Below are 57,287 nucleotides of genomic sequence, written 5' to 3'. Positions count from 1 at the left end.
ACATCGGCTACATGATCTTCGGAATCGGCCTCGCCACCCGGCAGGCGTACGGCGGCGCGATCGTCTACGTCACCCACCACATCACCGTGCAGACCACGCTCTTCCTCGTCGCCGGGCTGATGGAGCGCCGGGGCGGCACCACCGAACTCACCCGGACCGGCGGCCTCGCCCGCGCCGCCCCGCTGCTCGCCGTGCTCTACCTCGTCCCCGCGCTCAACATGGCGGGCATCCCGCCGTTCTCCGGCTTCATCGGCAAGCTCGGCCTGATGCGGGCCGGTGTCGCCGACGGCAGCGCCTGGGCCTGGCTCCTGGTGGCCGGGTCCACGGCGACCAGCCTGCTCACGCTGTACGTGATGGCCAAGGTCTGGAACCTCGCGTTCTGGCGCGACGCCCCGCCCGGACAGGCACTCGACGGCACCGTGCTGGAGGCCGACTCCGACGAGGACGACGACGCCGACGAGGGACCCGACCGCATGCCCGGCACCGGCGACGAACCTGTGCGCCCGCTGCCCGGACCGGCCGGACGCGCCTTCGCGGCGACCCTGCACGGACGCGCCATCACCACCACGACCCGGCTGCCGCGCACCATGGTCGCGGCCACCGCCGCAGGGGTCGCGATCAGCCTCGCCTTCACCGTCTTCGCCGGCCCCCTGACCACCTACACCGACCACGCCGCCGCCGAACTCCTGCGGCGTACGCCCTACATCGAGGAGGTGCTCGGCCGGTGAGCCGCCGACTCCCGCGCGGGCCCGGAATGCCACCGCTCGCCCTCACCCTGGGCAGGAGCGGGCGCCGCGTGCTCGACCTGCCGCTCATCGCCTGGCTCACCCTGATCTGGGTGATGCTCTGGTCCACCCTGACCTGGGCCAACGTCCTCACCGGAGTGGTCGTCGCGGTGGCCGTCTGCCTTGCCTTCCCGCTGCCCCGGGTCGATCTCGGGCTACGGCTGCACCCCTGGGGCATTCTGCGGCTCGCCGGCTATCTGCTGTACGACATGGTCACCTCCGGGGTGAAGGTGGCCGGGCAGATCCTCGCCGGCCGGCCGCACCGGGCGGGCGTCATCGCGGTGCCGCTGCGCTGCCGGAGCGACCTCATGCTCACCGCCACCGCCGTCGCCGTCTCCAACGTGCCGGGTGGCGCCATCGTCGAGGTGCGCCGCTCCACCGCCACCGTCTTCCTGCACGTGCTCGACGCCGACCGGCCCGCCGAACTCGACGCGGCCCGGCGCTCGGTGTGGCGGATGGAAGCCCTGACCGTACGGGCCTTCGGGACCCGGGACGAGATCGCCCGGGTCGCCGAGCCGCCGCCACCCCACCCGCGGACCGGGAGCACCCCCGCATGAGCACGACCGAGAACGTCGACCGCTGGCTGCTGTACGTCGCGGTGGCGACGATCGTCGTCGCCGGGCTGCTGCTGCTCGCGCGCATCTGGCGCGGGCCCTCGATGCTCGACCGCGCGCTCTCGCTCGACGTGTGCGCGGCCCTGATCATCGCCGGGCTCGGCGCCCGCGCGGCGCTGGTCCGCGACACCTTCTACTTCCCGATCATGCTGGTCCTGGCGTTCCTCGGCTTCACCGGGTCCGTCGGCATCGCCCGCTTCATCGCGGTCCGCGACCGGCCGCGCCCGCACCCCCGGCCGGGCCACCCCACCGGCACGAAGGAGACCGGACCATGACCACCTGGCTCACCGTCGTCGACACCGCCGGGGCCGTCGCCATCCTGCTCGGCGCGGCCACCTGCCTGCTCGGCACCTTCGGCATGCTCCGGCTGCCCGACGTCCTCTCCCGCAGCCACGCGGCGACCAAGCCGCAGACCCTCGGCATCCTGCTGGTGCTCATCGGGGTGGCGATGCGGCTGCGCAGCGGGATGGACCTCGCAACCCTCGCCCTGATCCTCTTCTTCCAGATGATGACCGGCCCGGTGGCGGCGCACCTGGTGGCCAGATCCGCGTACCGGACCGGCCAGGTCGACCACGGCGACCTGCTCTTCGACGACCTGGACACACAACTCACCGAGGAACGCTGAACCTTGTGCGTCCCGCGCGCCGAGCGTCGCGCCGCCCGGCACCGTATGCCCGGAAACGGAAGCGTGTCATGATGCGGGGCAACCGCCGGACGCTGGGGGGCGTATGGGAAGCACGGGTACGGTGCTGCGCGAGTTGCGCGGGGCACAGAAGACTGCCAAGGGCGTCTCGCTCTACTCGCGGTACGTGAACAGACCGGCCGGCCGGGTGCTCGCGGCAGTGTCCTTCCGCATGGGACTGACGCCCAATCAAGTCACGCTCGTGAGCGCTCTTTTCACCTTCGGCTCACTCGCCGCTGTCGCGCTCGCCGGGCCCTCCTGGGCGCTCGGAGCGCTGGTGTGGGCCGGGCTGGTGGTGGGATTCGCCTTCGACTCCGCCGACGGCCAGCTCGCCCGGCTCACCGGACGCGGAGGCCCGGACGGGGAGTGGCTCGACCATGTGGTGGACTGCGCCAAGATGATCCTGGTCCACACGGCGGTGCTGATCTCCCTCTACCGCTCGGACCTCTACCGCGTCGGCGAACAGCGCTCCGAGGCCTGGCTGTTGCTGCCCCTCGGCTTTCTCTTCGTCGCCGCCCTGACCTTCTGCGCCGGACTGCTCCGCGAGCAGCTGGGCAAGGCGGCCGAGCGCGCGGACCCGGGGACCGCCGCCAGTGCCGGGCCGGTCTCCCGGGTCCGCGCCGTCGCGCTGCTCCCCGCCGACTACGGGGTGTTCTGCCTGGTCTTCCTGCTGCTCGGTGAGCCCGCGGCCTTCCTGGCGGGGTACGCGGCGCTCGCCGTGGTGCACGCGCTGTTCCTGGTGGCCTTCCTGGCCAAGTGGTTCAGGGAGCTGAGAGCGCTCCGGGCCGGGCGGTGAGCACGTCCAGCGCCTTGCTCAGCTGGGTGCTGGACGTGTGCACGGTGTACGGGAAGTAGACGACCTCGACGCCGACCTCGGCGAAGTCGCGTTCGAGCTTCTTCCCCTTCTCCGTGCCCCGCCAGTCGTCGCCCTTGAAGATCACGTCGAAGCGGACCTGCTGCCAGGTGTCGATCTTCTCCGGCACGGTCTCCACGAAGGCGGCGTCCACGTGGCGGATGCTGCGGACGATCTCCAGCCGCTCCGGCAGCGGGATCACCGGCCGGTGGCCCTTGGCGAGGACCGCCATCTCGTCGGAGACGACCCCCGCCACCAGGTAGTCGCACTGACTGCGGGCATGACGAAGGATGTTGAGGTGACCCACGTGGAACAGGTCGTACACGCCAGGCGCGTAACCCACCCTGTGCTGCACCATCCGTTCTCTCCCCCCACGGTGAACGTCATGTGCTGATGATTCCAACGACCTTACTGTGAAGAACACTTGTGCAACCCGTGAACGGATAAGCTCGGCCCGGGGCTGCTTCCTCGGGGGAGCAGGGGGCCGTTCCGGGGGGAAGGCGATCGTCCGATGTCCGCTGCCGCACCACGTACGCCGCTGCACGACCGCCGGATCCTGGTGGTCTCCACCAACTACGCGCCGGAACTGACCGGCATCGGCCCGTACGCCACCCAGCTCGCCGAACACTGGGCAGCCACCACCGCACGCGCCGACGTGCTCACCGGGATGCCGCACTACCCCTCCTGGCGGACCGACGAGGAGTACCGGGGCGTCTGGCGCACCACGGAGCACCGCGGGGGAGTCCACGTCCACCGGCGACGGCACTACGTACCGCCCCGGCAGACCGCGCTGCGCCGAGGACTCTTCGAACTCACCGTCCTCGGCCACGGACTGCTCGCCCCGCCGCCCGGCCGGCCGGACGCCGTCGTCGCCCAGATGCCGAGCCTCGCCGGCGGTGTCGTCGGCGCCCGGATCGCCCGCCGCCACGGCGTTCCGTACGTCCCCGTGGTCCAGGACCTGATGGGCGCCGCCGCCGCCCAGAGCGGCATCCGGGGCGGCGGCCGAGCGGCGTCCGCCGCCGCCGCCGCCGAGCGGTACGCGCTGCGCGACGCGACCCTGGTCGGTGTCATCCACGAGAGCTTCGTGCCCGGCGTCATGGCCCTCGGCGTCGACCCCGCCCGCATCCGCACCGTCCCCAACTGGACGCATGTGCAAGGGCCCGCGGCCGACAGGGCGGCCACCCGCGCCCGCCTCGGCTGGCAACCGGACACCCCCGTCCTGCTCCACTCGGGGAACATGGGGCTCAAGCAGGGCCTCGACGTACTCGTCGACCTCGCCCGGCTGGCGCCCGACGTCCGGGTCGTCCTGATGGGCGACGGCAACCAGCGCGGGGCGCTGCGCGCCCGGTCCGCCGGGCTCGCCAACCTCGACTTCCTGCCGCCCGCCGCGGCCGAGGACTTCACCGACGTCCTCGCCGCCGCCGACGTCCTCGCCGTCACCCAGCGCGCCTCCGTCCTCGACATGAGCGTCCCCTCCAAACTCACCTCCTACTTCGTCTCCGGGCGGCCCGTCGTCGCCTCCGTCGCGGAGGGCGGCGGCACCGCCGAGGAGGTGCGCCGCTCCGGCGCCGGAGTGCTGGTGCCGCCCGAGGACCCGGCCGCCCTGCTCGTCGCCGTACGCGAACTGGCCGCCGACCACGCGGCGGCCGGCCGGCTCGGCGCACGCGGAGCCGCCTACGTCGCACAGCACCTGAGCCGCGAAGCGGGGCTCGCCCGCTTCGACGCCCTGCTCGCCGAGGCACTCGACAACGCCCGAGGGAACGCACGAGGGAGCGCACGCCGATGACCCATCCGATCCGGGCCCTGGACGACCAGGACGAACCGGCGCTGCTGCGCGACCAGTTCCGCCAACTGCTGCGCTACCGGGGGCTGCTCGCCACCGGGGTGCTCGTCGGGCTCCTCGGCGGCGGCTACCTCGCCTTCGCGGGCGAGGACACCTACGCGGCCACCGGTGAGGTACTGGTCCGTACGGCGACCGCAGACCCCTTCGCCACCGGCGCCTCCGCCGACAAGGGCATCAACATCGGCTCCGAACGCCAGACCGCGGTCAGCGACACCGTCGGCACCCTCGCCGCCCGGACCCTCGCCCCGCACGGCGACAAGGTCTCCTCCCGCGACCTGCTCGCGGGACTCCAGGTCACCAACCCGCCGAACACCCTCACTCTCCGCTTCACCTACACCGGCAGCACCCCCGAGGAGGCGCGCGCCCGCGCCGAAGCCCTCGCCGGCGCCTACCTCGCCAACCGGAAACAGCTGACTGAGGACAGCATCGAGAACATGGCGAACGGCTACCGCGCGCAGCTCAAACCGCTGGAGGAGAAGCGCGACCAGCTGGAGGAGCAGATCGGCTCCAGCACCGCCGACGACATCACCAGCGCCCGCGCGAACCTCATCGTCTCCATCTCCGGACTCAGCCAGAAAATCTCCGAGTTGAAGGCGCTGGACGCCACCCCCGGCTACCTCACCAAGAAGCCGGTCGCACCCGTCAAGCCCACCGGCGCGGGCCTCCCGCTCCTCCTCGGCCTCGGCGGAGTCGTCGGACTCGCCCTCGGACTGCTGCTCTCCTGGGTCCGGCTCGTCTTCGACCCGACCGTGCGCTCCACCCACGAGCTGGTCCGCTCGCTCGGCGCCCCGCTGCTCGGCACCCTCCCCAAGGAACGCGCCACCGCCACGGCCCTGCTCGCCATCGGGCGCGGCGGCAGCAGGCTCGCCGAGGAGTACCGCGCCGTGGCCTTCCGGCTCGCCTACGACCCCGCCTTCGCCGAGAACCGCCGACTGCTGGTCACCGCTCCCCGCGGGGACAACTCGGCCGCCGCCGCGGCGGCGGCCAACGTCGCCGCCGCCTTCGCCGAGATGGGCCGCGACGTCCTCCTCGTCGAGGCGGACCTGCGGACCCCCTCCCTCGCCCGCGAACTCGGCCCGGCGGTCAGCGAGCCCCGGCCCCGGTGGGCCTCGGACGACAAGCGCGGCTGGCCCGCCGGCAGCCGTACCAACGTCGACGTGCCGGGCTCCGGTGCCTTCGCCCTGGTGGCGGGCGACCAGGTCGACAACGTCCCCCGCGCCCTCACCTCGGCACCGGTCGGACGGATCGTCGCCGAGGCGGACGCGCCCGGAGCCGTCGTCGTCGTGCTGGCCCCGCCCGTCCTCTCGTACGCCGACGCCGTCGCCCTCCTGGACCGGGTCGGCGGCGTCATGATCGTCTGCGACCCTCGCGAGGTGCACCGCAGCGACCTGGAACGCATCCGCGAGGTCGTCGGCGCGGCGGGCGGCCACCTGCTCGGCGTGCTCCTCCACCCCGGGCCCACCCGGCGGGCCCGCAAGGAACGCCGGAAGCATCAGAAGTCCACCGGACGGCGGGACGACGGTGGTGGCGGACGGGGGCCGGAGCCCGAAGGGGAAGGCCGGCCGGAGATCACCGGCGACCCGGCGGAGACCATGGGGCTGCGCACCTTCACCGTGCCGCCCACGCGCCGGTGAGAGCCCGCGGCGCGGTCGTCAGCTCCGTCGCCGACCAAGGGGTCGCCGCCCTCACCAACATCCTGGTGCTGGTCGCCGCTGCCCGGCTCTCCACCGTCGCCGACTTCGCCCGGTTCTCCGCCGTCTACCTCGTCTTCACCGTGCTGCTCGGCGTCTTCGGCGCCTACACGGGCCAGCCGCTCGTCCTCACCCGGGGCGGCGAGGCGGCCCGGAACGCCTGCCGCTCCGCCGTCGCCTTCGCCCTGCTCGCGGCGGCCGTGCTCGGTGCCCTCCTCGCCTGCGGAGCCCTGCTCGTCCCCGGCGAGACCTCCCGCGCCCTCCTTGCGCTCGGGCTCGTGCTGCCGGTCGTCCTCGGCCAGGACGCCATGCGGTACGCCTTCTCCACCCTCCGGCTGCCGCACCTCGCCCTCGTCGCCGACCTGCTCCGCCTCGCCTGCGTCCTGGGCGCGCTCGGGTCGCAGAGCCACGGGGCCGGGGCGGCCCGGCTGGTCACCGCCTGGGGGCTGTCCGCCCTCCCGGCGCTGCTGCTCTCCGCCGCCCTGCTGCGGAGCCGTACCGCCGGAGCACGCACCGAACTGCGGCCCTACCTGCGGCGCGGCCACCTCGGACAGCGGTTCGTCGTGGAGTTCGGGGTCGGCAACGCCACCAGCCAGCTCTCCGTGCTCGGCCTCGGCGCGGTCGGCAGCCCGCTCGTGGTGGGCGCCCTGCGCGGCGCGACCACCCTCTTCGGCCCCCTCAACGTCCTGTTCACCTCCGCCACCAGCTTCGGGCCACCGCTGCTCTCCCGGGTCGGCGGCGAACGCCGACGGATACGGGCCACCGCCGCGCTCGCCGCCGTGCTCGCCGCGACGGCCGCCCTCTGGGCCACCGTCCTCGCCCTGCTCCCCGACCGGATCGGCGGCCAACTCCTCGGCGACACCTGGTCGTCCGCCGCAGCCCTGCTGCCCGCGACCGGCACCCAGTACGCGGCGATGGCCTTCGGCACCTGCGGGCTGCTCGCCCTGCGGATGCTCGACCCCCGCGCCACGCTCGCCGTCCAGGTGGTGTTCTCGCTCGCCGCCGTCGTCTTCCTGATCGCCGGATACGCGGCAGCCGGAGTCACCGGCGCCGCCTGGGGGCTCTGCCTGGGCTCCCTCTGCAAGGCCGCCGCCACCTGGACCCGGGTCGCCAGGCTGCGGCGCGCCGCCGTCGCCGGCGGGGAGACCGTCAGCGCGACCGCTGTTCGCTCCGCTCCGTGAACGTGGTGACGAATGCCAGGCAGAGCGCCGCGATGGCGAGCTTCCCCACCGACTGGAGGAGCGGGCCGCGCAGCAGGATGAAGGTGTAACCCGCCACCAGCGGCGCCGCGACGGCCAGCACGCTGCCCGGCCCCGGACCGGCCCGCGTGACCGCGACCGCGTACCGGCGGTCGGTGCGCGCGGCGAGGTAACCGATCAGCGCGAGACCCGCCACCATCCCGGCCGGGCCGAAGTCCACCCAGAACTCGGTCCACAGCGGGGCCGAGAGATTGGTCATGTTCATCCCCATCCACTGCCCCACCCGGACCCCGGTGTCCTCGGGCTTCCCGCTCCACGCCGCGCGCGGGACGAAGAAGAACGTGGAACCCGCGAGCTGACGGCCGTACGTATGGCCCCGGGTGTCCACCCAGGCGATCGTGTTGGCGAACATGACCGTCTGGTCGTAGTCCTTCGTCGCCAGCGGCTCGAAGGCCGAGGCCGACTGCACCGGCCGGTACCCGCTGTCGTCGTACCGGAACCGGTCCGCGTAGGGGAAGAGCACCAGAGCCCCCACCACGCCCAGCGCCAGCACCGTGCGGTACACGGCCGCACTGCTCGGGAACGCGGTGAAGAGCAGCGACACGAGGACCGTCAGGAACCAGTAACGCGCGTTCGAGATCGGGTTGTTGACGACCAGATTGAGCAGGACCAGCGCGGTCCACGCCAGCACCGTCGACGGCGAGCGCCGGGCCCGGCGCGAGGTCACCAGGCGGCGCGTCCAGAAGAGCAGGGCCAGCAGCGCCGGTACCGTGCCGAAGCCCTTCAGGAACGCCGAGCCGACGTTCGACCCCTGTGCGGCGACCCCGCTCTCCGCCACGGACGCGCTGATCTCCTGCCGGCTGCTGAAGAAGATCGCGGGACCGCCGAGCTTCACCACGTAGTAGCCGCTCGCCGCGAACGCCAGCAGCAACAGCAGCCGCAGCCGCGTACGGCTCGCGACCGCCGGACGGCCGCGCCGCGACCGCGAGGAGGAGGACCGGCGCCGCAGCGGGCGACGGGAGGCCAGCAGCGCGCCCAGGTCGAACGCGGAGCACCCGACCAGGATCATCGCGGTGGCCGTCACCAGGTCCGAGCGGGGCCCCACCAGCGGAGTCGGCGTCTTCCCGATGACCGCCTGCGCCAGCGGCGCGACGCCCATCGCGATGTACACGAACATCCAGAAGACGCCCTGGAGCAGCCGGCGCCGGGTGGAGAGGATCATCGTCGCCAGCCGGGCACCCGCGTAGCACGTCAGGACCAGTTGCAGCCAGAAGACGACGTCCCGGCCGCCCGTCCCCGGCTGCGCCGCGACCACCGCGGGCAGGAAGACGACCAGGCCCAGGATCAGCGGTACCGCGAGTGCGCGCGAGAGCATCGCCCAGGCCAGCGGCCTCGCCACGGGCTCCAGACGACCGCGGACGCCGGCCGCGCGGGCCCGCGCGGGCGGAACCGTGTCGTACACGGACGTCATACGCCCCCCGTTCCGTGGACCTGCGAACACCCTAACGAATCAACCCACTTGGGGGGATGCGTTGGCTACTCTGTGAACGTCGGCCGAGGTTGAGGGGAACCTGGTGAGAATCCTGCACGTCGTCACGCTGCACACCCCGGACCACGCCTTCGGCGGGCCCACCCGGGTGGCGCTCAACCTCTCCAAGGTCCAGCGGGCGGCCGGTGACGACGCGCGGATCATGGCGCTGGGCGACGGCTTCGTGTCCGGAGAACTACCCGCCGAGATCGAGGGAGTTCCCGCTCTCCTCCACCAAGCCCGGCACGTACTGCCGATGTTCGAGGTCAGCGGGATCACCTCACCGGCGCTGCTGCGCGCCGCCCGCCGCGCCATGCGCGGCGCCGACCTCGTTCACGTACATCTCATGCGGGACCTGGTGACCCTGCCCGTCGCGCTCCTCGCGCTCGCGACCCGTACCCCGCTGGTCGTGCAGACCCACGGCATGATCGACCCGACCGAGAAGCCGGTGGCGAAACTGACCGACCTGCTCGGCGTACGGAAGGTGCTGCGCGAGGCCGACGCCGTCCTGCACCTCACCGAGAAGGAGCGCCTCGACGTCAACGCGGTGGCCGCCCCGGTCGCCCTCACCCGCACGGTCCGACTGGTGAACGGGGTACGCCCCCAGGAGCGCAAACCGGCCCGCGAGCCCGGCCGGCCGCCCACCGTCCTCTTCCTCGCCCGCGTCCAGGAGCGCAAGCGGCCCGAGGACTTCGTCGCCGCGATGCCCGCCGTGCTCGCCCGGCACCCGGACGCCCGCTTCGTGCTGGCGGGCCCCGACACCGGGGCGCTGGCGGGCACCCTGGCGCTGGCGGAGAGGCTCGGCGTGACCGGCTCCCTCGACCACGTGGGCCCGCTCGGCCACGAGGAGGTCCTGGCGGCGGGGCGCGAGGCCGACGTGTACGTGCTCCCGTCGATCGAGGAGCCGCTCGGGGTCTCGGTCCTGGAGGCGATGTCGGTCGGCACCCCGGTCGTCATCACCCGCACCTGCGGCCTCGGCCCGGACGTGGCGAAGGCCGGGGCGGGCCGGGTGATCGACAGCCGGGTCGGCGAGGACGAGGCCAACGCCGCCAAGGTCGCCGGGGCCGTCCTGGAACTGCTGGAACCCGGGGCCGCCGCGGAGGCGGGCAAGGCCGCCTGGGACCTGGTCAACGCCGACTTCACCATCGACGTGGTCACCGCCACGCTGCGCCGGACCTACGAGGACGTGGTCGGGCGCGGGCGACGGCGGGGATGACCCTCAGCCGGTTCTCAGGTCGCATACCTCGACGGCGAGCCCGGGCCACGGCCGCTCGAACGCTCCGAGGGCGGGTACGGCGGTACGAACGTCCCGGCCGGGGCGGAAACGGACGGTCGTGCCGGTCGTGCCCTGCCGGGTGACCGGTGTCAGGTCCGTCACCGGGACCCCGTGCTCGTAGCGCTGCGTCCAGGATCCGTCCTCCCGCCGGTTGGTGTGGACGAGCCACTCGCTGAGTGCCGCCACGACCGACATCCCCCGTCGCGGGTGCCCGTCGGGGAGAGTCTGCACCCAGGGGCGGTCGAAGAAGCGGAGATCCTTCGTGGCCATGACCGGCTTCCTCACCGGGCGGCCCCGCGCGTCGAGGCGGGTGTCCGTCCCCCTTCCGTCGTCCGTGACGGAGACCGAGCCGTCAGGGTGGAGGGTCACCGTGCAGTGCCCGCCGCCCCGGTCCTCCGCCTCGTCCGCCGCGTAGGCGATCACCTCCAGGACCAGATGAGCCGGGCCGCCGGGTGCGAACACGGCCGGGGCACTGCGGACTTCCGCGAGGTGGGCGTGGTCCACGGTGCTCGCCCAGTCGTGGGTGGTGTTGCGCCAGGGGGTTGCTTCCATGGGGGGATTCTTCCCGCACGGCCGGCCCCGGTGCCACCGCCCGGCGAGACGGGTGTGGGGCCCGCGCAGCCGCGGGCCCCACCCTGTCCTTCGGGCCGATCAGCCCCGGTACGCGTCCAGTTCGGCGAGGAAGCGCTCCCGGACCGAAGGCGCCGCCCAGGACACCTCGATGGCGTTCCGCTGGAGCAGGACCAGCTCCTCGTCCGAGAGGGCGGCGGGGCCGCGCAGCGCCGCGAGGTTCTCACAGACGTATCCCGGGAAGTACGCCGGGTCGTCGGAGTTGACCGTGACCTTGACGCCCTGGTCCAGCAGCGCGCGGATCTCTGCGGCCTTCAGGCCGTCCGTGACATGGGCGTTGGAGATCGGGCACACGGTCAGTCCGAGGCCGCGCTCGACGATACGGGCCACCAGCGCCGGGTCCTCCAGGGCGTTGACGCCGTGGTCGATCCGGTCGACGCCGATCTCGTCGAGGACCTGACGGATGTGCTCCGTGGAGTTCTGCTGGTCGACGTCGCAGTGCATCGTCAGCCGGAAGCCCTCGGCGCGCGCCCGGGCGAAGACCTCGCGGAACTTCACCGGCGGGTTGCCTGCCTCGTCCGAGTCCAGGCCGACACCGATGATCCACTCCTTGTACGGCAGCGCCTGCACGAGCGTCGCCATGGCGAACTCGGCCTGGAAGTCGCGCAGGAAGCACATCACCAGACGGCCCTGGAAGCCCGTCGCCCGCTCGGCGTCGTCCAGCGCGCGGGTCAGGCCCCGGATGACGGTGTCGAAGGCGACACCGCGCGCGGTGTGGGCCTGCGGGTCGAAGAAGATCTCCGCGTAACGGACGTTCTGGGAGTGCGCCTTGGCCGCGTAGGCGGCGGCGAGGTCATAGAAGTCCGCCTCGGTACGGAGCACCGACATGCCCTCGTAGTAGACGGCGAGGAAGCCGGGCAGGTCGTCGAAGTCGTACGCCTCGCGCAGCGCCGCCTCGTCGGCGTACGGCAGCTCCACGCCGCCCCGGCGGGCGAGCGCGAACTTCAGTCCGGGCTCCAGGGTGCCCTCGATGTGCAGGTGCAGTTCGCACTTGGGCAGACCCGCGACGAAGGGGTCCACGGTGACGGTCTCGGTCATGGCGATCTCCTCGGTACGGCGGGTCACTTGGCGGCGGGAAGCAGCACGTCGACGACGTCCTGCGTGGTGTAGCTGACGACACCCAGGTCGGTGACGGCGTATTCGGGGATCGCGGTGATCTCAAGGAAGATCAAGTAACCGAACGCCGAAGGGAGTTCGCAGCCGAGCGTGCGGGACGCCGCCTCAAGGCGGTCCTCGGCGTCCGCCATCTCCTCCGGGGTGATGTCGGCGACGATTCCGGCCACCGGCAGCGGCAGGAACTCCTTGATCACACCGCCGTCCACGACGACCTGGCCGCCGCCGTGCTCGGAGAGGTGGTTCACCGCCAGCGCCATGTCGGCCCGGTCGGCGCCCACGCAGACGATGTTGTTGTCGTCGGGTGCGGCGGAGGAGGCGATGGCCCCCGACCGCAGGCCGAAGCCGTTGATCATGGCGGTGACGGTGGCGCCGTCCTTCTTGCCGTACCGCTCCGAGACCGTGACGTACAGCGCGTCCTGCGCGAGGTCGGCTCGGACCGTGCCGTCGACCACCGGCAGCGTCATCTCGACGCCCTTGCGCACGAACGGGACGGTGCGGTCCATCTCCACGACCAGCACCCGGGCCTCGTCGCCCTCGGCGGCGATGCCGACGCCCTCCGGCGCGAGCGGGGCCACCCGGAAGGCGGGGGAGAGCGCGGGGGTACGCGCCGGCGGCTGCGGGGCACGCAGGGTGCGGCCGTTCTCCGCGACCAGCTCACCGCGCGCGAACACGCGCTCCACCTGGAAGGACTCGGGGGAGTCGACGATCAGGACGTCCGCGAAGCGGCCCGGCGTGATCGAGCCGACGAGGTGGTCGATGCGGTACATCTCGGCGCAGTTCAGCGTGGCCATCTGGATCGCCTCGACCGGGCGGACACCGGCCTTGATCGCCATCCGGACCAGCTTGTCGAGGTGGCCCTCGCGGATGATGTCGGCGACGTGCATGTCGTCGGTGCAGAACCCGACGTGCCGGGACTGGGCGCCGAACTCGGTGACCGTGCGCACGTTCTCGTCCATGAAGTGCGCGACCGAGGACTCGCGGATGAGCAGCGACATGCCGGCCCGCAGCTTCTGGAGGGCCTCCTCGGCGGTGTAGCTCTCGTGGTCGAGGCGGACGCCCGCCGCCGACAGCGCGTTGATGGTGGTCTGTGCGGCCATCGGGGCGCAGCCGAAGATCGGCAGCCGGTTGCGGTGGGCGAGTTCGAGGGCGCGCAGCACCTTCTCGTCGCGGTTGAGGACGAACTCGGCGACCGTCTCCCACACCCCGAAGCACTCGGCCCAGCCCTGGGTCTCCTCGTGCTCCTCCGGTCCGAAGGTGAAGCCGACGGTGGTCTCGGGCAGGGTGTAGGGCGTCTTGAAGGGGGCGCCCCAGAAGATCTTCATCGGGCTCGCGTCGGCCTCCCGCAGCGCCTCGCGCACCCCTTCGAGACCGGCGACGACGAGGAACTGGTCGAGACCGGAGATCACCGAGGTGGTGCCGAAGCGGACCGCCGCGTCCGCGAACATCGTCACCGAGAGCTTGGAGCACTCCAGGTGGAGGTGGCCGTCGATGAGCCCCGGGGTGAGGTACTTGCCGGTGGCGTCGACGAACTCGGTGTCGGGCCCCTCGTAGGCGGTGACGTCCCCGGTAGCGGCGATCCGCTCGCCGGTGATCGCGACGTCCGCCGGGTAGATCTCGCCGGTGTGGACGTTGACGAGCTGCCCGCCCTTGATGATCCGGTCGGCCTTGACGACCCCTTCGGAGGCGTCGATGAGGCTGCGGAGGGTGGGGTGGTTCATGGGGTTCGCTCCAGGGCGGGTCGAGAGGTGGTGAAGAGGGGGGAGGGGAGGAGAGGGGAGGGGAGAGGCCGGGCACCGGGTGTGCGGCGCCCGGCCACCGGTCAGGCGTCGAGGACGAGTTCTGCCTCGGCGCGCACGGTACGGCGCGCGAGGAGCCAGTACACGACCCCCGCGACGAGGGCACCGGCGAAGACCGACAGGTCCAGGCCGCCGGCCGCGTCGGAGAGCGGGCCGACGAACACGGTGGAGTCGACCCAGAGCACCGCCGCCCCGAAGCCGAGGAGCACCGCGACCAGACCGGCCGGGCGTACCCCGCCCTTGTGCCAGTAGACGCCCTTGCCGCCGGTCTCCCGGGGGAAGAGCGAGGGCACGTGGTAACGGCCCCGGCGCAGCGCCCAGTCGGTGAGGTAGACGGCGGCCCACGGGCCGAGCCAGAGCACGATCAGGCTGAGGAAGTTCGACAGCAGGGTGTAGAAGTCCGCGGAGAAGACCGCCCACAGGGTGATCGCGGTGCACAGGGTCAGGTCGACGAAGACGATCATCCAGCGCTTCACCGGGAGGCCGACGGCCAGCAGGTTCAGGCCGGAGGAGTACATGTCGGTGGTGTTCACCGCGAGCAGCGACACGATCGCGAGCAGCAGGTACGGGGTGACGAACCAGCCGGGCAGGACCTCCGGTAGCCCTGAGATCGGGTCGGAGGCGTTGGTGGTCGCGGTGGCGACGGCGGCGCCGAGGATCTGCAGCGCGATGTTGGGCACCATGCCGCCGAGCGCGGCGCAGCCGAACACCTTGCGGGGCGCGGCGTCGGCCGGGAGGTAGCGCGAGTAGTCGCTGCCCATGTCGGCCCAGGACAGACCGCCCGAGGCGGTGACCATGGCCAGGACCAGGGAGATCGTCACCACCGAGGGGCCGGCGCCATGCGCGCCGAAGTCCGCCTTCGGGAAGACGAGGAACGCCATGACGACGAACATCGCGGCGAAGATCCAGGCGAAGTACTTCTGCACCTTCATGATCAGGTGGTAGCCGGAGAGCGGCAGGAGCATCTGGAGCCCCGCCGCGATCGCGATGGTCACCAGCTTCAGCGGGGTGCTGGTGGAGACGCCCGCCTGCTCGAAGAGGGCGAGGCCGGCGAGCACGATCAGGACCATGCCGCCCGCCTCGAAGCCGACCAGCATCACCCAGCTCAGCAGCGCCGGGAGGCGCCCGCCGTTCGGACCGAAGGAAGCCCGGGACACGGAGTGCGTGGAGGTACCGGTGCGCGGGCCCTGGAGGCTGGTGAGGCCCGTGACGGTGAAGCCGAGGACGTTGCCGACCACGATCAGCGCGACGGCGTACCAGAACGAGAGGCCGAAGGAGACGACCAGCGCCCCGTAGACGACGGTGAAGACGGTGGTGTTGGTACCGGCCCACAGACCGAACAGGCGGCCGGGACCGCCTTGGCGCTCGGAGGCGGGGACGGCGTCGATACCACGCTGCTCGACCGTGAAGACGGACGTCGGGGACGTCCGGTCGGCCTGGCCGGCGGGGTCGGTGGATCCGGGCGGGGCGGTGGTGGTGGCCTCGGCCATGGTCGGCTGACGTCCTTTGCGGACTCGCGTCCCGGCCTGGAGGGACGGGACGAGGGATGTACGGGGAGCCCGGCGCGAGCCGGGTGACCGCACGGCGGTGTGCGGGAGGGGGACGGAAAGGTGGAGCTTGAGGGGTGGAGCGAGGGGTGGAGCGGCACGGCAGGGGCCGTGCGGCGCGGCTCGGGCGGGGGGAGCCCGGCGCGCCGCACGTATGCCAAAACGTTTTGGCAACAGCCCGCAGGGAAGTGCGCAAACGTTTTGGCAATGGTGCGGACCGTACTGCCTAAACGTTTTGGCAGTCAACCGGTAAGCTCGCCGCCATGTCAGACGTCACAGAGCCGGACCCGCGCGGCACCCCACGCACGCCCCGCGTCTCCGGCGTCGCGGCGACCGGCGGACCCAGGTCCCGCGCCGCCGGCGCCGCGAAAAGCGGTGGACTGCGCGAGGTGGCCCGCCGTGCGGGTGTCTCGGTCACCACCGCCTCGCACGCCCTCAACGGCGTGGGCAGGGTCGGCGCCGAGACCCGGGAACGCGTGCTGGCGGTCGCCGCCGAGATCGGCTACCGCGCCAACCCCAACGCCCGGGGGCTGCGCGGCGCCCGCACCGGACTGCTCGGCCTGACGCACCGCTCCGCCGTGGAGGGCGGGGTCACCGACATCGAGTACTTCGTCAAGATCGTCAATGCCGCCACCTGGACGGCGATGGCCCACGACTACTCCCTCGTGCTCGTGCCGCCCTCGCTCGACGGCCGCCCCTTCGAGTCGCTGCCGCTGGACGGGACGATCGTCATCGACCCGCTCACCGACGACCCGCTGCTCACCCGGCTCTCCGGCATGGGCGTCCCCGTCGTCACCACCGGCCGCGACCTCGCCCGCAAGGACGCCTTCCCCTGGGTCGACAACGAACTGTCCACCTGCGCCCTCGCCGCCTTCGACCACCTCGCCGCCACCGGCGCCCGTCGGATCGGACTGCTGACCGGCTCGACCGGCCAGTCCTACGACGAGGACGCGGACCGCGCCTACCGCGACTGGTGCGCCCGCACCGGGAACCCGGTGCTGATCGACCGGGCGGAACCCGGCACCGACTCCACCGACGCCGCGCGCAGGCTGCTCGACCGGCCGGACCGCCCCGACGCGCTCTACGTCGTGATGGAGAAGTTCGGATTCGCCACCCTCGCGGTCTGCCGCGAACTGGGCCTCGGGGTGCCCGAGGACGTCCAGATCGTCGTCGGTGCCGACGGCGAGTTCGCCCGCAGCGCCCGCCCCGCGCTCACCGCACTGGACTTGGCGCCCGAGGAGATCGGCAAGCAGGCCGCGCAGCTCCTGATAGAGCTCGTCCAGGGCGGGGGTGCGGTGGCCGGAGACCTGCCTCTGCACCGGCTGGTCCCGGCCACACTGCTGCGGCGCGCCTCCACCCGGGAGCCGGTCTGAGGGGTGCGGAAACGGGGCCGGGGGCCACGCGTACTCCGCGCGACCCCCGGGCCGTTCCGTCTCAGAAAGTTCAACCCTGCGGCTTCTCCCGCGACTTGAGCGCGATCTGCCACCGGTAGAAGCTCATCGCCAGGGCGAAGTCGAGCCCCGCCCGGCCGTCCAGGAACCCACGCCGGTAGACGTACATGTACGCGAACGACACCAGCGGCTTGAACGGCGCCTTGTGGAACAGCTGCCCCTGGCGGGACTTGACCCGGCGCACCTGTTCCTTGACCTCGGGGTGGTGCTCCAGCCACGCCTCCCAGTCGGAGTACCGGTTGTGGCGCTCGAACCACGCGGTCACCGGGTCGAGGTCCTGGTGCTCGATCGGGTTCCGCAGTGCCTGGGCGGAGTCGGCGACGGGCTGGTAGTGGCCCTCCACCTCGCCGATGCCGGGCGCGGCGAGGTCACCGACCTCCGGGTAGGCGCAGCGGGTGCGGTCGGTCAGGGAGCGCTTGCGGATGGTGTAGCCGTGCCGCAGCCGCTTGCCGGAGAACCAGTACCCGAGCGGGATGTCGTACGCGGCGGGCTTCGGCGCGGCGGGATCGGCGAAGATCGCGCGGAGTTCGGCGAGCAGCCCGGGGCTGAGCCGTTCGTCGCCGTCCAGCACCAGGATCCAGTCGATGTCGGTGCGGACGTTCTCCAGGCACCACTGCTTCTTCCGGGGATGGCCGCCGTCCCAGGTGTACGCGACGACCTCGGCGCCGCACTCGGCGGCGATCTTCGCCGTGTCGTCGGTGCTGTGCGAGTCCACCACGACGACCGCCTCGAAGTGGCCGAGCACGGAGTTGACCGCCTCGGCGATGTTGAGGCCTTCGTTCTTGGTGGGGATCGCCACGGCGATGGGCAGCTTGCTCAACTCTTGTCTCCTTCGGGCAGCCAGGCGTAGCAGCCTGTGGAGGTGAAGGCGCGGGTGGCCGCGGGGAGGGTGATGCGGACCGGCCGGCCGCTCGCGGAGGAACCCTGGTCGAGCACCTTGCCGCCGGCCCCCTCCGTCCGCCAGGTGCAGGCGGTGGTGGGGGAGACGGAACGGTAGGTGCCGGGCCGCAGTCCCTTGCCGGTGTGGTCGCCGTCCGCGTAGCCGAGCGCCGCCTCGTCCACCAGGTCCTGGTGTCCGGCGCAGAGGTGGGCCACGGCCGGTGCGGCGTCGGGTACTTCGCCGGTGACGATGGAGCCGACCGCGATCCGGCGGTCGGCCTTGACCAGGAAGTCGAGCTTGTCGCAGGTCTCCTGGCCCGTCTGGAGGACGGCGGCCGGGTCCATGCCCCTGGGTACCCGGTCGGTGAGGTACTCCTTCTCCTTCTTGGTGAACGTGCCGGTGGCAGGCGTGAGTTCGGCGCTGGGCACCTTGGGCCCGGTGGCGCCCGGTGCCGCGTCCGCCCCGGAAGCCCCCGGAGCCCCCGGAGCCTCGGAAGTCCCGGACTGCGCGCCGTCGGTCGGTGCTGCGGCCGGAGGCCCCGCGACGGAGGGCCCGGGGGCCGCGGAACGCGGTGCGTCCGCGGCCCCGGGGGCGCTCCCGTCGTGGGACGAGCCGCACGCGGCCAGCGCCGCCGTCAGGACGACGGCGGCGCCGGCCAGGAGCGGGTTCCGCATCAGCCCGTCCTGAGGGCGTAGTGCGCGGCGATCTGCGTACCGCTCAGCGCGCTCGGGTAGACGGCGGTTTCGTCGAGCTGACCGGCGAAGTAGGTGCTGGTCGGGACGTTCGGCCAGCCACTGAGAGTGTCCCCGCCGACCCGCCAGTACCCCTGGAAGTTCTGGTTGGTCTTGTAGAGGGAGTTGGACACCCGCAGCACGCCGTCCACGTAGAGCGCGATGCCTCCGCTGCCCTGGGTGGCGACGACGTGGTGCCAGGCGCCGTTGTTGTAGGCGGCCGGGGTGGTGATGGTGCGCGTGGAGCCGTCGTGGACGCCGAACACCAGTTTCCCGTCGTTGGTCATGTAGACGTGCTTGTCGTAGTTGGTGCTGTTCTGCATCGTCAGGTTGCCGAAGCCGATGAGCTTGCCGCCCTTCGTCGTGGTCGTCTTGAACCAGGTCTCGACGGAGAAGGCGCCCGGCTTGGCGTGCCGGCGGTTGCTGTACGCGTACTCGTCGGTGCCGTTGAACCCGATCGCCGTGGACGCGCCCGCGACCGCGGCCGGGACCTGCCGGTAGGACGGGGCGTTGCGCAGGAACCCGTTGTCCAGCCCGGTCCCGGTGTCCGCCGCGAAGGTCGACGTGCCCTCGTCGTAACGCCAGTAGAGCGACGCGCCGTCGGCCAGCACCTTCGCCGGGTACGCCTCCGCGGCCGAAGCCACGGTGGCGGACAGGGCGGGGGACTTGGCGCTGGTGTTGGTGCCGTCGCTCGCGGTGATCCGGTACGAGTGCGTCTCGCCGGCGGCAACGGCCGTGTCGGTCCAGCGCAGTTGCGGCCGGTCCCAGAAGAGCGAGGTTCCCGTCGTGGTGTACACCGGGGTGGTGGCGCCGTCCTTGTAGATCCGGTAGGTCAGCACCCCGTCGTCGGTGTCCGAGCTGGTCTGCCAGTTGACGTCGATCTGTCCCGGCGCGACGGTCGAGAGCTGGACGTTGGGCACCCACGGGGCCCCCGTGTCGGGCCCGTCCGCGAACCGGGTCAGACCCTGCTGGGCCGCCGCGTTGACGGTGGTGAACTCGCCGCCGACCCACAGGTAGTGGTGTCCGCCGCTGTCGGTCTGCGCCATCACCCGGGGGCCCACCGGCTCACCGATGCCGTCGTTGGTGTCCGGGAACCACGGCAGCAGTTGCGGGTCGTCCACCGACTGGGCCAGCAGGTGCTTGCGCGGCTGGTCGGGGAACTCGCCCATGCTGGAGCAGTCGTGGGCGTGGCTGCCGCTGTAGAGGACCCCCGAGTGGACCAGCACCGCCTGGGTGGCGCCCAGGCAGGTGTCCCGCCAGCGCTGCTGGAAGTCGTCCAGGTCCACCGCGATGCGGCCGTCGAACACCCCGCCGCCGGTTCCCTCGTTGGCGGTGTAGAAGCCGGTGGCGTCGGAGGTGATGTCCTGTGTGGTGGAGGTGTTCGGGACGAAGCCGGGGTAGGCGGTGGTCACGGCCCCCGTCGTCGCGTCCACCACGGCCAGCGCGTGTGTGGTGGTGCCGTTGACGGTGAAGAAGTCGCCGCCGAGCACGACGTGCTGCCCGTCCGGGGTCACCTCGACCGCCCGGGCGACCTCGTCGGCGTTGGCGGTGAACGGCAGCAGGTCGGCGCCGGTGGTGACGGCGGCGAACTTGTTGCGGGTCTGCCCGCCCACGCTGTTGAAGTCGCCTCCCAGATAGACGGTGTCGGCGGTGACGGCGATGGCCCGGACGGTCGCCGAGACCGCGATCTTGAAGTCGTCGCGCGGGGTGCAGGTCGCCGTGTCGACGGCCGCGACGTTGCTGACTCCCACACCGTTCACCGACCCGAACTGACCGCCCGCGTAGAGCGTGGCCCCGTCCGGGGAGAGGGCGAGGGCGCGCACCGTCGCGGTGCCCGAGGAGAGCGTGAACGACAGGGAACAGCCGGTCGGTGCGCCGGTCGCCGCGTCGAACGCGGCGAAGTTCACCGCGGGGGTCTCCGAGGTGCCGGCGGCGGCGTCCGGCGGACGCACGGTGGAGAAGGTGCCTCCGGCGTAGACCACGCCGGCGTTCGCGGCCATCGACCAGACGATGCCGTTGGTCTGCCAGGTGGAGAGGTCGTCGGCGGTGACCGACACCGGCGGCGTCAGCGAAGCCGCTGGGGAAGTCCCGGCCGCGGTCGCGGTCAGGGCTCCGGCCAGCAGGCAGAGAGCGGCGGAAGCGGCGCGTCTGCGACCGCGTCCGGCGGATCTCCGCCCCGTACGTCCGTTCATCATTCAGCTCCGAAGGTGAGAACGAGCTGCGGCCGGTAGGCCGCGGTGGAGACCTCGCTCGACCAGATACGGAGGCTGTCCGTACCGGCGTTGGTCAAGGCGAGTGAGGTGGTGGAGCCGAGGGCCCCGCCCAATGCCGACGCGTCGAGCGCCACCGTGTAGTCGGTGGACACCGCCGTCGCGCCGGTGATGGTCCCCAGCACGGACGCACCGAGCGCCGGCCGGGTGTTGTAGGTGACCGTCGATTCGGTCCAGGCGCCGGTGACCGGAACCACCCGGTGGCTCTCGGCGGAACCCGCCGTCGAGTCCGAGGAGGTGCGGAAGTCGATCCGGGCGCCCTTGAGCACCTGCCCGGCGGGGGCCGACGGCAGGCTGTAGCGGAGGTAGCCCACGTACGGGGTGGTGCCGCGCGAGGCGAGCTGGTTGTCGTCGTAGTTCGTGTTCGGGGCGACGCTGTTGACGTACGCGTCCTCCACCGGGGTGAGCGTGAGCGTGGTGTCCGCACCGCCGTCGCCGCCGCCCGGTGCGGGCGGCGCGTCCGCGAGGTCGTAGTGCCCGGCGACCTGCGCCGCGGTGAGGGCCGTCGGGTAGACGGCGGTCTCGTCCACCTGTCCGGCGAGGTAGGTGCTGGTCGGACGGTTCGGCCAGGCGTTGTTCATCGCGTCGCCGCCGACCCGCCAGTACCCGTCGTACGAGCGGTTCCCGGTCGCCGCGTTGGTACCGGCCACCGTGCCGTCCACGTACAGCACCATGCCCGCCGGGCCCTGCGTGGCGACCATGTGGTGCCAGGCGCCGTCGTTGAAGCTGCCGGCGGTGGTGATCGTGGGCCGGACGTTGCTGCTGCCGGTCTGGACCCCGAAGGCGAGCCGGCCGTCGCCCGTCAGATAGACGATCTTGTCGGAGACGGTGCTGGTGTGCCCCGTGTCGACGCCGATGTTGTTGCCGAAGCCGATGATCCGGCCGCCGGTCGTGGAGGTCGTACGGAACCACGTCTCGACCGAGTAGGGCGACGGCGAGGTGGAGTGGTGCAGCCGGTCGCTGTACACGTACTCGTCCGTGCCGTTCAGGCCCAGCGCGGTCGAACCCGCCACCGCCCCGGCCGCCCGGTACGTCGGCGCGTTGACGTACACGCCCCCGTCGAGCCCGTCCGAGGCGTCCGCGGCGAAGGCCCCGCCCGGCTCGTCGTAGCGCCAGTACAACCCGGCACCGTCCGCCAGGACGCGTTCCTGGTACGGGGAGGCGGAGGAGTTGGCGGTGACCGCGGCGGACTGCGCGCTGGTGTTGGTGCCGTCACTCGCGCTGACCCGGTAGGTGTACGCCCGCCCCGCCACCACGTCCGTATCGGTGAAGACCAGCTGAGGACGGCTGAAGAACAGCGAGGAACCGGTGGTGGTGTACACCGGGGCCGACGCGCCGTCGCGGTACACCCGGTACGTCAGCGAGGAGTCGTCCAGGTCCAGCGAGGAACGCCAGGCGACCCTCACCTGCCCGGCCCTGGGCGCGGACGCGCTCACCACCGGCACGGCGGGCGCACCCGTGTCCGGGGTGTCGGCGAACCGGGTCAGCCCCTGCTGGGACGAACCGTTGACGGTGGTGAACTCGCCACCGACCCAGAGGAAGTCGCGCCCGTCCCGGCCGGCGACGGTCAGCGCGCGCGGCCCGACCGGCTCACCGATGCCGTCGTTGGTGTCCGGCAGCCACCCCAGCAGGGCCGGGTCGTCCACCGACTGGGCGGACAGGTGCTTACGGACCTGGTTCGGGAACTCGCCCATGGTGGAGCAGTCGTGCACATGGCTGCCCGCGTAGAGCACGCCCCGGTAGACCCGCAGCGCCTGCGTGGCGCCCTGGCAGGTGTCGCGCCAGCGCTGCCCGAACCCGTCCAGCTCCATGGCGAGGCGCCCGTCGAAGGAGTTGCCCCCCATGCCCTCGCCCGCGACGTACCAGCCACCGGACGCCTGGTCCGTGACGATGTCCTTGATGACCGCGCTCGCCGGGACGAAACCGCCCGGATAGGTGTGGGTGAGCGTGCCTGACGTCACGTCCGTCACCGCGAGCGCGTGCGTCGCCGTACCCCCCACCGTGGTGAAGTCGCCGCCGATCAGAACCGATTCACCGTCCGGGGTGACCTTCAGCGCTCGCCCCGGATCGTCCGCGTCCGGATTCCACGCCGTCAGCGCGCCCGCCGGGGTCACCGCCCCGAAGAAGCGCCGGGCGCTCCCGTTGACCGTCTGGAAGTCGCCGCCCGCGTACACCGTGCCGTCCGGTGCCACGTCCAGCGCGCGCACGGTCGCGCCGAAGTTGGGGGCGAACCCCGAACGCACCGAGCAGGTGGCGGTGTTGATGGCGACCAGGCCGTTGGCGGCCGTGCCGCTGACCGCGTTGAAGTAACCACCCGCGTAGAGCGTCGACTTGTCCGGGGACAGTGCGAACGCCCGTACCGTGGCGGTTCCGCTGCTCCGGGTGAAGGAGAGCGAGCAGCCGGCCGGAGCCCCGGTCGCGGCGTTGAACGCCGCGAAGTTCACCGCCGCCGCCGAACCGCTGCCGCCCGCCGCCACCCCGGCGGGCCGCATCTGCGAGAAGGTGCCGCCCGCGTAGACGACCCCGTTCGCCTCCGCCAGCGCCCAGACGATGCCGTTGGTCTGGTAGGTGGACAGGTTGTCGGCGGTGAACCCGACCGGCGCGGTCAGCGAAGCGGCCGGGGGAGCGCCCGCCGCCGAGGCGGACAGCACCCCCGCCGCCAGGGCCAGGACCGTCGCGCACACGCCGCCCCGGCTCCGGCCGGGGCGGCGTGGCGCGCTCATCGGTCCACCCGTACGGCCGCGCCACTGAGCTGCGCCTCAAGCAGCCGGACGTCCGCGTCGACCATGATGCGCGCCAGCTCCATCGACCGCACCTCCGGCTTCCAGCCGAGCAGCTCCTCCGCCTTGGAGGCGTCACCGATCAAGGCGTCCACCTCGCTGGGGCGTTCGTACTTGGGGTCGTACCGCACGTGCTCGCGCCAGTCCAGACCGGCATGGGCGAAGGAGTGCTCCAGGAACTGCCGGACGCTGACCCCCTCGCCGGTCGCCACCACGTAGTCGTCGGGGGTGTCGCGCTGGAGCATCCGCCACATCGCGTCCACGTACTCGGGGGCGTAACCCCAGTCGCGCACCGCGTCCAGATTCCCCAGGTGCAGCCGGTCCTGGAGCCCCGCCTTGATGCGGGCCACGCCCCGGGTGATCTTCCGGGTCACGAAGGTCTCGCCCCGGCGCGGGGACTCGTGGTTGAAGAGGATGCCGTTCACCGCGAACATGCCATAGGCCTCACGGTAGTTGACCGTGGCCCAGTACGCGTACACCTTGGCCACGCTGTACGGGCTGCGCGGATGGAAAGGCGTCGACTCGTTCTGCGGGGGCGGGGTGGAGCCGAACATCTCGGAGGACGAAGCCTGGTAGACGCGGGTGTCGATGCCACTGGCGCGGATCGCCTCCAGCAGCCTGATCGCGCCGAGTCCGGTGACGTCACCGGTGTAGAGCGGTGCGTCGAAGGAGACGCGGACGTGCGACTGGGCGCCGAGGTTGTAGACCTCGTCGGGCTGGATCGCGCGCAGCAGGTTCACCAGGGCCACACCGTCCGCGAGATCCGCGTGGTGCAGCACGAAGGAACGCTCCGCTTCCTCGGGCCCCTGGTAAATGTGGTCGATGCGCTCGGTGTTGAAGCTCGACGAACGGCGTATGAGCCCGTGGACCGTGTACCCCTTGTCGAGCAGCAGCTCGGACAGGTACGAGCCGTCCTGCCCCGTCACGCCGGTGATGAGTGCGGTCTTTGCCATGACTCCCCCCTTCTGTGGTCGCCTGAACGGCGTTGTATTACCCCGGAATTGCATGACATGAGCGGTTCGCGGTGAAAGGGCAACGGTGTCGCGCTTCCGCTGGCAGAATCCGAGCCATGACGACTGATCTCCCCGGCCCTTCCCAGGAACCCGATCGCTCTCTACTGCCCCCCGGCGCACGCGTCTTCGTGGCGGGCCACCGCGGACTGGTCGGTTCGGCGGTGGTCCGCCGCCTGACCGCGGACGGCTACGAGGTGCTCACCCGCGGCCGCGACCTCCTCGACCTGCGCGACGGTGCGCGGACCGAGGCGTATCTGCGGGACGTCCGGCCGGACGCCGTCGTCCTGGCCGCCGCCAAGGTGGGCGGGATCATGGCGAACAGCACCTGGCCGGTGCAGTTCCTGGAGGACAACCTCCGCATCCAGCTGAGCGTGATCGCCGGCGCCCACGCGGCCGGCACGACGAGGCTGCTGTTCCTCGGATCCTCCTGCATCTACCCCAAGCACGCACCCCAGCCGATCAGCGAGAGCGCGCTCCTCACCGGCCCGCTGGAGCCGACCAACGAGGCGTACGCACTGGCCAAGATCGCCGGAATCACACAGGTCCAGTCGTACCGCAGGCAGTACGGCGCCTCGTACGTCAGCGCCATGCCGACCAATCTCTACGGCCCCGGGGACAACTTCGACCTGGCCACCTCGCACGTCCTGCCCGCCTTCATCCGCCGCTTCCACGAGGCGAAGCGCGACGGAGCGCCCTCCGTCACCCTGTGGGGCTCCGGCACCCCCCGCCGGGAGTTCCTGCACGTCGACGACCTGGCCGCGGCCTGCGCCCTGCTGCTGACCTCGTACGACGGCGACGAGCCGGTCAACGTCGGCTGCGGCGACGACCTGACCATCCGCGAACTCGCCGAGACGGTGGGAGAGGTGATCGGGTATCAGGGCAGGATCGACTGGGACGCCTCGAAGCCGGACGGCACCCCGCGCAAGCTGCTGGACGTGGAGCGCCTGACGGCTCTCGGCTTCGCGCCCAAGATCTCGCTCCGGGACGGGATCGCCGGGACCTACGCCTGGTGGCGCGACCGGGAGCCGGCCCGGGGATGAGCCGGGCTGCCCGGGTCGCCCGGACGGCCCGGGTGACCCGGGGCCCCGCCGGTTGCGGGGCACCCGGAGTGCTCGCATCGTCTCCACCGGGCCCCTCAGTAGGCGCCACGGCCGTCGGTGACGGCGCGCACCGTACGGGCCAGCAGGTTCATGTCGGTGGAGACCGACCAGTTGTCGACGTACCAGAGGTCCAGCGAGACCGACTCCTCCCAGGAGAGGTCGGACCGGCCGCTGACCTGCCAGAGGCCGGTCAGCCCCGGTTTCACCGCGAGCCGTCTCCGCTCGCGGTCGTCGTACTTCGCCGCCTCCTCGGGAAGCGGAGGGCGAGGACCTACCAGGGACATGTCACCTCGCAACACATTGAGAAGTTGCGGGAGTTCGTCGATCGACGTGCGCCGCAGAGCTCTGCCGATCCCGGTCACCCGGGGATCGTGGCGCATCTTGAACAGCGGCCCGGCCCCCTCGTCGGCAGTGGTCAGCTCGGCCTTCCGGGACTCGGCGTCCACCACCATCGTCCGGAACTTCCACAGGGTGAACGGCCGGTCGTGCCGTCCGTGCCGGATCTGCCGGTGGAAGACGGGGCCCCGTGAGGAGAGCCGTACACCCAGCGCCACCGCCAGCAGCAGGGGCGCCAGCAGCGCCAGCCCCGCCAGCGCGCCGGACCGGTCCAGCGCCGACTTCACCGCCACCTGCGGGCCCCGCCGCAGCGGCGGGGCGACGTGCAGCAGAGTCATCCCCGCGACCGAGGCCGGCCGCACCCGGGCGGTGGTGATCCCGGTCAGCGCGGAGAGCACGCAGAGCGCGACGCCCCCGTCCTGCAGCCCCCAGCCGAGCCGGCGCAGCCGGTCTCCGCAGAGCAGCGGCCCGGGCGCGACGAGGACCAGATCCACGTCGTACGCGTACGCCCCTGCGAGTACCGTGGAGACGTCGTCGTCGGTGCCGTCGGCCCCGAGGCGCCCGGTCACGGGCACCGGGTGATCCGGCTCCGCCGCCCCCACGGGGACGGCCGCGACGACGGCGTAACCCTCCCGCTGCGCACGGGGACCGAGGGCGCCTGCCACGGTGTCCACGCCGGACGCCTCGCCGACGACCAGGACCCGCAGGGCCGGACGGCGGTGCGTGGCGCGGGCGCGCCGCCGGACCGCCGTGGCCACTGCGGCCGTCACCGCGCCGCCGGGCGCGGCGGCCACCAGGGCGACCGTCGGGTCGACGGCTGCGCCGGCGACGGCCCAGGCCACGGCGAGCAGGCCGACGAAGACCAGCCAGTCCCCGAGGCCTCCCACCGCTCCGGCGGTGCTCCGCGGCGGTCCGGCCGTCCAGCGCCCGCGCACGGCCCGTACCCCGGCCCACACGAGGGCCGCGACGACCGCGGTGGGCAGCGCCACCGGCTGCCCCCGCGAGGACAGGACCGCCCAGGCGGGAACGGCCATGCCCACGGTCTCGGTCAGGACCGCGAAGGGCGTTCCCCAGCGGGCCGCCCGGCGGCCGGGCGGCAGCTGATCGGGCAGGTCGCGCTGTGCTGTAGGGGCCCTCCAGAGCTGCTCCAGGGCCGTCGTGCGGTTCCGTGGCGCCGTGGAACGGGGGCGTGGCAGACGCCGTAGTCCCACGGGCCCGGATATGTCGGAGTCGGGTGTTTCGACATGCCCCATGAACCCCCCAGTCACAGTTGCATCCCCGAACGCGGCGCATCCGTCGGTCCCGGGGACCGGCGGATGCGCCATCGCTCGGTGCACGATATCCACACACGTGCCATTTCGCTGGGGTTCACGTGAAGTTCAGACACATCGGAGGCTTCCGCCGCGATCCCGACCCAATCGTCAACTCTGTTGCTTCGGAGTCCTGTTGTGGCAGGTGTGCAGGGAGGGGTGGCAGGCCGTCGGACCGACCGTGCGCAACATGGACGAATCGAACTCCCTTGGTGCGCCGCGCACTTGCGCGTGCGGGTGCGACAAGTCCCGCTGGAGTCGCGAAAGTTAGACACATCACAAAGAGGTTTGATTCGGCGATCCGTGACGGGCGGCGGTGTGGCGCGGCTCGGCCCGTCGGTCGGTGCGGCTCGGCGGTGCGCTCCGGCGGTGCGTGGGCCTCCGGGTGCGGGGCTCCGGTGCGCGTCGCCGACGGGTGCGAGGAGTGTCCGGATTCCGGGGCGCGGGGTCGTCGAATCCCGCACGTTCGACGGGGATATCTCGAACGAAAATGTTTCGTTTGTGACGCGCCATTGTTTCGGCGGCAATTCATGCCGCAGGATCTGTCTCAGCGCCGACGAACGGCTCGGGACATCACTCGTAGGAGTGTTATGTGCCTGAATCGTCAGGTAAGTCCAGGCCCTCGCTCCCTCGCTGACCAAGCGAAGGGGCGGAGCACCACCTGTCTTTTGCCGAGAGAGTTTCGGAAGGGCGGCGGGCGAAGCCAGAGCTCTGGTCGGTGCGACGCACCCTGGTCCCACCCTTATGAGGAGTTGCACCATGCTGTCCAGACGACTCGCCTTCGCCGTCGCCACGGGCGCCGTGGCCGCGCTGGCCCTCGGTACGGCCGCCCAGGCGGCTCCCGCCCGTCACGCCGGGCACGAGGCGACGCTGCGTACCCTTGCCGAGCGTCCGGACCTGCTCATCGGGACGGCCGTCGACACGAGCGCGCTGGCCTCCGACGCGCCCTACCGGGCCGACGTGGCGTCCGAGTTCAGCTCGGTGACCGCTGAGAACGTCATGAAGTGGGAGGTCGTGGAGCCCGCCCGCGGCACCTACGACTGGTCGCAGGCGGACCGGTTGGTCACGTTCGCCAAGAAGAGCCGCCAGGAGGTGCGCGGCCACACGCTGGTCTGGCACAACCAGCTGCCGGCCTGGCTCACTTCGGGCGTCGCGGACGGCTCGATCGACGCGAACGCGCTCCGCGCCATCCTGCGCAAGCACATCACCGACGAGGTCCGCCACTTCAAGGGCGAGATCTACCAGTGGGACGTCGTCAACGAAGTCTTCGACGAGGACGGCAGCTACCGGGATTCGCTGTGGCTGCAGAAGCTCGGTCCGTCCTACATCGCGGACGCCTTCAAGTGGGCCCACGCGGCCGACCCCAAGGCGAAGCTCTTCCTGAACGACTACAACGTCGAGGGCGTGAACGCCAAGTCCACCGCCTACTACGACCTGGCCAAGAAGCTCCGCGCGCAGGGCGTACCGGTACAGGGTCTGGGTATCCAGGGCCACTTGGACATCCAGTACGGCTTCCCGGGTGACGTCGGCGACAACCTCGCCCGCTTCGACGCCCTCGGCCTGCAGACCGCGTTCACCGAGATCGACGTGCGGATGACGCTGCCGGCGGACGACACCAAGCGGGCCCGCCAGGCCCAGGACTACCGCAGGCTGCTCGACGCCTGCGTCGCCGTCAAGGGCTGCAAGTCCTTCACGGTCTGGGGCTTCAGTGACAAGTACTCCTGGGTGCCGGACACCTTCTCCGGCCAGGGTGCCGCGAACATCATGGACGAGAACTACGTGCGCAAGCCCGCGTACACGGCGCTCGCCGACGGCCTCCGCGCCGCCGCGCACCGCACCGGCCGACACTGACCTCGGACGGTACTGACCCGGACGGCCGGGCAGCGCCCCTGGCCGGGACGACCGCACGTCGTCCCGGCCACGGGCGGGGCGCGGGTGCGGCACCCCGTGACCCGGCCGACTCCCTGCTTGGCATGCGCATGGCAAGCAAGACCGCGCGTGCCCCTGATCGTGGCCGTCCCCACGGCGGCCAGTTCCTCCCTGTCCGACCACGGAAGAGAGAAGCAGTCATGACCATCAACGTGTCCGACGCGGGCGGGCGACACCGCTCCCCGTTCCGCGTCCTCGCCCGCAGGGCCCTCGCCCTGGGCGGAGCGGGCCTCGTCTCCGTCACCGGAGTCGTCGCGCTCTCCGGCAGCGCGCAGGCCGCCGGGAGCACCCTCGGCGCCGCGGCCGCCGGCTCGGGCCGCTACTTCGGTACGGCCGTCGCCGCCAACCACCTCGGCGAATCGGGGTACGCGACCACGCTCGACACCGAGTTCAACGCGGTGACGCCGGAGAACGAGATGAAGTGGGACGCCGTCGAGGGCACCCGCAACACCTTCAACTTCTCCAACGCCGACCAGATCGTCAGCCACGCCCAGGGCAAGAACATGAAGGTCCGGGGCCACACACTGGTCTGGCACTCCCAGCTGCCGAGCTGGGTGAGCGGTCTCGCCGCCACCGACCTGCGCACCGCGATGAACAACCACATCACCCAGGTGATGACCCACTACAAGGGCAAGATCTACGCCTGGGACGTGGTCAACGAGGCGTTCCAGGACGGCAGCAGCGGCGCGCGGCGCTCCTCGCCCTTCCAGGACAAGCTGGGCAACGGCTTCATCGAGGAGGCGTTCACGACCGCCCGCAGCGTCGACCCGGCCGCGAAGCTCTGCTACAACGACTACAACACCGACGGAGTGAACGCGAAGTCCACCGCCGTGTACAACATGGTGAAGGACTTCAAGGCGCGGGGCGTCCCGATCGACTGCGTGGGCTTCCAGAGCCACTTCAACAGCAACTCGCCCGTCCCGTCCGACTACCAGGCCAACCTCCAGCGCTTCGCCGACCTCGGCGTCGACGTCCAGATCACCGAACTGGACATCGAGGGCTCCGGCAGCGCCCAGGCCACCAACTACGGCAACGTCGTCAAGGCCTGCCTCGCCGTGACCCGCTGCACCGGCTTGACCGTCTGGGGCATCCCGGACAAGTACTCGTGGCGGGCCAGCGGCACCCCGCTGCTCTTCGACGACAACTACGGCAAGAAGGCCGCCTACACCGCGGTCCTGACGGCCCTCGGTGGGAGCTCCTCCGGCGGCGGCACCGACCCCGGCACGGGCGGCGGCACCGATCCCGGCACCGGTACGAAGACCTGCACCGCCACCTACACGGCGACGCAGACCTGGCAGGGCGGTTTCAACGGCCAGGTGACCATCAAGGCGGGCTCCGCCGCGATCACCGGCTGGAGCGTCAAGGTCACCCTCGGCGCCGGCCAGACGACCACCGGGGTCTGGAACGGCACGACCGCCTGGGACAGCACCGGCAAGGTCATGACGATCACGCCGAGCTACAACGGCAGCCTGGCGGCCGGAGCTTCGACCAGCTTCGGCTTCACCGTGCAGGCGAACGGCAACACCGCCGCCCCCACCGTGAGCGTCTGCACCGCCTCCTGAGTACCGCCGCACGTACGTCCCCGTACCGGCCGTGAGGCCCGCGCACGGATGCCCGGCCGCCCTTTCCAGAGGGGGCGGCCGGGCATCTTCGTGCGGGCGGTGCCTGCCGTCCGGCGTTGGGCGGCGGCCGGCGGGAAGCGCGGTGGCCGGCGGCCCGGTCCGGCCCGGTCCGGCCCGGCCCGGTCCGGCCCGGTCCGGCCCGTGCCGGTCGCGGGCCCACGCGGGCGGTGATCCGGCGGACCAGCGGGACCACCAGGATCGCCGGCACCGTCGCGACCACGTCGGCCACGGGGGCGTACGGGGAGATCCCGCCCTTCGTCGGCGCCGTTCCGTTCACCCGTGAGCCGATCGCCGGGCGGACGGTGCTGCGGGCGGCCCTGGACATCGGCGGGACACGCCGGGCCCCGGACACGCCGGAGCCCGGCCACCCGTCGTACGGGCGGCCGGGCTCCGGCGCAGAGGTGTTCAGGTGCCGTTCCGCGGTGTTCAGTGCTCCTTGAGCGTCTCCACCTGGAACTCGGCGTGCAGCCGGCGGGTGTGGTCCACGGTCCGCGCCGGGCCGGTGAGCCGCACCTCGGCGGTGAGGCGCGGGTCCGTGCTGGAGGCGCTGAGCCGTAGCTCCAGCGCGCCCGGCTCCACCACGCGCACGCCGTCGCGGCCCGTGAAGGAGGCGAGGTCGGCGGGGACGCCGACGCGCACCCTGGCGGCCTCGCCCGCGGCCAGCTCGACCCGTACGTAACCGGCCAGCCGCTGCACCGGCTGGACGACGGAGGCGACCGGGTCGTGCAGGTAGAGCTGGACGACCTCGACGCCGTCGCGGTCACCCGTGTTCCGTACCGTGCACTCCAGTTCGGCCAGACCGTCGGTGGCGATCTCGGCCGACGCGACGGCGAGGCCGGACCACTCGAACCTCGTGTACGCGAGCCCGTGGCCGAAACCGAACGCGGGCGACGGGTCGATGTTGGACACCTCGTTCGCGTGACCCAGGCGGGCCGCGAGATAGGTGGACGGCTGCGCGTCCGGCTTCCTCGGCACGCTGACGGGAAGCCGCCCGGACGGAGCGACCCGACCGCTCAGCACCGAGGCGAGCGCGTGGGTGCCCTCCTCGCCCGGGAAGAAGGTCTGCACGACGGCCGCGGCCTCGTCCGCCGCGCGGCCGAGCGCGTACGGCCGGCCCGCCAGCAGGGTGACGACGACCGGAGTGCCGGTGTCCAGGAGCGCGTCCAGCAACTGCTGCTGCACGCCCGGCAGGGTGAGCGAACCGGCGTCGCAGCCCTCACCGCTGGTGCCCCGGCCGAAGAGCCCCGCCCGGTCGCCCAGCGCGGTGATGACGATGTCCGCGTCGCGGGCGACCGCCAACGCCTCGCGGAATCCTTCCGTACCGCCGTCGTCGATGCCGCAGCCGGCCGCGGTGACGATCTCGCTGCCGGGGAACTCCGCCACCAGCGCCTCGCGCAGGGTGGGCAGTTCGACACCGGCGGGCAGGTGCGGGTGCTGGCTGCCGACGTGGACGGGGAAGGAGTAGCAGCCGAGCACGGCGGTGGGCCGGTCGGCGTTCGGCCCGATCAGCGCGATGCGTGCGGGGGCCTTCTCGCCCTGGAGCGGCAGGGCGCCGTCGTTGCGGAGCAGTACGACGGCCCGCTCGGCCATCCGGCGGGCCAGGGCGCGGTTGGCGTCGCTGTCCAGGTCCACCGTGCCGCGCAGCGTCTGAGGGGTGAGCTCGGCCCCGGCGAGCGCGTCGGGCACCGGGTTCCAGTCGGCGTCCAGCAGGCCGAGTTGCGCCTTCTGCACGAGGACCCGGCGGGCAGCGCGGTCGATGTCGGTCTGCGAGATCAGGCCCTCGGCGAGGGCGGCGCGGAGCGGCTCACCGAACGTCTTGACGGTCGGCAGCTCCACGTCGACGCCGGCGAGGAGCGCGGCGACGGCCGCTTCCCCGAAGGTCTCGACCACACCGTGCAGGGTCTTGAGGAAGGCGATGCCGAAGTAGTCGGCGACCACGGTGCCGTCGAAGCCCCAGACGTCCCGGAGCAGTCCGGTCAGCAGCTCCTTGTCCGCGGCGGACGGGACGCCGTCGGTGTCGGTGTACGCGTGCATCACCGAGCGGACACCGCTCTCGCGCACGGCCATCTCGAACGGCGGCAGGATGACGTCGGCGCGCTCGCGCGAGCCCATGCCGACCGGCGCCAGGTTGCGGCCCGCGCGGGAGGCGGAGTAGCCGGCGAAGTGCTTGAGGGTGGCGACGATGCCGGCCTGCTCCAAGCCCTTGATGTAGGCCGTGGCGATCGTGCCGACGAGGTACGGGTCCTCGCCGATGGTCTCCTCCACGCGGCCCCAGCGGGCGTCGCGCACCACGTCGAGCACCGGGGCGAGGCCCTGGTGGATGCCGACCGAGCGCATGTCGCGGCCGATCGCCGCCGCCATGTCGCCGATGAGCGCCGGGTCGAAGGTCGCGCCCCAGGAGAGCGGCACGGGGTAGGCGGTCGCTCCGTAGGCGGCGAAACCCGCGAGGCACTCCTCGTGGGCCATGGCCGGAATGCCGAAGCGGTTGGCGGTGGTGATCGCGCTCTGGGTGCGCAGCAGCGAGAGCGCGCCGAGCGCGGGGTCGACCGGGACCGTGCCGAACGGCCGGGTGAGCTGCCCCAGTCCCTCGGGCAGCAGATCGGCCAGCGGTGGCGGCTCCTCCATGTCGTGCTGGTGCGGGGCGACTTCGGCCCCTTCGTCGGAGGCGCCCACCCACACCCCGAAGAGCTGGGCGATCTTCTCCTCCAGCGTCATCTCCTGGAGCAGGGCGTCGGCGCGCTCGGCCGGAGTACGGGACGCGTCCCGCCACGGCGGGAGCGTCACCTCCCCGGCCGGTTCGGTCTGTACGGACACGTGGTCGGTCACTTTCCTCCGACTCCCATCAGCCCCTGTACCAGGGCTCGGCGGGCGAACAGATATACGAGCAGGATGGGGAGCATGGACAGCACGACAGCCGCGAGCATCCCCGGCATGTCGACCCCGTGCTCGGTCTGGAAGTCGTAGAGGCCCATGGTGATGACCTTGGACCCGGCCGACTGCGTCAGCACGAGCGGGAAGAGGAAGCCGTTCCACGCCTGGAGGGCGGAGAAGACGACGATGGTGGAGATCCCGCTCTTGGAGAGCGGCAGCACCAGCTGGAAGAAGACCCGGCGGTGGGTGGCGCCGTCCATCGTCATGGCCTCGTACAGCTCCGGGGTGATGTCGCGCATCACGCCGGTGAGGATGAGGGCGCACACCGGCATCGCGAAGGCCGCCGTCGGCAGGATGATGCCGAGGAGGTTGTCGTAGAGCCCCGCCTCGCTCATCGCGAAGAACATGGGCACGATCACGGCCTGCGAGGGAATGGCGAGCCCCAGCAGGAAGAGCCGGAACACCATGCCGGTCACGCGGCTGCGGCTGCGGACGATCGCGTACGACAGCGGCGCCACGAGCAGGACCACGATGGCGACCACGGAGAGGGTCACGATCACGGTGTTCAGGAAGTACTGCCCGAACCCGCTGTTGAAGTCGTTGATGTAGTTGTCGAGAGTGAAGTGCTCGGGCAGGGCGAACGGCCCGTTCGACCCGTAATCGGCGCGGTTCTGGAAGGTCGCGACCAGCATCACGTAGAGCGGGAGGCCGACCACGAGAAGCCAGACGGTGGAGCCGAAGCCGGCGAGGAGATTGGGACGGCGCCTGCTCACATGCCCTCCATGGTGCTGTTCATCTTGTCGTAGCCCGTGAGGCGCACCATCACCAGCGAAATGACCGTGGCGACCAGGATCAACATCACGCCGATGGCCGATGCCGTCCCGTAGTCGAAGGTCTTGAAGGCCTTCTGGTACATGTAGTAGGCGCTGATCGTGGTGTCCGTGCCCGGCCCGCCCTGGGTGAGGATGAGGACGGTGTCGAACGTCGTCAGACCGCCGACCACCATCAGGATCATCGAGGTGACGACACTGTTGCGCAGCTGCGGCAGCGTGATGTGGAAGAACTGCCGGTACCGGCCCGCCCCGTCGATCTCCGCGGCCTGGTAGAGCACCCGGGGCACCGAACGCGCCGCGCCCTGGTAGATCAGGGTGTGCAGCGGGGTGAACTGCCAGGTGCTGACGAAGATGAGGACCCCGATCGCGCTGGCCTGTTGGCCGAACAGGTTCCCGTCGCCGAACAGCCACTCGGCCTGCGCGGGGACACCGAAGTTGGGGTCGAGCACCGCGCGCCACAGCACCGAGACGGCCGTGGCGGAGAGCAGCAGCGGGACGAAGTAGATCGCGGACAGCACGGCCCGGTTGCGCTGGTGGCCGGCCGCCCACACCCCCAACAGGATGGAGAGCGGCGTCTGCACGGCGACGCCCAGGAAGGTGAGCAGCACGCTGAGCCAGAGGCTCTTGATCAGGATCGGGTCGTCGAACAGCTTCTTCCAGTTGTCGAGACCGGTGAACTCGGGGTCGGAGAGTCCGTTCCAGCTCGCGAAGGAGAGGGCGACGACCAGGAAGAGCGGGACGATGGCGAAGAGGCCGAAGAAGACGGCAGCCGGAGCCGCCCAGGCAAAGCCGGGGCGGCCGGCGCCTTCACGGGAGCGGCCGGGTCCGCGGCCGCTCCCCTGGACCCCTTTGCTGGCCGCGGAGACCGCGGTGGCAGTTGTGGTCATGAGAGGTGTTCCAAGTCGGATGGTGGAGCGCGGTCAGGAGGTGGGCAGGCCCTGCATCGCCTTGATGAAGCCGTCCACGTCGATCCCGCCGTTGAAGAACTGCTGCACCGCGGTCGACAGGGCCGTTCCGGCGGTCTGCGGGTACGCCTGGTCCCAGGAGAGCTGGAAGGAGGGCGCGTTCTTGACGAGGTCGTACTGGAAGTGCGCGTAGTCGGGGCTGGCGGCGGTGTCCAGCTGCGCTTCGGTGTTGGTCGTGGTCGGCAGGTTGCCGATCGAGAGCTGCGCCTTCACGAACTGGTCGGAGTACATGAGCTTCAGGAACTCGGCGACCTCCTCCGGGTGCTTGGTCTTCTTCAGCACGGAGTAGAAGTTGTTGGTGTTGCCGACGATGTCGGTCGGGGCACCCTTGCCGCCGTCGACGCTGGGGAAGGCGCTGTAGTCGAGGTCCGACTTGGCGAAGTCGGGCTGGGAGTCCTGGAGGGTCGAGTACTCCCACGAACCCATCAGTTCGAAGGCCGCCTTGCCGGTGGCGAGCAGCGTGGGCGAGCCGCCGTCGGTGAACTTCACGGAGTCGAAGTTGGTGCCGAAGGCGCCGGCGTCGATGAGCTCCTTGAGCTTGTTGAGCGCCGCCTTGCTGTCGTCGGTCGCCCAGACGTCCTTGTCACCCTTGATGGCCTTCTGGATGAGCTCGGGGCCGGCGACACGGTCGAAGAGGTACTCGAACCACATCAGCGTCGGCCACTTGTCGCCGCCGCCGAGGGCGATCGGGGTGACGTCCTTCGACTTGAGGACCTTCACGGCGTTCAACAGCTCGTCCCAGGTCTTGGGGGCTGCCAGGCCGTTCTCCTTGAGCACCTTGCTGTTGTTGAACATCAGCACCGGCTGCGTACCGCGCATCGGGACGCCGTAGGCCTTGCCGTCCACCACGGTGCTGTTGAACACGGACGGGAGGAAGTTGTCCTTGAGTCCCGGGTCCTTCGCGATGAAGTCGTCCAGCGGGAGGAGCAGTCCGGCGTCGACGAAGGGCTTGATGCTGCCGCCGCCCCAGTTGAAGAAGACGTCCGGCGCCTGCTTGCTGTTGATGATCGTCTGGAGCTTGGCCTGGTAGTCGGCGCCCGGGATGGTGTCCAGGACCACCTTGACCTTCGAGGTCTTGTTGAAGGTGGCGACGAGCTGGTTCTCCACCTTGTTCGTGGCGTCCCCGTAGACCAGTACGTGGATCTTGTCGCCGCCGGACGCGGAGTCGTCCCCTCCGCAGGCCGCCAGGGACAGCGACATGGCCATGACGGCCCCGCCGACAACCGCGGTACGTGGGAGCCGTGTGCGTCGCGTCATCGTCTCGCCTCTCGAAAATGTTTCGGCTTCATTACCGAAACTTCATGCGTCGGGACGCTAGGGCTCGGCGACTGGAGGGGTCAACCCTCGCGGCTCAAGTTGCTGATTTGTTATCTCTGTTGGCCAATTGTTCGTGCCCTATGCTTCTCACCATGCGCGATGACGAGAACGTGGGCCGCATCACCCTTGCCCAGGTGGCCCAACAGGCCGGCGTCTCCATTTCGACAGTTTCGAAGGTGCTGAACGGCAGACAGGACGTTGCCGCGCCGACCCGGGTCAAGGTGGAACGCCTGCTGGAGACGCACTCCTACCGGCGGACGACCCGCTCCGCCCGCGAGGCCCCGCTGATCGAGCTCGTCTTCCACGAGCTGGAGAGCATCTGGGCGATGGAGCTCATCAAGGGCGTGGAGAACGTGGCCAAGCTCCACGGGGCCGGTGTGGTGCTCACCGAGAGCGGTACCCGTCACTCGCCGAGCCCCGAGTGGATCGAAGGGGTGCTCCAACGCCGCCCGCTCGGTGTGGTGCTGGTCTTCTCGGCGCTCCCGGTGGAGTTCAAGCAGCAGCTGCGGTCCCGGTCGATCCCCTTCGTGATCATCGACCCGGCCGGCGACCCCGAACCCGACGTCCCCTCGGTCGGTTCGGCGAACTGGAGCGGCGGCCTCGCCGCGACCCGCCACCTCATCGAGCTGGGCCACCGCCGGATCGGCATCATCACCGGCCCCGAGGACATGATCTGCTCCCTCGCCCGGCTGGACGGCTACCGCTCCGCGATGAGCATGGCCGGCCTGGAAGCCTCCTCCGACCTGGTGCTCTACGGCGACTTCCACGTCGAAGGCGGCTACGACCGGACGATGGAACTGCTCGCCCTGCCCGACCCGCCCACCGCGATCTTCGCGGGCAGCGACCTCCAGGCGCTCGGCGTGCTCGAAGCGGCGCGGGTCAGCGGACTGCGCGTCCCGCACGACCTCTCCGTGGTCGGGTTCGACGACGTGCCGATCGCCCGCTGGTCCAGCCCCGCCCTCACCACCGTCCACCAGCCGCTGCGGCAGATGGCCGAGGAGGCGGTCCAGATGCTGGTACGGCTCCGCGACGAAGTCCCCATGACCACGCGCATGGAGCTCGCCACGAGCCTCGTCGTACGCAACAGCACGGCCGCTCCCCGGGATTGAGGAGCGGCCGCGCCGGGTGGTTCGGTGAAGGCGACCGTCAGCGGGGGTCGGTGCAGGCGCGGACGTCCGCCACGCTCCACCAGTTGCCGGCCGACGCGGTGAGCGTCAGCCGGACGTAACGCACCTGGCGGTGGGGGAGGTCGACGGTGGTGAACTGACCGGCGCCCGGAGCGTCGGTGACCACGTCGGTCCAGTGTGTGCCGTCGGTGCTCACCGACGCCGTGTAGCCGCGCGGGTAGTCGCCGGTCGATGAGCCGGTGTCGAAGACCACCCGGTCCGCCCGGCCCTTCTTGCCCAGGTCGACCTGGAGGTACTGACCGGGGGCCTGCGCCGCGCCCGAGGAGAAGCGGGTGCTTGCGTCGTCGTCGACGGCGTCCGCCGCCGTGCCCGTGGTGGAGGTGGAGGCGGTCCAGCCCGCCGGGGCCACCGGCGTGCCGTCCGTGCCCGAGACGCGGCCGGAGTGCCAGACGAAGTCGGCGAGCGCGCCGCCCGGCAGCGTGTACGTCAGATAGCGGTCGCCCTCACGGACGGCGAAGGTCTGCGGGTCGTCGCTCTCGTCGCCACGGCCGACGACGTACCCGCCCTGGTACGGCTCCGAGGGCTGATGCTGGCCGACATGGGGGTGGCGGTCGGGCCGCGGGGCGCGCGCGTCAGCGGCGCGGCCGGCGCCTGCGACCACCGCGCCCCCGGGCCCAGCAGTCTCAGCGGCCTGCGCGGGCACGTCTTCAACGTCAGCACCGAACCGGTCGCCCGCCGCAAGGGCTACGCGCGCGCCTGCACCGAGGAGTTGCTGCGCTGGTTCGCCGAGGAGACCGAGGTGACCATGGTCGACCTCAACGCGACAGCGGACGGAGCGGGCCTCTACGAGTCCCTCGGCTTCGAGGTCCCGCGCTCCCCCACGATGCGGATCCGGCTCGGCTCCTCGTAGTCACCGCTCCTCCCGCGACCAACGAAGGGTCTGCGCGGCCCCGTTCGGGGCAGGAGTCCCCCATGGCATCGATGAGGCGTGTGGCTCTGGCTCCCCGGGCGCTGCGGCAGTTGCGGCGGGTACGCTCCGTCTACCTGGTGGGCGCCCTGCTGTCCCTGCTGGTCCTGCTCACCCGGGATGAGGACCACGCGGTCCGCGGGGGAGGGCAGTTGGAGATCGCGGGCGTCCTCCTCGGCGTGTTCACCGTGCTGTTCGGAATCACGCTCGCGCAGCTGTGGCGCCACCGGCGCACCCCGCACTGCGCCACCGCCCGGAAACTGACGCGGTCCGCCTGAGACCGTCCCGCTTTCGGAGCCGGCCGGCTATTCGACGAGTGCCCCCTGCCCGTCGAGCCGGGCCAGGACCTCCAAGGGGTTGTCCAGGCTCTCCGAGAAGGCGAGTTCGGCGGCGCCGATCAGCACCGTGGCGTCGCCCAGCTCGCAGACCCGCAGCCGGAGGTTCTCGCGGGAGGCCCGCAGCGCGGTCGTGTTGATGCGGCTGCGTACCTGCGCCGCCGCGCCGAGGAAGACGTCCCGGAGCACACCGCCGAAGACCACCGTTCCCGGGTTGAAGACGTTGACCAGGTTGGCGACCCCGACACCGAGCCAGTCGCCGACGCGGTGCAGAGCGGCGCGGGCGACGACGTCCCCCCGGTCGGCGGCGTCGATGACGGCGCGTACCGTGTCGTGGCCCGGCGTACGGACGTCACGCCGGGCCGCCTCCAGCAGGGCACGGGAACCGGCTTCGGCTTCCAGGCAGCCGATGGCGCCGCAACCGCAGCGTCTGCCGCCGTGCGGGTTCACGATCATGTGGCCGACCTCGCCGCCGTACCCGTCGTCGCCGCGCAGCAGCCGTCCGTCCACGATGACGCCGGCCCCGATGCCGATGCCGCCGTGCAGGTAGACGAGGTTCCGGCAGCCGACTCCGGCACCGCGCAGGTGCTCGGCGAGGGCCGCTACGTTGGCCTCGTTGCCGATGGTGACCGGGACGGAGATGCCGAGGCGGTCGGCGAGCTGAGCGCCGAAGTCCTCCTCCTCCCAGCCCAGGTTGGGAGCGAAACGGACCAGCCCGTCGGGGTGGCGGACGATGCCGCGCACCGCGACCCCCACGCCGACGCAGTGGCTGCCGGGCGGGGTGGCGGCCAGCATCCGCCGGGCCGCCCCCGTGAGTGCGTCCGCGACCTCGCCGGGGCGTTGGGGGCCCGCCCCCGGCCAGGGGATCTCGCGCCGGTCCAGGAAGAGGCCGCCCAGGCCGATGCGGGCGGCCGTCAGACGGTCGACACCGATGTCGAACGCCAGGACGTACGCGCGTGCGGAATCGGGCCGTACGACCAGCGAGGGCCGTCCCGCCCGGCCGGTGTCGCGCGGGAGTTCCTCGCGCACGAGGCCGGCGGCGGTGAGTTCACTGACCAGGCCCAGCACGGTGCTGCGGTTGACTCCCATGCGCTCGGCGAGAACGGTCCGGGAGGCAGGGCCGCCGAGATGGACGTGGCGCAGCAGCGTACTGAGGTTGTGCCGGCGGATTTCCTCCTGGGAAGGACCGGCTTTCATCTGTGAACCTCATCGTTGCGTGGCGCGGCGGCGGGACAGCGCGTCCACCCCCGCGGCCACCAGCAGCACTGAACCGGTGACAGCGTACTTGACGCCCGAGCTGTACCCCATGAGGCCCATACCGTTCTGGATCACGGCGACCACCATGCCTCCCAGCACGGCGTCGACGACGCGTCCACGACCGCCGAACAGACTGGTGCCGCCGATGACCGCGCTGCCCACCGCGAGCAACAGGACGTTGCTGCCTCCGGTGTTCGGGTCCACCGAGTTGCCGCGGGAGGCGGCGATGATGCCGCCGACAGCCGCCATCGCCGAGCAGATGACGAAGGCGGCGACACGGATGTACGCCACGTTGATGCCCGCCCGGCGGGCCCCCTCCGCGCTGCCGCCCACCGCGTAGACGTGCAGTCCGAAGGAGGTGCGCTGGAGCACGAACGTGCCGATGACCAGCAGGGCGCCGATGACCGGCACCACGATGGGCACGCCCTTGAGCGAGTCGACCATGACGTTGCGGCTGCGTTCCTGGTTGAGCAGGTACACAGCCAGGCCTCCGAGCACGACGGCCGTACCCAGGCGCAGGGCGATCAGGACGATCGGCGCGGTGGTGAGTCCGCGGGCCCTGCGGTTGCTGTTCGCGCGGAACAGGACCCCCGCGTAGGCGGCGACGCAGAGGGCGAGCAGTACCCAGCCGAATGCGGGGCTGAGGTTGTCGTTGGCGATGGCGAGGATCGTCTCGTCCCTGATCGAGATGTTGGTGCCCTCCTTGAGGAGGATCAGCACGATTCCCTGGAATCCCAGGAACGCGGCCAGGGTGACGACGAAGGACGGAATCCCGATCTTGGCCACCAGGATGCCGAGGAGCAGGCCGATGGCCACCCCGGTCAGCATCGCGGCGGCCACCGCCCCGTACCAGGGCCACCCGTGGTTGGTGAGGAGGATGGCCAGCACGGCCGCGCAGACACCGCTGGCGTAGCCGGCGGAGAGGTCGATCTCGCCGAGCAGGAGGAGGAAGACCAGGCCCATGGCGATGACGATGCTGCCCGCGCCCTGCGTCAGCAGGTTGGCGAAGTTGAGTTCGGTCAGGAACACCGGGCGCAGGATCGCGAAGAACGCGCAGAGGACGACCAGGCCGAGGACGGCGGGGAGCACGCCCAGTTCGCCGCCGCGCACCCGCTCGACGTAGGCGCGGGCGAGAGCGCCGATGCCGGACGCCTCGGTGCGGGCGTCCGCGCCGGGTGCTCCGGGCTTTCCGCGTCCTTCCGGCTTTTCGGGCGCGAGGGCGGTCATGTGGTGGCTCCGTTGGTGTCGGCGAGGCCCAGGTCCCCGCTGCGGCCTGCGGTGATCAGTTCCACGACCTGGGCGTGCGTCACGTCCGAGGTCTTGACCTGGGCGGCCATCCGGCCCAGGTGGAGGGCGGCGATCCGGTCGGACACCGCGAAGACGTCGTTCATGTTGTGCGAGATCAGGACGACGCTGAGGCCCTTGTCGGCGAGCCTGCGGACGAGTTCGAGGACCTGCGCGGTCTGCGCGACGCCGAGCGCCGCGGTCGGCTCGTCGAGGACGACGACCTTGCTGTTCCACAGCACGGCCTTGGCGATGGCCACGGTCTGCCGCTGTCCGCCGGAAAGGCTGGAGACCTTCTGCCGGACCGACTTCACCGTACGGACGGACAGGCTCTTCAGCGTTCTGGCGGCCATCTCCTCCATCGTTCCGCCGTCGAGGACGATGCCGCGGCGCTTCTCCCGTCCGAGGAACATGTTCTGGACGATGTCGAGGTTGTCGCAGAGCGCGAGGTCCTGGTAGACGATCTCGACGCCCAGGGAGCCGGCGTCGCGCGGGCTGTGCACGTGGACCGGCTTGCCGTCGAAGAGGTACTCACCCGAGTCGATCGGATGGATCCCGCCGACGCACTTCACCAGGGTGGACTTGCCGGCGCCGTTGTCACCGACCAGGGCGGTCACCTCCCCCGGGTAGGCGGCGAAGTTCACGTCGTGCAGCACCTGTACCGCGCCGAAGCTCTTGTCGATCCCGCGCAGTTCGAGGATCGGGGTCGCTGTCATGGGTGGACGGCTCCTTACGGGTCGTTGCGCCGCGGGCCCCGGCCGGAGGGCGGGTCCGGTCTTGGGCCGGGGCCGTACGGACGGGCCGGGACACCCCGGCCCGGTCTGGTCTACTTGACGCCGTACTTGGCGCACAGGGCGGCGTAGGTGCCGGTGCACAGATCGGCCGCGGTGACGTAGCCGTCGGCCACGACGTCCTTGACGTTGTCCCGGTAGATGGCCACCGGGGTCTCCAGGACCGCGGGGACGTCACGGTTGCCCTCGGGGTCGTGGGCTGTGGCGTTGGTCTGCCCCTTCTCGCCCTTGGCCAGGCTCACCGCGAGCTCGGCGGTGGCGTCCGCCTCCTTCTTCACCGCCTTGTAGACCGTCATGCACTGGTCACCGGCCAGGATGTTCTGCAGACCCTGGACGGTGGCGTCCTGACCGGTGACGGGCACCTGGCCGTTGCGGTGGTTCTTGCGCAGCACGGCGATGGCGGCGTTGCCGAGGCCGTCGTTGGCGGCCAGCACCCCGCCGATCTTGGGCTCGCTGGTCAGCATCTGCTCGAAGATGGTCCCGGCCTGGGCGTTGTCCCAGTCCGGAACCGACTGGTTGGGGCCCTTGGTGTAGTCGCCCGAGGCGTACTTCGGGTCGAGGACGCTGTTGTACCCCTCGGCGAACAGCGTGGCGTTGTTGTCGGTGGGGGAGCCGTTCAGCTCGGCGACGACCGGCTTGTCGGCCTTCATGTCGGTCAGGCACTTGCCGAGACCCTCGCCCTGGAGCTTGCCGACAGCGGTGTTGTCGAAGCTCACGTAGTACGCGGCGGAGCCGCCGAGGGTCAGCCGGTCGTAGTCGATCGTGGCCACGCCCTGCGACTTGGCCTTGTCGAGAACGGCCTTGCCGGTACCGCTGTCCAGGTTCACGATCACCAGGACGTTGACCCCGTTGGTGATCATCTGGTCGGCGATGGTCTGGAACGCCTGCTTGTCGCCTTCCGCGTTCTGGATGTCGTAGTCCACGCCCGCCGCCTTGAACGCCGCGGTCAGCAGCGGGCGGTCCGCGTCCTCCCACCGGGCCGACGACTTGCTGTCGGGAAGGATCACGCCGATCTTCGGCTTCTTGGCACCGTCGCCGGCGTCGTCGCCTCCCGAGGAGGAGTTGCCGCATGCGGCGAGCGAGGTCATGAGCACCACGGAGGTGGAGGCGAGGAGGATTCCCTTGCGCATCGGAAGGGCCCCTTTCTGGGGTACGGCCGTCCAGCGCCGCTCGCACGGGTCGGCAGTGATGGATGTGCTCCGGCAACGCGACGAACCTGCGGTGCGTCTGCGGGCGTTGAATGTTGTGGGCGGCAACATACGCGGGTCGGCGGACTCGCCACCAGACCCCCACAACCATGGCCCGGTTACGATCGGGTCACGCCGCGGCGCTCGGCCGGTAAACACCTTGATCGCCCTCAACTCCCTTGCCCCGAGGGCTCGTCACGTCTGCGGCGGCGACTCCTCGCGGGTGGGTCGTCCCGCCCCGGGCGATGCCGTGGGGCGGGATCGCGGCCCTGGTGCTCTCCTGCCGTCCGCCGCGCGATGTCCGAAATGTTTCGATCTTGACATGACAAGAATCGACTGGTCTTCTCTGGGGCGTCGGACCCCGTCGACCCCGTTCGAGCGCATGTCCGACTCCGGGCTTCCGCGGGGTGTGCGAAGAGGGCGAGGGGGCTGGTCGTGACCATGGGCGCGGACTCGACGGAGGCGGAGGCGGAGGCGACCGCTCCCGGGCGGGTGTCCCGGGGTCGGGCGGTCGTCGCGGTGGCCGGGCTGGCGCTCGCGCTGTTCGCGTTCGCCACGGTCGAGGCCCTGCCGGTGGGGCTGCTGCCGCAGATCGCGCACGGCCTCGGGGTGTCGCTGCCGTCGGTGGGCTTCCTGGTGACCGGGTACGGCCTCGTGGTGATGGCGACCGCCATCCCGTTGACCGCGGTGACCCGGCGGATCCCGCGCCGCCGCCGCCGGGCTCGTGCTGCTCCTCGCCGAGGAGCCCCTCGGCCGCCTCCTGGGCCGGCCGATCGGCGCCGGGGGAGTGCGGGCCGCCTTCCCCGCACCCGGTTCGCCCCGTGCGGCGGGAGGAGAGCCGGCGCTGGGACCGGCCGGCCCATTGCCCCCGCAAAGCGGACCGGACCCTTCATCGGGCGCTGGGTGACCGTCCGTCATCCGCCGCTGTCAGTGGCTCCTCCTAGTGTTGGAGCATCACTCGGGGAGCTTCCGAAGGGGGAGGCGAAGCATGTCCGCCAACAAGATCCAGCACAAGGTGAACCATGTCGCGCTGGTCGTGGACTGTTCGGGTTCGATGCGTCCGCACCAGGCACAACTCGTGCGCGTCGTCGACGAGTTCGTGGCAGGTCTGAAGGCCGAGTCGGACAGCCTCGGTCACGAGACCCGGATCAGTCTCTACTCCTTCGACCACCGGGTGGAGAACCTCGTCTGGGACATGGACGTGAAGCATCTGCCGTCCATGCGGGGCCTGTACAAGGTCAACAACGGTGCCACCGCACTCATCGAGGCCTCGCTGAAATCCCTGGACGACCTGGGGCACATCTGGGAGGAGTACGGCGAGCACAGCTTTCTCCAGATCGTCGTGACGGACGGCGAGGAGAACGCCTCCGGCGGCGACCGGCGGCACGACGGTGACATGAGGATCCTCGGCCCCTGGCTCGACCGGATCACGGCGAAGATGGGCGGCCTTCCGGGCCACTGGACCTCCGCGATCCTCGTCCCGAACTCCCTCGCCAAGCGCACCGCCCAGAACTACGGCTTTCCCGCCGGCAACATCGCCATCTGGGACGCCGACTCCACGGAAGGCGTCGAGGAAGCGATAGGCACCGTGCGCGCCGCCGCCACCAGCTTCCTCCGGGGCCGCGAACAGGGCGTGCGGGGCACGAAGAACCTCTTCGCCGTGGGTCAGGACATATCGGTGGACGAGGTGCGGGCGAGTCTGGAACCGATCGCGGCCGACAAGTACCGGCTCCTGAAGGTCGACAAGGAGACCGAGATCCGGTCCTTCGTCGACTCGCACCCGGGTGTCTCCTACCAGCGCGGTTCCTGCTACTACCAGTTGGGCGCCCGGGTCCAGGTTCAGCCCGACAAGGAAGTCATCGTGGTCGAGAAGGACACCGACCGCGCGTACACCGGCGACGCCGCGCGCAGCATGCTGTTCGGGACCGGTATCCACGGCACCGTCTCCGTGAAGGCGGGCAACAACCCCCAGTTGGAGGTGTACGTACAGAGCCGCTCGGTGAACCGCAAGCTCAAGGCGAGCACCCGCCTCCTCATCATGCTCTGAGCTCGGCGGAGGAGAGCCCGAAGTCCGCCGTGCGGTCGCCCGTCCCCGGGGCACGGCTGCCGTGGAAGTCCGTCGGTCCGGTCCGAAGCTTCGGTTTCGAATTGATTGGACGTTCCTCCCGTGAGCGCGTACTTTCCATCTGCCTGCTCGTTCGACGAGGCGAAGGGCTGTCCCGCGATTCGTCGCGCATCCGCCAAGGTGCGGAACAGCCCTGAGCCTCCCTTTCTCCGAAGTGGTCCGGGGGGACTCTGTCGTGTCCGATTTCTCTGCGTTTCCCGAACAGTCGCTCCCGTACGGCGTCCCGCCGTACCGGGCCCCGGCCCGTGCCCCGGAGGGCTTGCTGAAGGCGGTCGTCGCGCTGCTGGGCCTGGTGGCGCTCACCGACCTCTTCGCCGTGTTCGCCGACCTGAAGATCGTGAACCTGGTCGGCGACGGCACGGTCTTCGTCGCCGCCTCCACCGACGATCTCGATGCCGCGGACACCCTGTACGCCGCCGCCGGACTCCTCCAGATCATCGCGTTCATCGCCTGCGCGGTCGTCTTCCTGGTCTGGTTCTTCCAGATGCGCAAGTACATCGGGTCCCTGGCGCAGGACGCCTTCGAGCAGAGCGCCGGATGGGCGATCGGCTCGTGGTTCATCCCGTTCGGTGCGCTGTGGATGCCCTTCCGTATCGCCAAGCAGATGTGGAACGCCGCCACCCGGACCTCCGGCTCCGAACCGGCGCGGTACCCGTCCTCCTGGCCGGTGGGGCTGTGGTGGAGCCTCTTCGTCCTCTCGGCCGTCGCCGGACGGATCGTCGCCGGGGGGTACGACGACGCCGGTTCGCTCATGGAGCTCAGGGACGCCGTCATCAAGATCGCGGTGGTCGACGGCCTGGACGCCCTCGCCGCCGCGGCCGCGGTGTACTTCGCCATCCGACTGTCCGCCCTGCACCGCCGGCCCGCCCCGGAGTCCGGCTCCCCGTTCCCGGACCGGCCGGGCGTGGCCGCCGCCTGAGGGCTCTCCCCGCAGCCCCGGGCCGGGACCGCGGGGGCCCGCGTGTGAGCGGGCGCGGCCCTCGTCGAAGCCGCCGTCAGTGGCTGACGGCGGCCTTCACCACGGCGACGACCAGCCCGATCGCGGCGTCGAGCGCACCGGCCAGCAAGGCGACCGCGGCGCCGTTGCCGAGCCGTACTCCTCCGTACCAGCCCCAGCCGAAGAGACCGGCCACGCTGACGCCGGCCGCCGCGAACAGCGCGGTCTCCAGGTGCATCACGCCCAGAGCGGCGGCACCGATCAGGATCAGCGGACCGGCGGCGGAGAGCAGCAGCGGGCTGCTGACCCACAGCATCCGGCGCAGCTCCGCCCGGGTGGCGATCCGGCCGTGCACCGTGCGGTGCGCCTGCTCGTCGGCGACGAGCGTCGCCAGCCAGAGGCCGATGGCGGCAGCGGCCACACTCGCCGCCGCCCCCGCCGGGGTGGGGTGCTCGGCGGCCGACAGGCCGATCACCACGGAGATCATGGTGATCGTCGCGTACAGCCGTTCCTTGAGCCAGCTCAGCCACTCGGCGGGCTGCCCCGCGTCCCTGGCCGCTCCGCCTTCGGCAACGCCGGCCGGGCGCGGGCCGCGCCCCTCGGTGCTCTCGTGGGCCATGCGGTCAGCGTAGATTTCGGGCCACCCGATCCGAGGACCCCTCGGGGTCGTGTCGCCGGGGCCGGTACCGCAGGACGGCGCGCCCCTCTTGCGGCCGGACGGCCCGGGAGGCAGGGTTCGTCGCTGTGGCCACCCTGCTGATCGTCCATCACACACCTTCGCCGAACTGCCAGGCGCTCTTCGAAGCCGTCGTCTCGGGGACGGCGGCGGACGGCATCGAGGGCGTGCGTGTCGTGCGGCGCGCGGCCCTCGCCGCCACGGCTTCCGACGTGCTCGCCGCGGACGGCGTACTGCTCGGCACCCCGGCGAACCTCGGATACGTCTCCGGTGCTCTCAAACACTTCTTCGACCAGATCTACTACCCGTGCCTGGACGCCACGCGGGGCCGTCCCTTCGGCTACTGGGTGCACGGCGGCAACGACGTCACCGGCGCCGTACGCGCGATCGAGTCGATCACCACCGGCTTGGGGTGGCGGCGTACGGCGGACCCCGTGACTGTCACCGGAGAGCCGGCCAAGTCCGACGTCGAAGCCTGCTGGGAACTCGGCGCGACCGTCGCTGCGGGCCTGACGGACTGAGAGCCGGGCCGTCCGCGCCCGATGCCGGTCAAGACGTGAAGTCCTTCATGCCGATGCCGATGCCGATGCCGATGTCGAGTGGTGTGGTGAGGCCGACGCGTTCCGCGCCGTATGCCCGCGCGATCCGGGCCGTCTCGGACGTCGCCGCTCGACGGGCCGGCTACCGCGCTCCGACCACGGTGTGCCCGACGAGGGTGAACCGGCCCGGAGGGGGCCTGGCGGCGAGGGCTGTCCCGCACTCCCTGGCGGAAGCGCTCCGGTCGGCGCGAGCACCACGGCCGTGGACGCGAAGGTTCGCACCGGCTGCCCACGCGAGGATCACCGGATGCGTCCGACCTGGTATGTACGTTCGTACGCTTCGGCGCTAGGGTCTCCCCATGACTGTCGACATACCGGTCCGGCTGCCTGCCGCAGACCGGCGGGCCCGTGCGGCCGTGGCCGTGCTGTTCCTGACCAACGGGGCTCTTTTCGCCAACCTCCTGCCGAGGTACCCGCAGATCAAGGCCGAACTCGGCATGAGCAACGCGGTCTACGGCCTGGCAGTGGCGGCCTTCCCGACCGGGGCCCTGGTGGCCGGACCGGTGGCCGGGGCGCTCGTCCGCAGGTTCGGCTCGGCCCGGGTCGCGGTCGCCGGCACGCTGCTGACCGGGGTGGGTGTCCTCGCCGCGGGTCTCGCGGGCGCGATGCCGCTCTTCGCGGCGGCGCTGTTCCTGGCCGGGGCGATGGACGCGATCACGGACGTCGCGCAGAACGCGCACGGTCTGCGCGTACAGCGCCGCTACGGGCGCTCCCTCATCAACTCGTTCCACGCCATCTGGTCGATCGGTGCCGTCGCGGGTGGTCTCATGGCCGCCGGCGCCATGGCGCTGGACCTGACGCGCGGGCAGCACCTGTCCGTATCGGCCGTCGTCTTCTCCGTCGCCGCCCTCTTCGCGCTGCGCCACTGCTTGCCCGGTCCGGACAACGAACCCGCACCCGCCGACCTTCCGGCCGAACAGGTCCGCCCCTCGGTCACCACGCGGCGCGGCACCGCGTACGTACTGGCCGCCCTGGTCCTCATCGCCACCGCCGGAACGCTCGTGGAGGACGCGGGCAACTCCTGGGCCGCCCTCTACCTCTCCGACTCCCTGCGCGCCTCGGCCGCACTCGCCGCCACGGGCTACATTGCCCTGGTCGGCGCCCAGTTCGTCGGCCGCATCATCGGCGACCGGCTCGTCGACCGGTTCGGGCAGCGGGCAGTCGCCCGTACCGGCGGCGTGATCACCGCGCTCGGCATGGGCCTGGCGCTGGCCGTGCCCACGCTGCCCGGAACCGTACTCGGGTTCGCCGCCGCCGGATTCGGTGTGGCGACCCTCGTTCCTGCGGCCATGCACGAGGCGGACAACCTCCCCGGCCTGAAGCCCGGTTCCGGCCTGACGATCGTCTCCTGGCTCATGCGCCTCGGCTTCCTGCTCTCCCCGCCGGTCGTCGGCCTGATCGCCGACGCCACCAGCCTCCGTCTCGGCCTGCTGGTGGTCCCCCTGGCGGGAGTGCTCACGGTCCTCCTCTCCGGCGTCCTCCGGCCACGGCGTACCGCCGGGGTCGAGGCGGGCGCTTAGCCGCGTGACGCCCCGCGCCCCGTGCGCGGCACCCCTGCGCAGCAGCGCCCCGTGCGTCGCGCCCCGCCTCGGCGGGGACGGGACCGCGCGGGGCGCTCCCGCGTCCTGCTCGGTGCCTGGCCCCTCGTCCGCGGGCGAGGGCACCCGCGCGCCCGGCGAAGGCTTCAGCCGACTCCTGGTTCGTCACGGTCCGGGGCCCCTGGAGCGCGGGGCCGACGGCCCGTCAGGACGCCCGCCGCTGCCCTGTCGTGGGGGTGGCGCGGACGCAAGGGAGAACGTTCGGTCTTGACAGGGCGCAGAGCCCTTGCCGCTCTAATGAGGCAGAACGTTCGGTCTCGTCGGTGGTCTCCGGTGTTCCGGGGCGCCGTCCGGCGTCGAGCGAACCGTTCTCTCCTGTGCGCGTCCACCGAAAGCTGAAGAGGGATCACCATGAGTGCCATTGCTGCTCCGTCCGCCATCGCCGGGACGGCTTCCGTCCTGCGGCGGCTCTACCTCGTCCGGTTCGTGTTCGCCATCGTCTGGGCGCTCGTGATGTTCACGACGGCGGACGAGATCACTCCGGTGGGGGCCGTGCTGCTGGTGCTGTACCCGTTGTTCGACGTGGGTGCCGCCGTGGTCGACGCGAGGTCGTCGCGCACCACGGGATCGCCGGTACCGCTCTACGTGAACATGGCGGTCAGCCTCGTCGCGGCCGTCGGTGTGGCCGTCGCCTGCGCATCCGGCATTCCGGCCGTACTGGGCGTGTGGGGAGCCTGGGCGATCGTGTCCGGGCTGGTCCAGCTGATCGTCGCCGTGCCCCGACGCACGCTGGGTGGCCAGTGGCCGATGATCCTCAGCGGAGCCGTCTCGGCCCTGGCCGGGGCGTCCTTCGTCGCATCCGCCGGCGCGGACGACCCCGCGCTCACCAACGCGATCGGCTACGCCGTCCCGGGCGGCGTCTTCTTCCTCGTCTCGGCCCTGCGCCTGGGCCGCAAGGCCAAGGAGGACTGACGTGGGCGTCCACGTCCCCTTCCACGACGTCGTACGGGTCGCGCTCGTACCGTGAGGCCGGACCCTCCGCCTGCCGGAGACCCGGCCGACCCGCTGCCCTGCCGACCCGCCGCCGCTCCGCCGACTCCGACCGCCGAAAGGGCCACACCCGTGCGCATCCGTATCCCGCGTCGTCACGGCCCACCTCTCCAGCTGCCCGGCCACCGTCGACGGCCCCGGAGTGCCGGTCGGCCATTCCCGCGGCGGCGCCGTGATCACCCACGCGGCGGCTGCTGCCCCCGAGTTCGAGGCCCTGGTGTACGTCGCCGGTGATGTCGACCGGACCACGGCCGCGAATCCGGCGGGGCGCAGCGGCCCGCGAACGCCGGGGCGGTGTCCGACCCCGGCGGGGGCCACCGCGTTCGGGCCTACGGCGTGGACCGGCCGTGCCGGCTCGTCACGGCCGGCGCCGACCGGGAGCCGAGGTGCCGGGAGCCACCGTGCCGGGAGCCAACGGTGCCGGGAGCCCACGGTGCCGGGAGCGGCGAACCGGCGCGGGGCGAAGAGCGGAACGGACACGGTGTGACCGGCGGCCGGTCGCCCCCCGGCCCGTCAGGTGGAGAGGGCTCGGAGGAGTCCCTCGACGCCTCGCAGGAAGGTTTCGGAGACCGACGCGGGGTCGGTCAGGCAGCCGGAGGCCATCGCGCCGTCCCGGAGCATGACGAGATGGCGGCCGGCGGGCTCGGCGGCCGGGTCGCCGGTCTCGGCCAGCAGCCCCGTGACGGTGTCCAGGAACCACTGGCGGTGGGACAGGACAGCCCGGTGGACCGGGTGGTCGGCATCGGGGTACTCGGCCGCCGCGTTGAGGAAGGCGCACCCCCGGAATCCCGGGGACACGATGCCCGCGGTTATGGTCCGGCAGACGGCGCGGATCTTGTCCGCCGGCGCCTGCTCGGCCGCCTGGGCGGCATCGGCGTACGCCCGGAGTTCCCGGTCGGCCTGGTCGAGGTACGCGAGGACGAGGTCTTCCTTGCCCGTGAAATGCCGGTACAGCGTGGCGCGGGTGACCTGCGCCTCTGTCACGATCCGGTCGATGCCGACGGAGTGGATTCCCTCCGTGTAGAAAATTCTGGTCGCGGTGTCGAGCAGCCGCGCTCTCGCTTCCGACGGGCCTCGTCCTTTTGCGTTCGGGTTCATATGCCCAGGTTAGCGCGAGGAAGAATGGTCGTTCCGCCCTCTGGCTGGGCGGTAACGGTCGTACCGGACCGGCAGCCCGGAGGGAGGCTGGGCGGGGGCTGATGGTGTACTTCGGATGCCTGCGCGAGCGGGCGGCCCCGGCGCCTCCGGCCCGCCTCGCCACCGCACCCCGACACCTGGAGAGCGCGCTCATGTCCCGCACCACACCCCAGCGCCCCCTCGACGTGGAGGCGGCCTTCCCCGCTCTCGCGGACCACCGGCGCACCGCCACCAGGCTGCATCCCCGTCACGGCACGCCGACGGTGCGGGAAAGCTCCGTGGCGGGCCCCATGCTGTGGCCGGCCGACGAACCGTGGCCCGTGTGCACGACCGCACACCCGAAAGGCACCGGTCACCTGCTCTCCGACGTGCGATTGCGACGCCGGATCGTGGAGGACGCGCGGGGACGCGACCACACCGAGGAGGAGCGGCGGCTGCTCGACGGCATGACCCGGGGCGCCCACGCCCCGGACCTGCGCGACGACGCCCCCCTGCCGATGCTCGCCGTGGCCCAGCTCTTCGCCGAGGACGTCCCGGATCTCGTGGGGCCCGGAGGCCACGACTTGTTGCAGGTCTTCTGGTGCCCCTTCGAGGTGCACGGGGCCGGCCGCACGATCGACGTCGTGCTCAGATGGCGGCGTTCGGCCGAGGTCGCCGCCGTGCTCTCGCCGCAGCCCGAGCCGACGGTGGTCGGGCGTCCGGAATGCGTGCCGACCACGTGTGCCGTACACCCCGAACAGGTCCTCGAACACGAGTACTTCGGGCTGCTGGACGAGGAGCTCCAGGAAGAGGTCTCCGCGTGGGAGGAAGAACTCGCCGAGGACGCGCGGGAGGACACCGACGGCTCCTCCTTCTCGTCGGCGAGTCACGCCACGTACGAGGAGTACGAGGCGGCGATGGCCGCCGCCGGGGCCGAAGAGCCGGACGGGCCCGACTACATGAGCGACCTGTCGATCGCACCCGGTTGGAAGGTCCGGGGCTTCGCCTCCTGGCACCTGACCGAGCCTGCCCCGGTCGACTGCCCGGTGTGCGGAGCGGCGATGCCGCCCCTGCTCACCGTGGACAAGTGGGAGTGCGACGGCGCCTCACGCAGCTGGCTGCCGCACGAAGACCAGGACGCCCACAGCGACCCACGCGTCATCGACCCGGTCGGTGTCTACCTCGGCCGCGGCCTGATGCGCGTACACACCTGCCCGGTCGATCCGGCCCACCCGCACCGGCTCAGCTTCCAGTAGGCCGCCCACGCTCGGGTGGGGGCCTCGCGGGTGGGGCCGCATCCGATCCGGAGGACAACTCGACTGCTTCGAGGCCGACTTCGCGGTCAGTCGAGGACCGGTGATGCCCGGTTCAATCCGGCACTTCTCGCATTCCGGCCTCCTCGGCCACCGCGGGACGGCATGATTTCGGTAACTGCTCCATTGCCGCACCTCGGACGTTCCACACCCGGAATCTCCCGGTGGCGTAAGGGGAAGCGGGGACTTCGGGGGATGCATGAGGTCAGCGGCGTACGCCCGTCTGCTCGTCGTCGCGGGACGCCTCGGGCGGCGTCGGCTGCGAGCGGACCGAGGGGCGACTCCCGGCATCAGACGGATCGCGGCACTCGTCGACGCCGCTCTGGAACGTGGTACGGACCTGCCACAGGCGCTCCGCAGTGACCTCGTGGAACTTGACGGGTTCCTCGGCGGGGTGGTGAAAGCCGACGCCGAGGACTCGGGCAACGCGGGACTCTCCTACGTGCTGTCGATACTGATCCGCAGCACCGAACAGCCTCCTCGGCCCGACCTCGTTCCCGACCGGCATCTGGCGACCCTCCACGAACTGCTGGGGCGCGAATACGTGCGGTTCGCCGACTGGGCCACCGCGGAGGAGTGCTTCGCAGGGGCCGCGCTCCACTGGCGTACCGCGCGTCATGCGCGCCGCACCTTCTGCCAGATGGTCGTCCTCGCCATGAAGGCGGGGGACCGGGACGGCGCGCTCACGCATCTGAAGGTGATCGAGGGAGCGAGTCACGGAGCTTCCGCCGTCTTCCACCGGATCGCCGCACGGGTGCTGGACGAGACGCCGGGCGTGGGCGCGGATGAGGTCGCCGGGATCGAGCAGGTGCGCAAACTCGGCATCATCACCTATACCTACCTGGTCTCCTGTCTCGCGGAGCGCCTTGCCGAGGACGCTCAGCCGGAACGCGCGCTCGGGCTTCTGACCTCGGCGAACGCGCGGCTGGCAGCGGAAGGAGCCGACTCCTGGCTGGTCGGGGAGCTGGAGCAGCGGTCCGCGACCATCTGGGTGGCCATGGGCCGGCACGAAGAAGGACTCGATCTCGCCCTCGCCGCCTGGGCGAAGCTGGACGCTCCGCGTTACCGTGCCTGCTCGCACGCACAACGCGCCTCCCTCTGGGCCAACTTCAGCCCGTCGAGGTATGCGGCACTGACAGCGGTGACAGCCCTCGGAGACGGCCGGGCGGTGGCCGAACTCATCGAGTCCTGCCGCCTCCAGTCCATGATCGGAACGATCGTCGAGGCCGACACCGAGGAGGAGACCAAGAAGCTCGCGGACAGCGGGATCAGCACAGAACCGGAGCCGGCCGACGAGACGGAGAGCGACGGGCCACTCGTCTCCCGAGCCGTCTTCACCGCGCTCAACGACGCCTTCGGCGCCACCTTCCTGCGATTCCCCTCACCCGTGTCCTTTCAGGGTGCGGCCCTTCTCATGCCTCACTACAGCAGCGTGCTGCCCACCGGGAGCGCACACGCACTCGTGCCTCGATCACTGGACGAGGCGCTGCCCGAAGGCTTCTTCTGGTCCTCGCACATCGAGAACGGGTTCCTCTTCTGGTTCGCCGCCCAGGACGCGGAGCCGATCGGGTACGGCGCGGAGGACCTACGGCTGCGGGACCGTGTCAAACCGGTACTGCTGGGCTTGGCCGGGCAGTCGCAGGCGGCCGAACCGAAGAGCTGGAGCCTGTTCCCCCGCAAGCGCGGCCCCGGTGACTACTACGAGCCCTACACGCACCTGGAGAGCTGGAAGTCGGCGGAAGAACAGATCATCACCCGCACGATCGGCGATCTGCTGCCGCCGCCACTGGTCACGGCACTGAGCGCGGCGACGGGGCCCGATCCGGTGCGGCTGACGATCTCGGCAGCGCGCGAACTCGCCTGCGTGCCGTGGCCGATCGTGATGGTCCCGGGAAGTGAGGAGCGGTTGGTGGAACGGGCCGCTCTGCGGATGTGGACCTCCGCTCCGACTCAGCTCGTGCGCTCGGCGCGGAGGAGCCGGCCGGACTCTTCCCCCGTACCGTTCCTTCTGGCATGCGACAACCCGGACGGGACGCTGCGCGAGCGGACCTCGGAATCGGTGGTGCGGAGCGCGGCCACCCTGCTGGAAGCGGCGGGGTCCCCGGCGCCCGCCACCAAGGAATCCCTGCTCCAGGCACTCCACCAGATCGGGCCGTCGACCCGGGGGCTGTTCTTCTACCGCGGGCACGCGGTGCACGACGCCGATCCGGCGTGGTCGGCCCTTCCACTGGCCGGGGACGACCACCTGAGTTCGGGGGAACTGTTCGGCAGCCTCGACGACGGCACACCCTTCCTGCCCATGCCCGAACGCGTGGTTCTGTCGTGCTGCTCCAGCTCAACCGCCTCGTCCCTCGGAGGCGAGGCCATCGGGCTCGCGGCCGGCGCCATCCAGTCGGGTGCCGACCAGGTGATCGCCACGTCCGTGGACCTTCTCGACACGTCGTTCACCGAGGTGTTCGAAGACCTGATCGTGGAGGACATGCTCGCCCGGCCGCAGGACGATCACGTGGACCTGCTGAGGAGGCTTCAGCTGCGGATGCTCAACGAATGGAAGATCTGTTCCCTGCGGGGGACCACCGACTCCGGCGACGACATCCGTGACCCGCACCCCGTCATCTGGGCCTCCTACCAAGCGTACTGACACCCCTGCGGCGATCCACCCACGTCACACCGCCGCCCCGGAACGAACGAAAGGGACTCCCCTTGATTGCCGTAGCCATGCCGTCCGAACTCGCCGACGCCCTGGTGGGGCAGAGACTGGCGATCCGCCCCGGCACTCGCGGCTCCGCCGCCGAGATCGCCCTGATCGGAGTCACCGTGGCCACGACCACCGTCAGCCTCCTCCAGGGACCGGACACCTTCCTCAGGCTCACGGAGATCATCCAGCACACCTTCGGCAGGCGCACCGGCATCACCGTCCAGATCACGGCCAGGGGCGAGAAGGTCAGCATCGAGATTCCCGCCGACAGCACGGTGGACGTCGCCACCGTGGCCCGACGGATCCAGGACGCCCTGACGGAGGACGACGACTGACCCCGAAGCCGACACGACCGCCGGCGCGTGCCCGAGGCGCGAACGGAGACGAGCCGACCCGGATGCGGATGACGGCCTCACGCCGAGCGGATCTCCGCCCTGTTCCGGTGCACTCCGGACGTCGAGGTCGTTCTCGACGTCCGGACCCGGGCGGATGGTGCCCGTCGGGCATGCCTCCGTCCTTCACGATCGAGGAATATAGGGGCTCGGTGCCCCGTGCCAGCTGATGCGGAGGGTGTCACGGGCGCGGGTGGCGGCGACGAAGAGGAGGGAGCGCGCCTTGCGTTCCTCGCGGGCGTAGCGCTGGGGGTCGGATTCGCGGTAGCGGTCGATGACCGCGCTGCGGGGAATGACACCGTCGCGGGCGCCGACGATGGCGAGCTTCTGGTATTCGAGGCCCTTGAAGCGGTGCATGGTGCCGACATGGACTTCGCCGTCGCCCTTGACGCCGTCCTTGGTGAGTTCGGCCACCGTGATGCCGGCCTCGGTGGCGAGGTAGTACATGACTTGGTTGACGGAGTCGCGGTCGGCGACGCAGACGGCGATGTTGCCACGGGGGTCGCGACGCGGGTGGTTGCCGCCGTCGCCGGAGGTGAGCTCCTGGCGCCAGGCGTGGAGAGTGGTGGCGAGTTGGGTGAGTTCGTCGTCCCAGGTGTCGCAGGGGACGAGTTCGGGGACGGGTCCGCGGAGGACCGAACGGTAGCCGGCGAGGGTGTCGGTGCCGTCGTCGAGATCGTCGTAAGCGGGGGCGTTGCCCTTGGCGTCGACGACCCGCATCGCGCGGGCGAGGATCTCCTTGGTGGTGCGGTAGCTGAGGGTGAGGCGGGAGGAGCGGCCCCGGATGTTGACGCCGACGGTGCCGAGAGTGACCTGCTGGTCGTAGATGCGCTGGTAGGTGTCGCCGGCGATGAACATGTCGTCGGGGCCGGGGGCGACCATCGCGCGGAGCATCTTCCAGTGGGCGGGGCGCAGATCCTGGGCCTC

47 protein-coding genes and 1 pseudogene (2 of these 48 cut by a window edge) are annotated in these 57,287 nt (G+C 71.3%); 24 read left to right on the top strand and 24 right to left on the bottom strand.

What is annotated here, in order from left to right:
- The 5 genes from OHT52_RS04590 to OHT52_RS04570 all read left to right on the top strand — a co-directional run.
- Nucleotides 1-728 carry the 3' portion of a Na+/H+ antiporter subunit D gene (locus OHT52_RS04590; RefSeq protein ID WP_328718837.1) on the top strand. The gene continues 925 nt to the left of window position 1, outside the view, so 728 of the gene's 1,653 nt are visible here — the last part of the coding sequence; its start codon lies beyond the left edge, outside the window; it ends in the stop codon at nt 726-728.
- Nucleotides 729-754: 26 nt separating this feature from the next.
- Nucleotides 755-1,342, top strand: a complete 588-nt coding sequence (locus tag OHT52_RS04585; RefSeq protein WP_328723612.1) for a Na+/H+ antiporter subunit E — start codon at nt 755-757, stop codon at nt 1,340-1,342.
- A complete protein-coding gene (locus tag OHT52_RS04580) occupies nt 1,339-1,674 on the top strand; it encodes a monovalent cation/H+ antiporter complex subunit F (protein WP_328718836.1) in 336 nt (111 codons plus the stop codon). The genes OHT52_RS04585 and OHT52_RS04580 overlap by 4 nt, the downstream gene beginning before the upstream one ends.
- A complete protein-coding gene (gene mnhG / locus OHT52_RS04575) occupies nt 1,671-2,024 on the top strand; it encodes a monovalent cation/H(+) antiporter subunit G (RefSeq protein WP_328718835.1) in 354 nt (117 codons plus the stop codon). Before OHT52_RS04580 ends, mnhG begins: the two co-directional genes overlap by 4 nt.
- Nucleotides 2,025-2,127: 103 nt before the next feature.
- A complete protein-coding gene (locus tag OHT52_RS04570; protein WP_328718834.1) occupies nt 2,128-2,877 on the top strand; it encodes a CDP-alcohol phosphatidyltransferase family protein in 750 nt (249 codons plus the stop codon).
- Here the strand turns inward: OHT52_RS04570 and OHT52_RS04565 are convergent.
- Nucleotides 2,843-3,292 carry an adenylyltransferase/cytidyltransferase family protein gene (locus OHT52_RS04565; RefSeq protein ID WP_328718833.1) on the bottom strand — a complete coding sequence of 150 codons (450 nt, stop codon included), beginning with the start codon at nt 3,290-3,292 and terminating at the stop codon, nt 2,843-2,845. The genes OHT52_RS04570 and OHT52_RS04565 overlap by 35 nt on opposite strands.
- 153 nt (nt 3,293-3,445) lie before the next feature.
- On the opposite strand from OHT52_RS04565, the gene OHT52_RS04560 reads away from it, so the two are divergent.
- The 3 genes from OHT52_RS04560 to OHT52_RS04550 are packed head-to-tail and all read left to right on the top strand — an operon-like array spanning nt 3,446 to nt 7,649.
- Complete coding sequence (locus tag OHT52_RS04560; RefSeq protein WP_328718832.1) at nt 3,446-4,720, top strand: glycosyltransferase; 1,275 nt, start codon at nt 3,446-3,448, stop codon at nt 4,718-4,720.
- Nucleotides 4,717-6,411, top strand: coding sequence for a lipopolysaccharide biosynthesis protein (locus tag OHT52_RS04555; RefSeq protein WP_328718831.1), 1,695 nt, complete (start codon nt 4,717-4,719; stop codon nt 6,409-6,411). Before OHT52_RS04560 ends, OHT52_RS04555 begins: the two co-directional genes overlap by 4 nt.
- Nucleotides 6,408-7,649, top strand: coding sequence for a hypothetical protein (locus OHT52_RS04550; RefSeq protein WP_328718830.1), 1,242 nt, complete (start codon nt 6,408-6,410; stop codon nt 7,647-7,649). The genes OHT52_RS04555 and OHT52_RS04550 overlap by 4 nt, the downstream gene beginning before the upstream one ends.
- On the opposite strand, the gene OHT52_RS04545 is transcribed toward OHT52_RS04550, so the two are convergent.
- Entirely contained in the window at nt 7,618-9,138 is a 1,521-nt protein-coding gene (locus OHT52_RS04545) for a hypothetical protein (protein ID WP_328718829.1), read from the bottom strand. The genes OHT52_RS04550 and OHT52_RS04545 overlap by 32 nt on opposite strands.
- 103 nt (nt 9,139-9,241) lie before the next feature.
- Between OHT52_RS04545 and OHT52_RS04540 the strand changes: the two genes are divergently transcribed.
- Complete coding sequence (locus OHT52_RS04540; RefSeq protein WP_328718828.1) at nt 9,242-10,411, top strand: glycosyltransferase; 1,170 nt, start codon at nt 9,242-9,244, stop codon at nt 10,409-10,411.
- Between the two features lie 3 nt (nt 10,412-10,414).
- Here OHT52_RS04540 and OHT52_RS04535 read toward each other — a convergent pair whose 3' ends face one another.
- From OHT52_RS04535 to OHT52_RS04520, 4 genes are all read right to left on the bottom strand, one after another.
- Nucleotides 10,415-11,023, bottom strand: a complete 609-nt coding sequence (locus OHT52_RS04535; protein WP_328718827.1) for an ATP-binding protein — start codon at nt 11,021-11,023, stop codon at nt 10,415-10,417.
- Between the two features lie 99 nt (nt 11,024-11,122).
- On the bottom strand, nt 11,123-12,139 hold the full coding sequence (add, locus tag OHT52_RS04530; protein ID WP_328718826.1) for an adenosine deaminase: 1,017 nt from the start codon (nt 12,137-12,139) through the stop codon (nt 11,123-11,125).
- A gap of 23 nt (nt 12,140-12,162) precedes the next feature.
- Nucleotides 12,163-13,935: an adenine deaminase C-terminal domain-containing protein gene (locus OHT52_RS04525; RefSeq protein WP_328718825.1), complete on the bottom strand. Its 1,773-nt coding sequence runs from the start codon at nt 13,933-13,935 to the stop codon at nt 12,163-12,165.
- 101 nt (nt 13,936-14,036) lie between these two features.
- Nucleotides 14,037-15,503 (bottom strand): purine-cytosine permease family protein, encoded by a 1,467-nt coding sequence (locus OHT52_RS04520; protein WP_328718824.1) that lies wholly within the window; start codon nt 15,501-15,503, stop codon nt 14,037-14,039.
- Between the two features lie 320 nt (nt 15,504-15,823).
- Between OHT52_RS04520 and OHT52_RS04515 the strand changes: the two genes are divergently transcribed.
- Entirely contained in the window at nt 15,824-16,933 is a 1,110-nt protein-coding gene (locus tag OHT52_RS04515; protein ID WP_328718823.1) for a LacI family DNA-binding transcriptional regulator, read from the top strand.
- Between the two features lie 70 nt (nt 16,934-17,003).
- On the opposite strand, the gene OHT52_RS04510 is transcribed toward OHT52_RS04515, so the two are convergent.
- Genes OHT52_RS04510 through gmd form a run of 5 tightly spaced genes read right to left on the bottom strand, consistent with a single transcriptional unit; the run spans nt 17,004 to nt 24,625 of the window.
- Nucleotides 17,004-17,831: a glycosyltransferase family 2 protein gene (locus OHT52_RS04510; RefSeq protein WP_328718822.1), complete on the bottom strand. Its 828-nt coding sequence runs from the start codon at nt 17,829-17,831 to the stop codon at nt 17,004-17,006.
- Nucleotides 17,828-18,565 (bottom strand): hypothetical protein, encoded by a 738-nt coding sequence (locus OHT52_RS04505; RefSeq protein ID WP_328718821.1) that lies wholly within the window; start codon nt 18,563-18,565, stop codon nt 17,828-17,830. The genes OHT52_RS04510 and OHT52_RS04505 overlap by 4 nt, the downstream gene beginning before the upstream one ends.
- Nucleotides 18,565-20,817 (bottom strand): LamG domain-containing protein, encoded by a 2,253-nt coding sequence (locus tag OHT52_RS04500; RefSeq protein ID WP_328718820.1) that lies wholly within the window; start codon nt 20,815-20,817, stop codon nt 18,565-18,567. Before OHT52_RS04500 ends, OHT52_RS04505 begins: the two co-directional genes overlap by 1 nt.
- Nucleotides 20,814-23,615, bottom strand: coding sequence for a LamG-like jellyroll fold domain-containing protein (locus tag OHT52_RS04495; protein ID WP_328718819.1), 2,802 nt, complete (start codon nt 23,613-23,615; stop codon nt 20,814-20,816). The genes OHT52_RS04500 and OHT52_RS04495 overlap by 4 nt, the downstream gene beginning before the upstream one ends.
- Entirely contained in the window at nt 23,612-24,625 is a 1,014-nt protein-coding gene (gene gmd, locus OHT52_RS04490; RefSeq protein ID WP_328718818.1) for a GDP-mannose 4,6-dehydratase, read from the bottom strand. Before gmd ends, OHT52_RS04495 begins: the two co-directional genes overlap by 4 nt.
- Nucleotides 24,626-24,741: 116 nt before the next feature.
- Between gmd and OHT52_RS04485 the strand changes: the two genes are divergently transcribed.
- Entirely contained in the window at nt 24,742-25,725 is a 984-nt protein-coding gene (locus OHT52_RS04485; protein WP_328718817.1) for a GDP-L-fucose synthase family protein, read from the top strand.
- A 95-nt stretch (nt 25,726-25,820) separates the two neighbouring features.
- Here the strand turns inward: OHT52_RS04485 and OHT52_RS04480 are convergent, their stop codons facing one another.
- Nucleotides 25,821-27,374, bottom strand: coding sequence for an exopolysaccharide biosynthesis polyprenyl glycosylphosphotransferase (locus OHT52_RS04480; RefSeq protein ID WP_328718816.1), 1,554 nt, complete (start codon nt 27,372-27,374; stop codon nt 25,821-25,823).
- An 816-nt stretch (nt 27,375-28,190) separates the two neighbouring features.
- Here OHT52_RS04480 and OHT52_RS04475 point away from each other — a divergent pair.
- Nucleotides 28,191-29,282: an endo-1,4-beta-xylanase gene (locus OHT52_RS04475; RefSeq protein ID WP_328718815.1), complete on the top strand. Its 1,092-nt coding sequence runs from the start codon at nt 28,191-28,193 to the stop codon at nt 29,280-29,282.
- A 218-nt stretch (nt 29,283-29,500) separates the two neighbouring features.
- Nucleotides 29,501-30,922 carry an endo-1,4-beta-xylanase gene (locus OHT52_RS04470; RefSeq protein ID WP_328718814.1) on the top strand — a complete coding sequence of 474 codons (1,422 nt, stop codon included), beginning with the start codon at nt 29,501-29,503 and terminating at the stop codon, nt 30,920-30,922.
- A gap of 486 nt (nt 30,923-31,408) precedes the next feature.
- On the opposite strand, the gene OHT52_RS04465 is transcribed toward OHT52_RS04470, so the two are convergent.
- The 4 genes from OHT52_RS04465 to OHT52_RS04450 are packed head-to-tail and all read right to left on the bottom strand — an operon-like array spanning nt 31,409 to nt 36,908.
- Nucleotides 31,409-33,808 carry a beta-glucosidase gene (locus OHT52_RS04465; protein ID WP_443046494.1) on the bottom strand — a complete coding sequence of 800 codons (2,400 nt, stop codon included), beginning with the start codon at nt 33,806-33,808 and terminating at the stop codon, nt 31,409-31,411.
- Nucleotides 33,805-34,626, bottom strand: a complete 822-nt coding sequence (locus tag OHT52_RS04460; protein ID WP_328718813.1) for a carbohydrate ABC transporter permease — start codon at nt 34,624-34,626, stop codon at nt 33,805-33,807. Before OHT52_RS04460 ends, OHT52_RS04465 begins: the two co-directional genes overlap by 4 nt.
- Nucleotides 34,623-35,573, bottom strand: a complete 951-nt coding sequence (locus tag OHT52_RS04455; protein ID WP_328718812.1) for a carbohydrate ABC transporter permease — start codon at nt 35,571-35,573, stop codon at nt 34,623-34,625. The genes OHT52_RS04460 and OHT52_RS04455 overlap by 4 nt, the downstream gene beginning before the upstream one ends.
- 33 nt (nt 35,574-35,606) lie before the next feature.
- Complete coding sequence (locus tag OHT52_RS04450; protein WP_328718811.1) at nt 35,607-36,908, bottom strand: ABC transporter substrate-binding protein; 1,302 nt, start codon at nt 36,906-36,908, stop codon at nt 35,607-35,609.
- A 140-nt stretch (nt 36,909-37,048) separates the two neighbouring features.
- On the opposite strand from OHT52_RS04450, the gene OHT52_RS04445 reads away from it, so the two are divergent.
- Nucleotides 37,049-38,077, top strand: coding sequence for a LacI family DNA-binding transcriptional regulator (locus tag OHT52_RS04445; protein WP_328718810.1), 1,029 nt, complete (start codon nt 37,049-37,051; stop codon nt 38,075-38,077).
- A 37-nt stretch (nt 38,078-38,114) separates the two neighbouring features.
- Here the strand turns inward: OHT52_RS04445 and OHT52_RS04440 are convergent, their stop codons facing one another.
- A complete protein-coding gene (locus OHT52_RS04440; protein ID WP_328718809.1) occupies nt 38,115-38,504 on the bottom strand; it encodes a discoidin domain-containing protein in 390 nt (129 codons plus the stop codon).
- Between the two features lie 33 nt (nt 38,505-38,537).
- On the opposite strand from OHT52_RS04440, the gene OHT52_RS04435 reads away from it, so the two are divergent.
- On the top strand, nt 38,538-39,005 hold the full coding sequence (locus tag OHT52_RS04435) for a GNAT family N-acetyltransferase (protein ID WP_328718808.1): 468 nt from the start codon (nt 38,538-38,540) through the stop codon (nt 39,003-39,005).
- A gap of 62 nt (nt 39,006-39,067) precedes the next feature.
- Entirely contained in the window at nt 39,068-39,340 is a 273-nt protein-coding gene (locus tag OHT52_RS04430) for a hypothetical protein (RefSeq protein WP_328718807.1), read from the top strand.
- 27 nt (nt 39,341-39,367) lie between these two features.
- On the opposite strand, the gene OHT52_RS04425 is transcribed toward OHT52_RS04430, so the two are convergent.
- The 4 genes from OHT52_RS04425 to OHT52_RS04410 form a co-directional block, all read right to left on the bottom strand.
- A complete protein-coding gene (locus tag OHT52_RS04425; RefSeq protein WP_328718806.1) occupies nt 39,368-40,594 on the bottom strand; it encodes an ROK family transcriptional regulator in 1,227 nt (408 codons plus the stop codon).
- Nucleotides 40,595-40,603: 9 nt separating this feature from the next.
- Nucleotides 40,604-41,881, bottom strand: a complete 1,278-nt coding sequence (locus OHT52_RS04420) for a sugar ABC transporter permease (RefSeq protein WP_328718805.1) — start codon at nt 41,879-41,881, stop codon at nt 40,604-40,606.
- Nucleotides 41,878-42,654, bottom strand: coding sequence for an ATP-binding cassette domain-containing protein (locus tag OHT52_RS04415; protein WP_328718804.1), 777 nt, complete (start codon nt 42,652-42,654; stop codon nt 41,878-41,880). Before OHT52_RS04415 ends, OHT52_RS04420 begins: the two co-directional genes overlap by 4 nt.
- Nucleotides 42,655-42,764: 110 nt before the next feature.
- Entirely contained in the window at nt 42,765-43,859 is a 1,095-nt protein-coding gene (locus tag OHT52_RS04410) for a sugar ABC transporter substrate-binding protein (protein ID WP_328718803.1), read from the bottom strand.
- Nucleotides 43,860-44,904: 1,045 nt separating this feature from the next.
- On the opposite strand from OHT52_RS04410, the gene OHT52_RS04405 reads away from it, so the two are divergent.
- Both OHT52_RS04405 and OHT52_RS04400 read left to right on the top strand, forming a co-directional pair.
- Nucleotides 44,905-45,963: a vWA domain-containing protein gene (locus OHT52_RS04405; protein ID WP_328718802.1), complete on the top strand. Its 1,059-nt coding sequence runs from the start codon at nt 44,905-44,907 to the stop codon at nt 45,961-45,963.
- Between the two features lie 253 nt (nt 45,964-46,216).
- A complete protein-coding gene (locus OHT52_RS04400) occupies nt 46,217-46,960 on the top strand; it encodes a DUF4328 domain-containing protein (RefSeq protein ID WP_328718801.1) in 744 nt (247 codons plus the stop codon).
- 76 nt (nt 46,961-47,036) lie between these two features.
- On the opposite strand, the gene OHT52_RS04395 is transcribed toward OHT52_RS04400, so the two are convergent.
- A complete protein-coding gene (locus tag OHT52_RS04395) occupies nt 47,037-47,597 on the bottom strand; it encodes a hypothetical protein (protein WP_328718800.1) in 561 nt (186 codons plus the stop codon).
- Between the two features lie 53 nt (nt 47,598-47,650).
- Between OHT52_RS04395 and OHT52_RS04390 the strand changes: the two are divergent.
- The 3 genes and pseudogenes from OHT52_RS04390 to OHT52_RS04380 form a co-directional block, all read left to right on the top strand.
- Nucleotides 47,651-48,175: pseudogene (locus tag OHT52_RS04390) on the top strand (flavodoxin family protein); the annotation flags it as partial.
- A gap of 377 nt (nt 48,176-48,552) precedes the next feature.
- Nucleotides 48,553-49,773 (top strand): MFS transporter, encoded by a 1,221-nt coding sequence (locus OHT52_RS04385; RefSeq protein ID WP_328718799.1) that lies wholly within the window; start codon nt 48,553-48,555, stop codon nt 49,771-49,773.
- Between the two features lie 429 nt (nt 49,774-50,202).
- Nucleotides 50,203-50,763 carry a hypothetical protein gene (locus OHT52_RS04380; protein WP_328718798.1) on the top strand — a complete coding sequence of 187 codons (561 nt, stop codon included), beginning with the start codon at nt 50,203-50,205 and terminating at the stop codon, nt 50,761-50,763.
- 591 nt (nt 50,764-51,354) lie between these two features.
- Here the strand turns inward: OHT52_RS04380 and OHT52_RS04370 are convergent.
- A complete protein-coding gene (locus OHT52_RS04370) occupies nt 51,355-51,939 on the bottom strand; it encodes a TetR/AcrR family transcriptional regulator (RefSeq protein WP_328718797.1) in 585 nt (194 codons plus the stop codon).
- Nucleotides 51,940-52,130: 191 nt separating this feature from the next.
- Between OHT52_RS04370 and OHT52_RS04365 the strand changes: the two genes are divergently transcribed.
- From OHT52_RS04365 to OHT52_RS04355, 3 genes are all read left to right on the top strand, one after another.
- Nucleotides 52,131-53,213: a hypothetical protein gene (locus tag OHT52_RS04365; protein ID WP_328723610.1), complete on the top strand. Its 1,083-nt coding sequence runs from the start codon at nt 52,131-52,133 to the stop codon at nt 53,211-53,213.
- 256 nt (nt 53,214-53,469) lie between these two features.
- Nucleotides 53,470-55,911 carry a CHAT domain-containing protein gene (locus OHT52_RS04360; protein WP_328718796.1) on the top strand — a complete coding sequence of 814 codons (2,442 nt, stop codon included), beginning with the start codon at nt 53,470-53,472 and terminating at the stop codon, nt 55,909-55,911.
- Between the two features lie 62 nt (nt 55,912-55,973).
- A complete protein-coding gene (locus tag OHT52_RS04355; protein WP_328718795.1) occupies nt 55,974-56,303 on the top strand; it encodes a hypothetical protein in 330 nt (109 codons plus the stop codon).
- A 183-nt stretch (nt 56,304-56,486) separates the two neighbouring features.
- Here the strand turns inward: OHT52_RS04355 and OHT52_RS04350 are convergent, their stop codons facing one another.
- A protein-coding gene (locus OHT52_RS04350; protein ID WP_328718794.1) for a UvrD-helicase domain-containing protein crosses the window boundary here: on the bottom strand, nt 56,487-57,287 show its final stretch. Its footprint extends 1,536 nt past the window's final position; the window shows 801 of its 2,337 coding nt (coding positions 1,537-2,337); the start codon falls outside the window, past its right edge; its stop codon occupies nt 56,487-56,489.

Origin of the sequence: Streptomyces sp. NBC_00247 (assembly GCF_036188265.1) — a bacterium.
Lineage (GTDB): Bacteria > Actinomycetota > Actinomycetes > Streptomycetales > Streptomycetaceae > Streptomyces.
The sequence above is the reverse complement of the archived record's forward strand: the minus strand, read 5'-3'. Positions and strand labels throughout refer to the sequence as shown.

Coding starts and splice junctions, on each gene's coding strand:
- OHT52_RS04395 (WP_328718800.1), bottom strand. CDS start 47,597: ATGGCCCACGAGAGCACCGAGGGGCGCGGCCCGCGCCCGGCCGGCGTT.
- OHT52_RS04380 (WP_328718798.1), top strand. CDS start 50,203: ATGAGTGCCATTGCTGCTCCGTCCGCCATCGCCGGGACGGCTTCCGTC.
- OHT52_RS04385 (WP_328718799.1), top strand. CDS start 48,553: ATGACTGTCGACATACCGGTCCGGCTGCCTGCCGCAGACCGGCGGGCC.
- OHT52_RS04450 (WP_328718811.1), bottom strand. CDS start 36,908: ATGACGCGACGCACACGGCTCCCACGTACCGCGGTTGTCGGCGGGGCC.
- OHT52_RS04475 (WP_328718815.1), top strand. CDS start 28,191: ATGCTGTCCAGACGACTCGCCTTCGCCGTCGCCACGGGCGCCGTGGCC.
- add (WP_328718826.1), bottom strand. CDS start 12,139: ATGACCGAGACCGTCACCGTGGACCCCTTCGTCGCGGGTCTGCCCAAG.
- OHT52_RS04415 (WP_328718804.1), bottom strand. CDS start 42,654: ATGACAGCGACCCCGATCCTCGAACTGCGCGGGATCGACAAGAGCTTC.
- OHT52_RS04480 (WP_328718816.1), bottom strand. CDS start 27,374: ATGGGGCATGTCGAAACACCCGACTCCGACATATCCGGGCCCGTGGGA.
- OHT52_RS04445 (WP_328718810.1), top strand. CDS start 37,049: ATGCTTCTCACCATGCGCGATGACGAGAACGTGGGCCGCATCACCCTT.
- OHT52_RS04495 (WP_328718819.1), bottom strand. CDS start 23,615: ATGAGCGCGCCACGCCGCCCCGGCCGGAGCCGGGGCGGCGTGTGCGCG.
- OHT52_RS04580 (WP_328718836.1), top strand. CDS start 1,339: ATGAGCACGACCGAGAACGTCGACCGCTGGCTGCTGTACGTCGCGGTG.
- OHT52_RS04565 (WP_328718833.1), bottom strand. CDS start 3,292: ATGGTGCAGCACAGGGTGGGTTACGCGCCTGGCGTGTACGACCTGTTC.
- OHT52_RS04505 (WP_328718821.1), bottom strand. CDS start 18,565: ATGCGGAACCCGCTCCTGGCCGGCGCCGCCGTCGTCCTGACGGCGGCG.
- OHT52_RS04425 (WP_328718806.1), bottom strand. CDS start 40,594: ATGAAAGCCGGTCCTTCCCAGGAGGAAATCCGCCGGCACAACCTCAGT.
- OHT52_RS04485 (WP_328718817.1), top strand. CDS start 24,742: ATGACGACTGATCTCCCCGGCCCTTCCCAGGAACCCGATCGCTCTCTA.
- OHT52_RS04370 (WP_328718797.1), bottom strand. CDS start 51,939: ATGAACCCGAACGCAAAAGGACGAGGCCCGTCGGAAGCGAGAGCGCGG.
- OHT52_RS04520 (WP_328718824.1), bottom strand. CDS start 15,503: ATGGCCGAGGCCACCACCACCGCCCCGCCCGGATCCACCGACCCCGCC.
- OHT52_RS04560 (WP_328718832.1), top strand. CDS start 3,446: ATGTCCGCTGCCGCACCACGTACGCCGCTGCACGACCGCCGGATCCTG.
- OHT52_RS04515 (WP_328718823.1), top strand. CDS start 15,824: ATGTCAGACGTCACAGAGCCGGACCCGCGCGGCACCCCACGCACGCCC.
- OHT52_RS04570 (WP_328718834.1), top strand. CDS start 2,128: ATGGGAAGCACGGGTACGGTGCTGCGCGAGTTGCGCGGGGCACAGAAG.
- OHT52_RS04585 (WP_328723612.1), top strand. CDS start 755: ATGCCACCGCTCGCCCTCACCCTGGGCAGGAGCGGGCGCCGCGTGCTC.
- OHT52_RS04405 (WP_328718802.1), top strand. CDS start 44,905: ATGTCCGCCAACAAGATCCAGCACAAGGTGAACCATGTCGCGCTGGTC.
- OHT52_RS04500 (WP_328718820.1), bottom strand. CDS start 20,817: ATGATGAACGGACGTACGGGGCGGAGATCCGCCGGACGCGGTCGCAGA.
- OHT52_RS04455 (WP_328718812.1), bottom strand. CDS start 35,573: ATGACCACAACTGCCACCGCGGTCTCCGCGGCCAGCAAAGGGGTCCAG.
- OHT52_RS04535 (WP_328718827.1), bottom strand. CDS start 11,023: ATGGAAGCAACCCCCTGGCGCAACACCACCCACGACTGGGCGAGCACC.
- OHT52_RS04410 (WP_328718803.1), bottom strand. CDS start 43,859: ATGCGCAAGGGAATCCTCCTCGCCTCCACCTCCGTGGTGCTCATGACC.
- OHT52_RS04430 (WP_328718807.1), top strand. CDS start 39,068: ATGGCATCGATGAGGCGTGTGGCTCTGGCTCCCCGGGCGCTGCGGCAG.
- OHT52_RS04525 (WP_328718825.1), bottom strand. CDS start 13,935: ATGAACCACCCCACCCTCCGCAGCCTCATCGACGCCTCCGAAGGGGTC.
- OHT52_RS04545 (WP_328718829.1), bottom strand. CDS start 9,138: ATGACGTCCGTGTACGACACGGTTCCGCCCGCGCGGGCCCGCGCGGCC.
- OHT52_RS04470 (WP_328718814.1), top strand. CDS start 29,501: ATGACCATCAACGTGTCCGACGCGGGCGGGCGACACCGCTCCCCGTTC.
- OHT52_RS04360 (WP_328718796.1), top strand. CDS start 53,470: ATGAGGTCAGCGGCGTACGCCCGTCTGCTCGTCGTCGCGGGACGCCTC.
- OHT52_RS04555 (WP_328718831.1), top strand. CDS start 4,717: ATGACCCATCCGATCCGGGCCCTGGACGACCAGGACGAACCGGCGCTG.
- mnhG (WP_328718835.1), top strand. CDS start 1,671: ATGACCACCTGGCTCACCGTCGTCGACACCGCCGGGGCCGTCGCCATC.
- gmd (WP_328718818.1), bottom strand. CDS start 24,625: ATGGCAAAGACCGCACTCATCACCGGCGTGACGGGGCAGGACGGCTCG.
- OHT52_RS04420 (WP_328718805.1), bottom strand. CDS start 41,881: ATGACCGCCCTCGCGCCCGAAAAGCCGGAAGGACGCGGAAAGCCCGGA.
- OHT52_RS04365 (WP_328723610.1), top strand. CDS start 52,131: ATGTCCCGCACCACACCCCAGCGCCCCCTCGACGTGGAGGCGGCCTTC.